53 protein-coding genes and 1 tRNA gene (1 of these 54 only partly in view) are annotated in these 54942 nt (G+C 69.8%); 29 read left to right on the top strand and 25 right to left on the bottom strand.

Annotation, left to right across the window (positions count from 1 at the left end; all coding sequences use genetic code 11):
* The 4 genes in view from ACSQ1L_RS10555 to ACSQ1L_RS10540 are tightly spaced (at most 9 nt apart) and all read left to right on the top strand, a layout consistent with a single transcriptional unit that may run on beyond the window.
* Positions 1–497, top strand: partial view of an AAA family ATPase gene (locus tag ACSQ1L_RS10555; protein WP_435994701.1) — the 3' portion only. The gene continues 1075 nt to the left of window position 1, outside the view; 497 of the gene's 1572 nt are visible here — the last part of the coding sequence; its start codon lies beyond the left edge, outside the window; its stop codon occupies positions 495–497.
* A gap of 3 nt (positions 498–500) precedes the next feature.
* The gene (locus ACSQ1L_RS10550) at positions 501–2117 is read left to right on the top strand and encodes a CpaF family protein (protein ID WP_435994699.1); all 1617 of its coding nucleotides are present in this window, start codon (positions 501–503) and stop codon (positions 2115–2117) included.
* A 6-nt stretch (positions 2118–2123) separates the two neighbouring features.
* The gene (locus ACSQ1L_RS10545; protein ID WP_435994697.1) at positions 2124–3101 is read left to right on the top strand and encodes a type II secretion system F family protein; all 978 of its coding nucleotides are present in this window, start codon (positions 2124–2126) and stop codon (positions 3099–3101) included.
* Between the two features lie 9 nt (positions 3102–3110).
* Complete coding sequence (locus tag ACSQ1L_RS10540; RefSeq protein ID WP_435994695.1) at positions 3111–4097, top strand: type II secretion system F family protein; 987 nt, start codon at positions 3111–3113, stop codon at positions 4095–4097.
* Positions 4098–4127: 30 nt separating this feature from the next.
* Here the strand turns inward: ACSQ1L_RS10540 and ACSQ1L_RS10535 are convergent, their stop codons facing one another.
* Positions 4128–4562 (bottom strand): SRPBCC family protein, encoded by a 435-nt coding sequence (locus ACSQ1L_RS10535; RefSeq protein ID WP_435994693.1) that lies wholly within the window; start codon positions 4560–4562, stop codon positions 4128–4130.
* Positions 4563–4605: 43 nt separating this feature from the next.
* Positions 4606–5907 (bottom strand): MFS transporter, encoded by a 1302-nt coding sequence (locus ACSQ1L_RS10530; protein WP_435994691.1) that lies wholly within the window; start codon positions 5905–5907, stop codon positions 4606–4608.
* Positions 5908–6051: 144 nt separating this feature from the next.
* On the opposite strand from ACSQ1L_RS10530, the gene ACSQ1L_RS10525 reads away from it, so the two are divergent.
* Positions 6052–7362 carry an amidohydrolase gene (locus tag ACSQ1L_RS10525; RefSeq protein ID WP_435994689.1) on the top strand — a complete coding sequence of 437 codons (1311 nt, stop codon included), beginning with the start codon at positions 6052–6054 and terminating at the stop codon, positions 7360–7362.
* Between the two features lie 83 nt (positions 7363–7445).
* The gene (locus ACSQ1L_RS10520) at positions 7446–7583 is read left to right on the top strand and encodes a hypothetical protein (protein ID WP_435994688.1); all 138 of its coding nucleotides are present in this window, start codon (positions 7446–7448) and stop codon (positions 7581–7583) included.
* Here the strand turns inward: ACSQ1L_RS10520 and dapE are convergent.
* Positions 7580–8740, bottom strand: a complete 1161-nt coding sequence (gene dapE / locus ACSQ1L_RS10515; RefSeq protein WP_435994686.1) for a succinyl-diaminopimelate desuccinylase — start codon at positions 8738–8740, stop codon at positions 7580–7582. The genes ACSQ1L_RS10520 and dapE overlap by 4 nt on opposite strands.
* Before the next feature lie 50 nt (positions 8741–8790).
* On the opposite strand from dapE, the gene ACSQ1L_RS10510 reads away from it, so the two are divergent.
* Both ACSQ1L_RS10510 and ACSQ1L_RS10505 read left to right on the top strand, forming a co-directional pair.
* A complete protein-coding gene (locus ACSQ1L_RS10510) occupies positions 8791–9261 on the top strand; it encodes a cupin domain-containing protein (protein ID WP_435994684.1) in 471 nt (156 codons plus the stop codon).
* Entirely contained in the window at positions 9245–10540 is a 1296-nt protein-coding gene (locus tag ACSQ1L_RS10505) for an MFS transporter (RefSeq protein ID WP_435994682.1), read from the top strand. Before ACSQ1L_RS10510 ends, ACSQ1L_RS10505 begins: the two co-directional genes overlap by 17 nt.
* 54 nt (positions 10541–10594) lie before the next feature.
* Here the strand turns inward: ACSQ1L_RS10505 and rarD are convergent, their stop codons facing one another.
* Positions 10595–11524, bottom strand: coding sequence for an EamA family transporter RarD (gene rarD, locus ACSQ1L_RS10500; RefSeq protein ID WP_435994680.1), 930 nt, complete (start codon positions 11522–11524; stop codon positions 10595–10597).
* Positions 11525–11561: 37 nt separating this feature from the next.
* Positions 11562–12608 carry an aspartate-semialdehyde dehydrogenase gene (locus ACSQ1L_RS10495; protein ID WP_435994678.1) on the bottom strand — a complete coding sequence of 349 codons (1047 nt, stop codon included), beginning with the start codon at positions 12606–12608 and terminating at the stop codon, positions 11562–11564.
* 165 nt (positions 12609–12773) lie between these two features.
* On the opposite strand from ACSQ1L_RS10495, the gene zapE reads away from it, so the two are divergent.
* The 4 genes from zapE to ACSQ1L_RS10475 all read left to right on the top strand — a co-directional run bounded on the left by zapE (position 12774) and on the right by ACSQ1L_RS10475 (position 16278).
* A complete protein-coding gene (zapE, locus tag ACSQ1L_RS10490) occupies positions 12774–13886 on the top strand; it encodes a cell division protein ZapE (RefSeq protein WP_435994676.1) in 1113 nt (370 codons plus the stop codon).
* 55 nt (positions 13887–13941) lie between these two features.
* Positions 13942–14454, top strand: coding sequence for a YbjN domain-containing protein (locus tag ACSQ1L_RS10485; RefSeq protein ID WP_435994674.1), 513 nt, complete (start codon positions 13942–13944; stop codon positions 14452–14454).
* Positions 14455–14491: 37 nt separating this feature from the next.
* Positions 14492–15724 (top strand): NAD(P)/FAD-dependent oxidoreductase, encoded by a 1233-nt coding sequence (locus ACSQ1L_RS10480; protein ID WP_435994672.1) that lies wholly within the window; start codon positions 14492–14494, stop codon positions 15722–15724.
* 212 nt (positions 15725–15936) lie between these two features.
* Positions 15937–16278, top strand: a complete 342-nt coding sequence (locus ACSQ1L_RS10475; protein WP_435994670.1) for a zf-TFIIB domain-containing protein — start codon at positions 15937–15939, stop codon at positions 16276–16278.
* A 159-nt stretch (positions 16279–16437) separates the two neighbouring features.
* Here ACSQ1L_RS10475 and ACSQ1L_RS10470 read toward each other — a convergent pair whose 3' ends face one another.
* Positions 16438–18153: a hypothetical protein gene (locus tag ACSQ1L_RS10470; protein ID WP_435994668.1), complete on the bottom strand. Its 1716-nt coding sequence runs from the start codon at positions 18151–18153 to the stop codon at positions 16438–16440.
* Positions 18154–18328: 175 nt separating this feature from the next.
* Between ACSQ1L_RS10470 and ACSQ1L_RS10465 the strand changes: the two genes are divergently transcribed.
* The 5 genes from ACSQ1L_RS10465 to ACSQ1L_RS10445 all read left to right on the top strand — a co-directional run bounded on the left by ACSQ1L_RS10465 (position 18329) and on the right by ACSQ1L_RS10445 (position 21854).
* Positions 18329–19033: a response regulator transcription factor gene (locus tag ACSQ1L_RS10465; protein ID WP_435994666.1), complete on the top strand. Its 705-nt coding sequence runs from the start codon at positions 18329–18331 to the stop codon at positions 19031–19033.
* Positions 19002–20648, top strand: a complete 1647-nt coding sequence (locus tag ACSQ1L_RS10460; RefSeq protein ID WP_435994664.1) for an ATP-binding protein — start codon at positions 19002–19004, stop codon at positions 20646–20648. Before ACSQ1L_RS10465 ends, ACSQ1L_RS10460 begins: the two co-directional genes overlap by 32 nt.
* The gene (locus ACSQ1L_RS10455; RefSeq protein ID WP_435994662.1) at positions 20645–21076 is read left to right on the top strand and encodes an HPr kinase/phosphorylase; all 432 of its coding nucleotides are present in this window, start codon (positions 20645–20647) and stop codon (positions 21074–21076) included. Before ACSQ1L_RS10460 ends, ACSQ1L_RS10455 begins: the two co-directional genes overlap by 4 nt.
* 89 nt (positions 21077–21165) lie before the next feature.
* Positions 21166–21570, top strand: a complete 405-nt coding sequence (locus tag ACSQ1L_RS10450; protein WP_168045372.1) for a PTS sugar transporter subunit IIA — start codon at positions 21166–21168, stop codon at positions 21568–21570.
* Positions 21567–21854: an HPr family phosphocarrier protein gene (locus tag ACSQ1L_RS10445; protein WP_435994660.1), complete on the top strand. Its 288-nt coding sequence runs from the start codon at positions 21567–21569 to the stop codon at positions 21852–21854. The genes ACSQ1L_RS10450 and ACSQ1L_RS10445 overlap by 4 nt, the downstream gene beginning before the upstream one ends.
* 80 nt (positions 21855–21934) lie before the next feature.
* Here the strand turns inward: ACSQ1L_RS10445 and ACSQ1L_RS10440 are convergent, their stop codons facing one another.
* Entirely contained in the window at positions 21935–22402 is a 468-nt protein-coding gene (locus tag ACSQ1L_RS10440) for a peptidase S1 (protein ID WP_435994658.1), read from the bottom strand.
* 169 nt (positions 22403–22571) lie between these two features.
* Positions 22572–22647, bottom strand: a tRNA-Ala gene (locus tag ACSQ1L_RS10435).
* A gap of 163 nt (positions 22648–22810) precedes the next feature.
* Here ACSQ1L_RS10435 and ACSQ1L_RS10430 point away from each other — a divergent pair.
* From ACSQ1L_RS10430 to hisS, 5 genes are all read left to right on the top strand, one after another.
* Entirely contained in the window at positions 22811–23116 is a 306-nt protein-coding gene (locus ACSQ1L_RS10430; protein WP_435994656.1) for a YggT family protein, read from the top strand.
* A gap of 127 nt (positions 23117–23243) precedes the next feature.
* Complete coding sequence (locus tag ACSQ1L_RS10425) at positions 23244–24122, top strand: 3-hydroxybutyryl-CoA dehydrogenase (RefSeq protein ID WP_435994654.1); 879 nt, start codon at positions 23244–23246, stop codon at positions 24120–24122.
* Positions 24119–24700, top strand: a complete 582-nt coding sequence (locus ACSQ1L_RS10420; protein WP_435994652.1) for a phthalate transporter — start codon at positions 24119–24121, stop codon at positions 24698–24700. Before ACSQ1L_RS10425 ends, ACSQ1L_RS10420 begins: the two co-directional genes overlap by 4 nt.
* A 91-nt stretch (positions 24701–24791) precedes the next feature.
* Complete coding sequence (locus ACSQ1L_RS10415; RefSeq protein ID WP_435994650.1) at positions 24792–26063, top strand: DUF418 domain-containing protein; 1272 nt, start codon at positions 24792–24794, stop codon at positions 26061–26063.
* Positions 26064–26115: 52 nt separating this feature from the next.
* Entirely contained in the window at positions 26116–27621 is a 1506-nt protein-coding gene (gene hisS, locus ACSQ1L_RS10410) for a histidine--tRNA ligase (RefSeq protein WP_435994648.1), read from the top strand.
* Positions 27622–27894: 273 nt separating this feature from the next.
* Here hisS and ACSQ1L_RS10405 read toward each other — a convergent pair whose 3' ends face one another.
* From ACSQ1L_RS10405 to ACSQ1L_RS10390, 4 genes are all read right to left on the bottom strand, one after another.
* The gene (locus ACSQ1L_RS10405) at positions 27895–28884 is read right to left on the bottom strand and encodes a HAMP domain-containing sensor histidine kinase (protein WP_435994646.1); all 990 of its coding nucleotides are present in this window, start codon (positions 28882–28884) and stop codon (positions 27895–27897) included.
* Positions 28881–29648, bottom strand: coding sequence for a response regulator (locus ACSQ1L_RS10400; RefSeq protein WP_435994644.1), 768 nt, complete (start codon positions 29646–29648; stop codon positions 28881–28883). Before ACSQ1L_RS10400 ends, ACSQ1L_RS10405 begins: the two co-directional genes overlap by 4 nt.
* A complete protein-coding gene (locus ACSQ1L_RS10395) occupies positions 29649–30059 on the bottom strand; it encodes a hypothetical protein (RefSeq protein WP_435994642.1) in 411 nt (136 codons plus the stop codon). It lies immediately after the preceding gene.
* Between the two features lie 220 nt (positions 30060–30279).
* Positions 30280–32421 (bottom strand): M13 family metallopeptidase, encoded by a 2142-nt coding sequence (locus tag ACSQ1L_RS10390; protein ID WP_435994640.1) that lies wholly within the window; start codon positions 32419–32421, stop codon positions 30280–30282.
* A 153-nt stretch (positions 32422–32574) separates the two neighbouring features.
* Here ACSQ1L_RS10390 and ACSQ1L_RS10385 point away from each other — a divergent pair, with 153 nt between their 5' ends.
* Together ACSQ1L_RS10385 and ACSQ1L_RS10380 are read left to right on the top strand one after the other, a co-directional pair.
* A complete protein-coding gene (locus tag ACSQ1L_RS10385; RefSeq protein ID WP_435994637.1) occupies positions 32575–34416 on the top strand; it encodes a cation:proton antiporter domain-containing protein in 1842 nt (613 codons plus the stop codon).
* Positions 34417–34628: 212 nt separating this feature from the next.
* On the top strand, positions 34629–35294 hold the full coding sequence (locus tag ACSQ1L_RS10380; RefSeq protein ID WP_435994635.1) for a TetR/AcrR family transcriptional regulator: 666 nt from the start codon (positions 34629–34631) through the stop codon (positions 35292–35294).
* 164 nt (positions 35295–35458) lie between these two features.
* On the opposite strand, the gene ACSQ1L_RS10375 is transcribed toward ACSQ1L_RS10380, so the two are convergent.
* Entirely contained in the window at positions 35459–36280 is an 822-nt protein-coding gene (locus ACSQ1L_RS10375; protein ID WP_435994634.1) for a hypothetical protein, read from the bottom strand.
* 240 nt (positions 36281–36520) lie between these two features.
* Positions 36521–37642, bottom strand: a complete 1122-nt coding sequence (locus ACSQ1L_RS10370; protein ID WP_435994632.1) for a Rieske 2Fe-2S domain-containing protein — start codon at positions 37640–37642, stop codon at positions 36521–36523.
* Positions 37643–37764: 122 nt separating this feature from the next.
* Here ACSQ1L_RS10370 and ACSQ1L_RS10365 point away from each other — a divergent pair, with 122 nt between their 5' ends.
* Positions 37765–38712, top strand: a complete 948-nt coding sequence (locus ACSQ1L_RS10365; protein ID WP_435994630.1) for an alpha/beta fold hydrolase — start codon at positions 37765–37767, stop codon at positions 38710–38712.
* 118 nt (positions 38713–38830) lie between these two features.
* Positions 38831–40951 carry a transglycosylase domain-containing protein gene (locus ACSQ1L_RS10360; protein ID WP_435994628.1) on the top strand — a complete coding sequence of 707 codons (2121 nt, stop codon included), beginning with the start codon at positions 38831–38833 and terminating at the stop codon, positions 40949–40951.
* Here the strand turns inward: ACSQ1L_RS10360 and ACSQ1L_RS10355 are convergent.
* The 3 genes from ACSQ1L_RS10355 to ACSQ1L_RS10345 all read right to left on the bottom strand — a co-directional run bounded on the left by ACSQ1L_RS10355 (position 40948) and on the right by ACSQ1L_RS10345 (position 43662).
* On the bottom strand, positions 40948–41664 hold the full coding sequence (locus ACSQ1L_RS10355) for a M48 family metallopeptidase (protein WP_435994626.1): 717 nt from the start codon (positions 41662–41664) through the stop codon (positions 40948–40950). The genes ACSQ1L_RS10360 and ACSQ1L_RS10355 overlap by 4 nt on opposite strands.
* Complete coding sequence (locus tag ACSQ1L_RS10350; RefSeq protein ID WP_435994624.1) at positions 41630–42910, bottom strand: polyhydroxyalkanoate depolymerase; 1281 nt, start codon at positions 42908–42910, stop codon at positions 41630–41632. Before ACSQ1L_RS10350 ends, ACSQ1L_RS10355 begins: the two co-directional genes overlap by 35 nt.
* Before the next feature lie 128 nt (positions 42911–43038).
* Positions 43039–43662, bottom strand: a complete 624-nt coding sequence (locus ACSQ1L_RS10345) for an SCO family protein (RefSeq protein WP_435994622.1) — start codon at positions 43660–43662, stop codon at positions 43039–43041.
* A 53-nt stretch (positions 43663–43715) separates the two neighbouring features.
* Here ACSQ1L_RS10345 and ACSQ1L_RS10340 point away from each other — a divergent pair, with 53 nt between their 5' ends.
* The 3 genes from ACSQ1L_RS10340 to ACSQ1L_RS10330 all read left to right on the top strand — a co-directional run bounded on the left by ACSQ1L_RS10340 (position 43716) and on the right by ACSQ1L_RS10330 (position 46358).
* Positions 43716–45224 (top strand): ActS/PrrB/RegB family redox-sensitive histidine kinase, encoded by a 1509-nt coding sequence (locus ACSQ1L_RS10340; protein WP_435994620.1) that lies wholly within the window; start codon positions 43716–43718, stop codon positions 45222–45224.
* Positions 45225–45294: 70 nt separating this feature from the next.
* On the top strand, positions 45295–45849 hold the full coding sequence (locus tag ACSQ1L_RS10335) for an ActR/PrrA/RegA family redox response regulator transcription factor (protein ID WP_435994618.1): 555 nt from the start codon (positions 45295–45297) through the stop codon (positions 45847–45849).
* A gap of 80 nt (positions 45850–45929) precedes the next feature.
* Entirely contained in the window at positions 45930–46358 is a 429-nt protein-coding gene (locus ACSQ1L_RS10330; protein ID WP_435994616.1) for a hypothetical protein, read from the top strand.
* Positions 46359–46424: 66 nt separating this feature from the next.
* Here the strand turns inward: ACSQ1L_RS10330 and pnp are convergent, their stop codons facing one another.
* From pnp to infB, 8 genes are all read right to left on the bottom strand, one after another.
* Positions 46425–48653: a polyribonucleotide nucleotidyltransferase gene (gene pnp / locus ACSQ1L_RS10325; RefSeq protein WP_435994614.1), complete on the bottom strand. Its 2229-nt coding sequence runs from the start codon at positions 48651–48653 to the stop codon at positions 46425–46427.
* Positions 48654–48902: 249 nt separating this feature from the next.
* On the bottom strand, positions 48903–49172 hold the full coding sequence (rpsO, locus tag ACSQ1L_RS10320; RefSeq protein WP_435994612.1) for a 30S ribosomal protein S15: 270 nt from the start codon (positions 49170–49172) through the stop codon (positions 48903–48905).
* 10 nt (positions 49173–49182) lie between these two features.
* A complete protein-coding gene (gene truB / locus ACSQ1L_RS10315) occupies positions 49183–50115 on the bottom strand; it encodes a tRNA pseudouridine(55) synthase TruB (RefSeq protein WP_435994610.1) in 933 nt (310 codons plus the stop codon).
* Complete coding sequence (gene rbfA, locus ACSQ1L_RS10310; RefSeq protein WP_435994608.1) at positions 50115–50552, bottom strand: 30S ribosome-binding factor RbfA; 438 nt, start codon at positions 50550–50552, stop codon at positions 50115–50117. Before rbfA ends, truB begins: the two co-directional genes overlap by 1 nt.
* 61 nt (positions 50553–50613) lie before the next feature.
* Positions 50614–51327: a DUF2459 domain-containing protein gene (locus ACSQ1L_RS10305; protein ID WP_435994606.1), complete on the bottom strand. Its 714-nt coding sequence runs from the start codon at positions 51325–51327 to the stop codon at positions 50614–50616.
* Complete coding sequence (locus ACSQ1L_RS10300; RefSeq protein WP_435994604.1) at positions 51324–51998, bottom strand: hypothetical protein; 675 nt, start codon at positions 51996–51998, stop codon at positions 51324–51326. The genes ACSQ1L_RS10305 and ACSQ1L_RS10300 overlap by 4 nt, the downstream gene beginning before the upstream one ends.
* Before the next feature lie 39 nt (positions 51999–52037).
* Complete coding sequence (locus tag ACSQ1L_RS10295) at positions 52038–52550, bottom strand: hypothetical protein (RefSeq protein ID WP_435994602.1); 513 nt, start codon at positions 52548–52550, stop codon at positions 52038–52040.
* A 75-nt stretch (positions 52551–52625) separates the two neighbouring features.
* A partial coding sequence (gene infB, locus ACSQ1L_RS10290) for a translation initiation factor IF-2 (protein WP_435994600.1) occupies positions 52626–54942 on the bottom strand: 2317 nt, incomplete at its 5' end.

Here is a 54942-nt window from a genome sequence, read left to right as displayed (position 1 = left end):
CCAACCAGATCCGCTCGACGGCGCCCTTCGTGGTTCTGGACCTGCCGCACCTGTGGTCGGGCTGGATGCGTCGCACCCTGATCGCCGCCGACGAAGTGGTGGTGGTCGCGACCCCCGATCTGGCCAGCCTGCGCAACGCCAAGAACATGATCGACCTGATCCGTCAGGGCCGCCCGAACGACGCTCCGCCCCGGTTGGTGTTGAACCAGGTCGGCGTCCCGGGGCGTCCGGAAATCCCGGCCAAGGAATTCGGCGCCGCCCTCGGCGTGCACCCCAGCCTGGTCATCCCCTTCGATCCGAAGGTGTTCGGCGCGGCCGCCAACAACGGCCAGATGATCCTCGACGCCGGCGCCAAGTCGAAGGCCGCCGACGCCTTCCAGATGCTGGCCCAGATCGTCTCGCGCCGTGAACTGCCGATGCTGGCCGGGCCGAAGGGCAAGGCGGGCAAGGGCGACGGCAGGTCGATGTTCTCCGGCCTGTTCAAAAAGAAGTCCTGAGGCGTGTTCGGCAAGCGCACAGGTCAGCCTGGAGCTCCCGCCGCGGCCCCGCGGCCGGCGCCGGCCGCCGCGCCCCCGCCGCCGCAACAGCCGGAACCGGGCGTTCAGACCCAGGCCTTCGCATTCGGCGGCGACGTCGCCGAACTGGAGCGGGAAGAGCGCGCCGCCGAATCCTACGCCGCCAAACCGTCATCCGAGGCCGCCGACCGCCTCGACGCGCTGGCGTCCCGGCCCAGGCCGGCCGCCGCCGCGGCCGCGACGCCCAAGAACGCCCCCGGTCCCAAGGCCACGCCGGGCTTCGAACAGCTCAAGAAGGCCCAGGCGGTGGCCGAGATCGTCCGGGAGCAGTCGGACTACTACCACGCCACCAAGACGACGATCTTCAACGCCCTGATGAACACCATCGACCTGGCCCAGCTGGCCGGGCTCGATCCCAAGGCGGCGGCGGAGGAGATCCGCGACATCGTCGCCGAGCTGGTGGCGATCAAGAACGTCTCGATGTCGGTGGCCGAGCAGGAGCACCTGGTCCAGGACATCGTCAACGACGTCCTCGGTTACGGCCCGCTGGAGCCGCTGCTGGCCCGCGACGACATCGCCGACATCATGGTCAACGGCGCCGGCCGGGTGTTCATCGAGGTCGGGGGCAAGGTCCAGCTGACCAACGTCCGCTTCCGCGACAACGCCCAGCTGATGAACATCTGCCAGCGGATCGTGTCCCAGGTCGGCCGCCGCGTCGACGAAAGCTCCCCGATCTGCGACGCCCGCCTGCCGGACGGCAGCCGCGTCAACGTCATCGCCCCGCCGCTGGCCATCGACGGCGCGACCCTGACGATCCGGAAGTTCAAGAAAGACAAGCTGACGATGAAGAACCTGGTGGAGTTCAACTCCATCAGTCCCGAGGGCGCCCGGGTGCTGGGCGTCATCGGCGCGTCGCGCTGCAACCTGGTCATCTCGGGCGGCACCGGCTCGGGCAAGACCACGCTGCTCAACACCCTGACGGCTTTCATCGACCCGACCGAGCGCGTCATCACCTGCGAGGACGCGGCCGAACTGCAGCTGCAGCAGCCGCATGTGGTGCGCCTGGAAACCCGCCCGCCGAACCTCGAGGGCCAGGGCCAGATCACCATGCGCGATCTGGTCAAGAACTGCCTGCGGATGCGTCCCGAGCGGATCATCGTCGGCGAGGTCCGCGGTCCCGAGGCTTTCGACCTGCTGCAGGCCATGAACACCGGCCACGACGGCTCGATGGGCACGCTGCACGCCAACTCGCCGCGCGAAGCCATCAGCCGGATGGAGTCGATGATCACCATGGGCGGCTACGGCCTGCCGTCCAAGACCATCCGCGAGATGATCGTCGGCTCGGTCGACGTCATCATCCAGGCGGCCCGCCTGCGCGACGGCTCGCGCCGCATCACCCACATCACCGAGGTGGTCGGGCTGGAAGGCGATGTCATCGTCACCCAGGACCTGGTCGTCTACGAGATCACCGGCGAGGACGAGAACGGCAAGATCGTCGGCCGCCACCGCTCAACCGGCATCGCCCGCCCCCGCTTCTGGGACCGCGCCCGCTACTACGGGCTCGAGCGCGAGCTGGCCGAAGCCCTCGACGCGGCGGAGTAGGCGGCGATGCTTCCCATCCTCGCGGCGGTTCTGGCCTTCATCACCATCGGCGGCCTGGGCTGGGCCTTCGTCGGCGGCGGCGATTCATCGGAGGCCGCGGTCAAGCGGGCGCAGAATTTCGGCAGCCCGAAACAAAACATGGCCGCCGCGCGCAAGGCGGCCGCGGCCAACACGCCCGAGGCGCGCCGCAAGCAGATCATGCAGCAGCTGCAGGAGTCGGAACGCGCCCAGCGCAAGGCCCGCGTCAGCCTCGCCGCCAAGCTGAAGCAGGCCGGCCTGGCGACCAGCGTCAAGACCTTCTGGATCATCAGCGCCGTGCTCGGCGTGATCGCCTTCCTCGGCCCGCTGGTGTTCGGCCTGAACCTGCTGATCGCCGTCGGCGCCGCCGTGATCTTCGGCCTCGGCCTGCCGCGCTGGGTGGTCGGCTTCCTCGGCAAGGGCCGGCGCAAGAAGTTCAGCAGCCATTTCGCCGACGCCGTCGACGTCATCGTCCGCGGCATCAAGTCCGGACTGCCGGTCCACGACTGCTTCAAGATCATCGCCCGCGAGAGCCCGGCTCCGCTGGGCGGCGAGTTCCAGACCCTGGTCGAGGGACTGGGCGTCGGCCTGACCCTGCAGCAGGCGCTGGAGAAGATGTACGAGCGCATGCCGACGCCGGAGCTGAAATTCTTCGCCATCGTCATCGGCATCCAGCAGAAGACCGGCGGCAACCTGGCGGAAGCGCTGGGCAACCTGTCGACCGTGCTGCGCGCCCGCAAGATGATGGGCGAGAAGATCAAGGCGCTATCATCCGAGGCGACCGCCTCCGCCGGCATCATCGGCTCGCTGCCGCCCGCCGTGATGGCGCTCGTCAGCGTCACCACCCCGGCCTACATGGGCAAGCTGTTCACCGATCCCCGCGGCCAGTTCATGCTGCTGATCGCGGTGATGATGATGTCGCTCGGCGTCTTCGTCATGAAGCGCATGATCTCGTTCAAGTTCTAGGGGAGCGGCGTGGGAGACATCATCGGCTTCGTCACCAATCTGCAGAACCTGCTCAGCATGGGCGTCGGCGTGCTGGTGTTCGCGACCCTGGTGACCCTGCTCAGCTCGTTCACCGGCGAGGCCAAGCTTGAAAACCGGATGAAGGCCGTGGCCGAGCGCCGCGAGGAACTGAAGCGCCGTTCGCGCCAGGCGATGGCGGCCCAGGGCGGCTCGCAGAACATCCGGCACAGCGACGAAGGCTTCAAAAAGCGCGTCGTCGAGCGGTTGAACCTGACCAAGCTGCTGGAAGACCCGAAGGTCGCGGACAAGATGGCCCAGGCCGGCTACCGGGGCCCCAAACCGCTGACCACCTTCTACTTCTTTCGCTTCTCCATGCCGTTCGTCATGCTGGCGCTCGCGGTCTTCTACGTCTTCGTCCTGAACGACTTCGGCCTGCCCGTGATGGTGCGGATCACCATCTGCATGGTGGCGGCGGTGATCGGCTTCTATGCGCCGAACATCTTCCTCGCCAACCGCATCTCCAAGCGCCGCACGTCGATCATGCAGGCCTTCCCCGATGCGCTGGACCTGTTGCTGATCTGCGTCGAGGCCGGCATGTCGATCGAGGCGGCGATCCAGAAGGTCAGCCAGGAGATCGGCGGCTCCTCGATCGACCTGGCCGAGGAACTGACCCTGCTGTCGGCCGAGTTGAGCTACCTGCCGGACCGGCGCCTGGCCTATGACGGACTGGCCAAGCGGACCAACCATCCGGGCGTCAAATCGGTCGCCACCGCCATGACGCAGGCCGAGACCTATGGCACCCCGCTGGGCTCGGCGCTCCGGACCATGGCCAAGGAAAACCGCGAGATGCGCCTGTCGGCCGCCGAGAAGAAGGCGGCCGCCCTGCCGGCCAAGCTGACCGTGCCGATGATCCTGTTCTTCCTGCCGGTGCTGTTCATCGTCATCCTGACCCCGGCCATCATCAACATCCAGGACACGATGGCGAAGGGCGGTTGACCTGGGTCAATCGCCGGCGCCGAACGGCGGCTAGGCCCGTTCAGCCGCCGTCTTCATCGCTTCCGCGACCGAGTCGACCGCCTCGCGCAGCGCCTTGCGGTGGCGATCGAAATGCATCTCGCCGCGCAGGCCGTTGAAGATGAAACCGTTGGCGAAGATGCAACTGCCAGGTTCGAGCTCGTCGATCTCGAAATAGCGCAGCGAGCTGAACCAAAGGCCGCGCTTCTCGGCCCAGACCAGCTGGGCATTGGGTTGCCAAGCGCCGACCCGGACGCTCGCCCTGCGCTCCGGCAGACCGATGATCGCCTCGGTCAGGGCGATGGAGCCGCCGTAGGCGATGGTTCCCTCGACCCCGGTCTCGACCGGATTCCAGCGGTTCCAGCCCGGCAGGTCGGCGAGGCTTTCCCAGATCCGGTCTGCCGGGGCGCGGACGCCGATGCGTTTCTCGATGCGGGCGGTTTCCATGACGCCGATCTGACACGGCTTTTCGACGCTGAAAAGGCCGGCGTCAGCGATTGCCCTCGGGGCCGGGTTGCGACGCGGGCGGCGTCTCCGGCGAAGGCGTCTCGTCGCGACCCGGCAGGTCCGGCGGTCCGGCCCGCAGGCGCGCGCTGCCGAAACACAGGGCCGTGGCGGCGGTCAGCAGCACGACGTTGGCGATGAAGGGCGCGGGTTCGAACAGTTCGTACAGCGCCACCCCGATCACCGGCGGGGCGAGGAAGCTGAGGCCGGCGAGGGACATCATCAGCCCGGCCACAGCTCCCTGCTCGAGCGGCCCGACCGACAGCGACGAGCCGGCCGTGAAGCCCGGGCGGGCGAAGCCGATGCCCATCGACACCACGGCGTAGCCGATGACCGCGCCGTAATAGCCCGGCGCGACGACGCTCATCAGGTTGCCGAGCAGGGCGAGGGCCGCGCCCCAGCGCATCAACTCGCGCGGCTGCAGCTTCAGCAACGGGATCAACCCCCATTGGGCCATCAGGGTGGCCGCGGCCCCGGCCAGCATGGCGATGCCGATGAAGGGCTGGGCCGCCCGGACCGCGATGCCCGTCCCCGCCAGTTCGTCGATGACGTGGAAGCCCAGCACCGAGATGTTGATCGCCTGGGCGCCGGTCGTCAGCAGGCCGTAGAGGAGATAGTCCCGCACCCGCGGGTCCTTCCACAGGCCCTTCCCGGCGTCGTCGCGGTGACCGCTTGCCGAAGGCTTGCGCAGCACCTCGCCGCTGGGCAGGCGTCGCCAGACCACGAACAGCACGACGAGGCCGAACAGGGCGAAGGCGTACATCGGCCCGGCCAGGCCGACGAGCGGCAGGACGAAGAAGGGCGCCAGCGCCGGACCGATCACGGTGCCGAGTCCCTGGGCCGAGGCCAGCAGCGACATGGCCTGGGTGCGTTGCTCCGGCGAGGTGCGATCCGCCACATAGGCCTGCGACGCGATCGGAGCCGCCGAGCCGAACACGCCATAGACGGTTCGCGCCATGGCCATCAGCACGAAGGCCACGCCGACGCCGAGCCAGCGTTCCAGTCCGGATGTCGCGGCCAGGCCGAAGCCGGCCATGGAAACGACGAAGCCGGACAGGCCGATCAGGATCACCTTCTTGCGTCCGATCCGGTCCGAGAGCCGCGCCCAGAACGGCGAGGCGAAGGTCCACATCAGGGCGGAAATGGCGAAGGCGCCGGCGACCAGGGTGTCCGACAGGCGGAACTCGCGCCCGATGGCCGGCAGCACCGACTGCAGGGCCATATTGCCCGCCGCGGCGATCAGGCTGACCGCGAAAAGGATGGCGAAGGCGGGCGAGCGGAGGTTCACGCCTCGAGCCTAGCCCGGCTTCGATGTGGCGTCATCACGGCTTTCGCCGCGCGACGGAAGCCCCCCGCGCATCGATCCAAAGCAGGTCCTTGCGCAAGAGCGGCGCCTCCGCGCACGGTGGCGTCATCATCGGGGGAAGCCGTCATGACCATCCGCAGCCTGCTCGCCGCCACCGCCGCCGCATTGGCGCTCGCCCTGCCGGCCGGGGCCGCGCACGCCCAGTCGGCCGAAACCGTCGCGGCCGCCATCGAGGCGGTGACGCCGCGGGTGGTCGCCTGGCGGCGTGACCTGCACGCCAATCCCGAACTGGGTTTCGCCGAGACGCGCACGGCCGCCGTGGTCGCCGAACACCTGCGCGGGCTGGGCCTGGAGGTGAGGACGGGCGTCGGCAAGACCGGCGTGGTCGGCGTGCTGCGCGGCGGACGACCCGGTCGCACCGTGGCGCTGAGGGCCGACATGGACGCCCTGCCGGTGCTGGAGGCGACCGGCCTGCCGTTCGCCTCGACCGCGACCGGGACCTACATGGGAGACACCGTGCCGGTGGCGCACGCCTGCGGCCACGACGCCCACGTCGCCATGCTGATGGGAGCGGCGGAGGTGCTGGCCGGCATGAAGGACCAGATCGCCGGGACGGTGGTGTTCGTCTTCCAGCCGGCCGAAGAGGGCGCGCCTCCGGGCGAGCCCAAGGGCGGAGCGGCGCTGATGATCGAGGAGGGCGCCCTGGCCGATCCGCGGCCCGAGGCGATCTTCGGCCTGCACGTGGTGCCCGGCCGTCCGGGGACGATATGGTACCGGCCGCGTGGCTTCATGGCGGCGTCCGACCGCGTCGACATCGTCCTGAACGGGCGGCAGACGCACGGGGCATGGCCGTGGAAGGGGGTCGACGTCATCTCCGCCTCGGCCGACGTGATCCAGACGATCAACAGCCTGACCGCCCGCACCGTAGACCCGACCTCGACGCCGACGGTGTTCACCATCGCGACGCTGGACGCGGGGGTGCGCTACAACATCATTCCGGACCAGGCGGCGCTGTCGGGCACGCTGCGCACCTTTGACATCGCCCAGCGCGACGACCTGGTGCGTCGGGCGGAGATCGCAGTCGGCAATGTGGCCGAGACCTACGGCGCCACCGCCGAGTTCGGCGTGCGCCAGAACGCGGCGCTGGTGTTCAACGACGAGGCGCTGTCGGCCTGGCTGGCGCCGGTGCTGGAGGAGGCGGCGGGCGAGGGGAACGTCAATCCCGGCGCGCCCCCGACGACGGTCGCCGAGGACTTCAGCTATCTGTCGCAGGAGGTCCCGGGCGTGTTCTATCACCTCGGAGCCAGCGCCGACGGGGTGGACCCGGCGACGTCACCGCCGAACCATTCGCCGGCGTTCGACGTCAACGAGGCGGTGCTGCCGGTCGGGGTGCGGGCTCATGTCCTGACGGCGCTGCGGTTCCTGGAGCGGCCCTGAGCCGGGCTGGGGCGGCAACCACGTTCCTCAACGTCCCGGCAACCATCGAGGCGCATCCTCGACGGGTTTTGCGGGAGTGCGCCATGAGAAGCCTGCCAGTCCAATTGCCGCCGATGACCCTGGAGCGCCGGGGCAGCGCCCGACGCGAGATCTTCTATTTCTTGGTCGCCTTCGCCGCCATGTTCGGCGGAGCCTTGCTGGCCATCGACCTGCTGCTCTAGGCCCGGTCGAAGAAGGTCGTGATGACGCGGCGGTAGACCTCCGCCAGCGCCTCGATCTCGGCCACGGGCGCGCGCTCGTCGACCTGGTGCATGGTCTGGCCGACGAGTCCCAATTCCAGCACCGGACACATCGAGCGGATGAAGCGGGCGTCCGAGGTGCCGCCGGTGGTCGAGGCCTCGGGGCGGCGGCCGACAGCGGCCTCGACCGCGTCCTGCACGCCGGTGACGAAGGGGCCCGGCTCGGTCAGGAAGGCGTTGCCCGAGCACAGGTGCTCCAGCTCGATGCGCAGGCCGCTCTCGGCCTGGGCCTCGCCGGCCGTGGCGTTGAGCCAGGCGATCAGCTCGTCGCCGGTGTGGGTCGGGTTGAAGCGGATGTTGAGCCGCGCCTTCGCCTCGGCCGGGATGACGTTGGTGGCCGGATTGCCGATGTCGATGGTGGTGATCTCGAGGTTCGACGGCTGGAAACCCTGGTAGCCGTCGTCGAGCCGGTGGTCGGCCAGCCGCGCCATCAGCCGCGCCATGACCGGGGCCGGATTGGCCGCCCGATCCGGATAGGCCACGTGCCCCTGCTTGCCGTGGACGGTGATCCAGCTGTTTAGCGAACCCCTCCGGCCGATCTTGATCGTGTCGCCCAGCGCGTGCTGCGAGGACGGCTCGCCGACCACGCAGGCGTCGATCACCTCGCCCTCGGCCATCAGGGTCTCGACCACCCGCTTGGTGCCGTGCAGGGCCGGGCCTTCCTCGTCGCCGGTGATCAGGAACGACAGCGAGCCGGGCGTGTCGCCCTCGGCCAGCACCCGGGAGACGGCGGCGATCCAGGCGGCGATGCCGCCTTTCATGTCGACCGCGCCGCGGCCGTAGAGGACGCCGTCGCGGACCTCGGCCTCGAAAGGCGCGGCGGACCAGGCGGCGGGGCTGCCGGTCGGGACCACGTCGGTGTGGCCGGCGAAGCAGAGGTTGGGCGAGGCCGTGCCGCGTCGGGCGTAGAGGTTCTCGATGTTCTCGAACTTCATCCGCCGGCAGTGGAAGCCGAGATCGGTGAGCCGGCGCTCGAGCATGTCCATCGCCCCCTCGTCGGCGGGCGTGACCGACGGTCGGCGGATCAGGTCGCGGGTCAGTTCGACAGGATCGATGACAGGATGTGATGCGGCGCTCATGGACCTGTGCTTTAGGGGGTTCGGACGATTGCGAGAAGGCTTCTCCCGCCATGCCGAAGATCGACATCGATAATGCACCGACCGGGCACGGCACGGGCTATCCCGACGAATTCGCCGGGCCGTGCAAGCCGCGGCGGCGCTGGCGGCTGGGCGACGCGGTCGGGCTGGACCAGTTCGGGGTCAACCTGCTGCGCCTGCCGGATGGGGCGTGGTCGAGCCAAAGGCACTGGCACGAAGCCGAGGACGAGTTCGTCTGGGTGCTCGAAGGCGAGGTGGTGCTGGTCGACGACGAGGGCGAGACGGTGCTGAAGGCCGGCGACTGCGCGGGCTTCAAGGCCGGCGTTCCCAACGGCCACAAGATCGAGAACCGGTCCGGCGCCGAGGCGGTTCTGCTGGAGGTCGGCACGCGATCGGCGGACGGCGACTCCGGAGACTATCCCGACATCGACATGGTCTTCCGGCCTGAGGGCTATTTCCACCGCGACGGAACCCCCTACCCCAAGCATGACCGACGCACCTGAGGCCCCCGAGCCGATCACGCCCGCCGTCGCCGAAGCGGCGCGGGAGGCCCATGGAGCCAATCCCTGGCGGCTGCGCGACTTCCGCCTGCTGTGGGGCGGGCGGATCGCGGCCGTCCTGGCCATCCAGATCCAGTCCTCGGCCCTGCTGTGGCAGGTCTACGAGATCGCCCGGCGCGACCACCCGATCGAGGAAGCCAGCCTGTACCTGGGCCTGGTCGGCCTGGCCCAATTCATCCCGCTGCTGGCCCTGACCCTGCCCGCCGGGGAGATGGCCGACCGGCGCGACCGGCGGCTGACGGTGGCCGCCTCCATCGCGGTCGAGGGGCTGTGCGCCGTCGCCTTCCTGGCCATGGCCCTGCACGGGTCGCCGCCGCTGTGGGGCCTGCTGGCCGTGGCCTGCCTGTTCGGGGCCTGCCGCGCCTTCCTGGCCCCGGCCAGCCAGGCCTATCTGCCGATGGTGGTGGGACGGGCCGCCCTGCCGCGGGCCATCGCCGCCCAGTCGATCGCCTTCCAGACCGGAGCCATCGCCGGGCCGGCGCTGGGCGGGGTCATCGTCGGGATCAATGTGCCGCTCGCCTACGCCGCGGCGCTGGGGATGTTCCTGTTCGCCTTCTCCGCCTTCCTGCTGATCCGCACCAACGGCCGGCCGGAGCGGGTGGAGGGCGCGTCGCGGCGCTGGGACGCCGTGAAGGAGGGGCTGAAATACGTCTGGACCACCCGGATCGTACTGGGGGCGATCTCGCTGGACCTGATCGTGGTGCTGTTCGCCGGGGTGGCCCTGCTGACGCCGATCTTCGCGCGCGACATCCTGCATGTGGGACCCGAGGGCTTCGGCCTGCTGCGGGCGGCCTTCGGGGTCGGGGCCTTTTCGATGGCGCTCTACCTGGCGCGTTTCCCGATCGTGAGACATGGCGGCAAATGGATGTTCGCGGCGGTCGCGGTGTTCGGCGTCTGCACCATCGTCTTCGGCCTGTCGAAGATCGCCTGGATCAGCGCCCTCGCCCTGATGATCGGCGGCGCGGCCGACATGATCAGCGTCAATATCCGCCAGACCCTGATCCAGTTGTCGACGCCCGATCACATGCGCGGCCGGGTCAGCTCGGTGTCGATGCTGTTCATCGGAGCCTCAAACGAGCTGGGCGAGGCCTATTCCGGCGTCATGGTCCGGCTGTTGGGCGCGGTCGGGGCGGCGGTGTTCGGCGGCGCCGGCGCCCTGGCGGCGACGGGGGCGTGGGCCAGGCTGTTCCCGGGGCTGAGGAAGGCCGACCGGTTGGGCTGAGGTTCTGCCCGTCTTCTCCCCGACGGCGAATCGATGGGGAGGAGGCCCGGGGCGTCACGCCGGTTCGGCGGCGCTTTTCAGGGCCTGGCGGGCCGCCCTCACCCGGAACCAGGCGGCGGCGGCGAAGACGGCGGCACCGCCCCAGATGAAGACGAACGACAGGATGCGGAGGGGCGTCAGCGCCTCGCCGGCCCAGACGCCGACGGCGAACTGCAGGGTCGGGGCGAGGAACTGGATGAAGCCGATGGTCGACAGCGGCAGGCGCCGGGCCGACCAGGCGAACAGGGCCAGCGGCAGCACCGTGGCCGGTCCGTTGGCCAGCGCCCAGACGGTGTTGACCGGGCTGTCGAAGGCCACCCCAGCGCCGGTGTGCTGCAGCCACAGCACCCACGCCAGACCGAACGGGACCAGCAGCAGGCATTCGACCAGCAGGCCCGCCTGGGCGTCGATCGGCACGCGCTTGCGGATGACGCCGTAGGTGGCGAAGCTGATCGCCAGTACGATCGAAATCCACGGCGGCCGGCCCAGCGCCAGCGCCTGGAACATCACCCCGACGGCGGCGAGTCCGATGGCGATCCAGCCCCAGCGGTCGATCTTCTCGCGGAACAGCCACAGGCCCACGACCATGTTGAGCAGCGGGTTGATGTAGTAGCCGAGGCTGGCCTCGAGCGTGGCCCCGTGGGTGGTGGCCCAGACGTAGACGCCCCAGTTGAGCCCGATCAGCACGGTCGAGAAGGCCAGCCACGCCAGCGTCTTCGGCGAGGTCAGGACGGCGCGCACCTGGCCGCCCTGTTTCGCCAGCCAGACCAGCAAGCCGGCCACGGCCACGGCCCAGAGGGCGCGGTGAGCGAGAATCTCGAAGGCGTCGAAGCCGACCGCCGCCTGCCCCATGAACAGCAACGGCATCACGCCCCACAGGGTGTAGCAGGCGAAGGCGGACAGCAGGGCGGCGCGGCTCGCGTCGGAGCCGGTGGCGGTGGTCATGGTCATCTCCTTCGCCGGGGGAGCGGCGAGCGGAAGGTCAGACGGTCAGGGTGCGATACCCGGAGGAGGGTTTGATGGTCCCGGTCTCGTCGAGCAGCTGGGCGATCTGGACGGCGTTGAGGGCCGCGCCCTTGCGCAGGTTGTCGGAGACGATCCACAGCGACAGGCCGTTCTCGACGGTCGGGTCCTTGCGGATGCGCGAGACGTAGACGGCGTGCTCGCCGGCGGCGTCGACGGGGGTGATGTAGCCGTCGTGCTCCTGCTTATCGATGACCATGACGCCGGGCGCCTCGCGCAGGATCGAGCGGGCCTCGTCGGGCGAGATCGGGCGGTCGAACTCCAGCGTCACCGACTCCGAATGGCCGACGAAGACCGGCACCCGCACGCAGGTGACGGTCAGCTTGATCGCCGGGTCGAGCATCTTGTGGGTTTCGTCCCACATCTTGGCTTCCTCGTCGGTGTAGCCGTCGTCGCGGAACGAGCCGATGTAGGGGATGACGTTGAAGGCGATCTGCTTGGGGAACAGCTTGGGCGTGGCGTCGCCGAGGCCGTAGATGGCCTTGGTCTGGTTCCACAGCTCGTCCATGCCCGCCTTCCCGGCGCCGGACACCGACTGGTAGGTCGAGACCACGGCGCGGGTGATCTTCGCCGCGTCGTGCAGCGGCTTGAGGGCCACGACCAGCTGGGCGGTCGAGCAGTTGGGGTTGGCAATGATGTTCTTCTTCTTCGCCAGCTTGATGGCGTCCGGGTTCACCTCCGGCACGATCAGCGGCACGTCCGGGTCCTTGCGGAAGGCCGAGGAGTTGTCGATCACGATGGGGCCGGCCTTGCCGATCTTCTCGGACCATTCGCGCGAGACGTCGCCGCCGGCGCTCATCAGCACGATGTCCATCTTCGAGAAGTCGAAGCCGTCGATGTCCTGGCATTTGATGGTCTTGTCGCCCCAGGCGACGTCCATGCCCTTGGACTTGCGCGAGGCGACGGCGTGCATCTCGTCGACGGGGAATTCGAGTTCCTCGAGGATGTTCAGCATCTCCCGGCCGACGTTGCCGGTGGCGCCCACGATGGCGACTTTGTATCCCATGAGGTGGTCCTTCGGACGCGCCATGCTCGGCTCGCGGAGCCTCGCTGTTTGAGCGCAAAATTGGATGATGCCGACCGTGCCGGACGACGATGGCTCTATGTGGGCCTTCGCAGGCGCGAAGCAATCGCTTTTCAGCGGCGGCGGGCGCCGCTAAGCCCGAGATCGATGAGATCACGCATTCGCGCTGCTTATGAGAAGCGGCTGGCCGACGGCCGGCTGACGCCCGATCCGTCGCAGGTTCCGGTGGTCGAGGCGCTGGCGCGGCTGGAGATCGACCTGGGGCGCAAGGGCCGTCTTGGGGGGCTTTTGGGCGGCCCGCCGGAGGTGCGCGGCGTCTATCTGTGGGGGCCGCCGGGGCGGGGCAAATCCATCCTGATGGACCTGTTCTACGCCTGCGCGCCGGAGAAGCGGAAAAAGCGGGCCCATTTCCACGCCTTCATGGCCCGGGTGCATGCCCTGATCCGGCAGTGGCGAACCGGCGACATCGAGACGCGCAAGGCGGTGTTCGGCCAGTGGAAGGGCGACGACCCGATCGCGCCCGTCGCCGCCCTGATCGCCTCGGAGGCGCGGCTGCTGTGCTTCGACGAGCTGCAGGTCACCGACATCGCCGACGCCCTGATCCTGGGCCGGCTGTTCGAAGCCCTGTTCGAGAACAAGGTGGTGCTGGCGGTGACGTCCAACCGCGCCCCGGACCAGCTGTATCTGAACGGGATCAACCGCGAGCTCTTCCTGCCCTTCATCGACCTGATCGAGGCGCGCTGCGAGGTGGTGTCGGTGGCCGGGGCGCGGGACTGGCGGCTGGACCGGCTGATGGGCGACCGGGTGTGGTTCACCCCGCCGGACGAGGCCGCGCGGGCCGGGTTCGAGGCGCTGTGGGACGACCTGAAGGGCGAACAGGCCGAGGCCCCGACGCATCTGAGCGTGCTGGGCCGCGACGTGGTCGTCGAGCGCACCGACGGCGGGCTGGCGCGGGCCACCTTCGACGAACTGTGCGGCCGGCCGCTGGGGCCGCAGGACTATCTGGCCATCGCCGGGCGATTCCACACCCTGTTCGTCGAGGACGTGCCGGTGCTGGGCCCCGCCAACCACCACGAGGCGCGGCGCTTCGTGACCCTGATCGACGCCCTGTACGAGGCCGGGACCCGTCTGGTGGCCCTGGCCGAGGCCCCGCCCGAGGCCCTGTACCGCAAGGGCGTCGGGGCCTTCGAGTTCGAGCGGACGGTGTCGCGCCTGAACGAGATGGGCGGGGCGGCGTGGCTGGCGCGCGAGCGGGACTGACGCCTTGCTTTCGCCGTTCATCCATCGATAGGTGGCGGCTCGCTGGAGAGCCTCGATGATCCGTTTCGTCCCCTTCGCCGCCGCCGCCATGCTCGCCCTCGCCGCGCCCGCCGCGGCTTCGGCCGCCCCCGCGCCGGTCCAGGCGGCGGCGACGCCCGGCGTCTCGATCGAGGCGGTGCGGGCCTGGCTGACTTCCAAGGGCGGCGAAGTCAGCGCCATCAACCGGCAGGACGGCGAAACCTGGATCAGCATCAACGACGACCCGCTGAGCTGGATGATCTTCTTCTACGGCTGCCAGGCCGACGTCTGCGAGGACATCCAGTACGCCGCCAGCTTCTCCAACCCGACCATCACCCAGGCGATGATCAACGACTGGAACCGCGACCACCGCTTCCTCAAGGCCTATTTCATCCCGGCCGCGGACGGCCGCGACAGCACCGGGGTGGTCCAGTACGACGTGCTGATGCAGGGCGGCGACGTCGAGCAGCTGACCGACCACACCGCGCTGTGGCTGGACCTGGTCGCCGCCTTCGGCGCCACCGTCGGCTACTTCGCGGCGCCGGAGTAGCCTCGCCGCCTCGCCGAGAGCCTGCTAACGCGGGCGGATGAAGCCTGAACACGTGGATGTGCTGATCGTCGGAGCGGGCGCGGCCGGGATGATGTGCGCCATCGAGGCCGGGCGGCGCGGGCGGTCGGTGCGGCTGCTGGATCACGCCCGGGCGCCGGGCGAGAAGATCCGCATCTCGGGCGGGGGGCGCTGCAACTTCACCAACCTGGGGACCGGGCCGGGGAATTTCCTCGGCGAGAACCCGCGCTTCGCAACTTCGGCGCTGCGGCGGTTCACCCAGCACGACTTCGTCAAGCGCGTGGATAAGGCGGGCATCGCCTGGCACGAGAAGACGCTGGGACAGCTGTTCTGCGACGACAGCGCCAAACAGATCATCCGTATGCTGACGGACGACCTGCGCGAAGCTGGGGCGACGCTGTCGCTCGGTGTTTCAGTGGACCGGGTGGCGCGCGCCGGCGACGGGTTCGAGGCGGCGCTGTCGGACGGGTCGACGGTGCGCTGCGCCTCGCTGGTGCTGGCCACGGGCGGCAAGTCGATCCCGAAGATGGGGGCCACGGGCTGGGCCTATGAGACGGCGAAGGGGTTCGGGCTGAGGGTCACGGAGACGCGGCCCGCGCTGGTTCCGCTGACCTTCGAGCCGGGGCTGCTGGAGCGGCTCAAGCCGCTGGCCGGGGTGTCGGTCGAGGCGGTGGTGAGCCACAGGCCCGACCCGGCCTCAACTGGCCCGAAGGGCGGCAGGCCCAACAAGGAAACGCGGTTCGCGGAGGGGCTGCTGTTCACCCACCGGGGCCTGTCGGGGCCGAGCGTGCTGCAGATCAGTTCCTACTGGCGCGAGGGCGAGGCGGTTTCGGTCAGCATGGCGCCGGGGGTGGATGTGTTCGCGGCGCTGAAGGCGATGAAGGCCGAGAACGGCCGGCAGGCGGGGCATACGGCGCTCGGACACCTCGTGCCCAGGCGGCTGGCCGAGGTGCTGGTCGAGCAGGAGCGGGCGCAGGGCAATCTGGCCGACCTGCCGGACAAGGCGCTGCGGCGGCTGGACGAGGCGGTCAACGGCTGGAGCGTCAAGCCGGTCGGGACGGAGGGCTACCGCACCGCCGAGGTGACCCTGGGCGGGGTGGCGACGGACCAGCTGGACCAGCAGACCCTGGCGGCGAAGACCGTCCCGGGCCTGTATGTGATCGGCGAGGCGGTCGACGTGACGGGGTGGCTGGGCGGCTATAATTTCCAGTGGGCGTGGTCGTCGGGCTGGGCGGCGGGGCAGGCCTGCTGAAGCCGCGACGTTCAGGCCCCTTGCCGCCGCGTGGAGGCGGCCCCAGTTTGACGGCGCGGGACGGGCCCCTCTGGCGCGGTCGCCGGCGGTTGCTCCCCTGACCGTCGGAGGCGCGTGATGTCGGACCGCATCGGGCGCTCCAGCGTTCGACTCCGGCCCGAGATCGGCGCCGGGGCGCCCGACCCCCTCTGAATCCGCGTGGAGAACGCCCGATGCCCCTGCTGATGTGCCCCAACGACAACGCCGCCATGCAGACCCTGGAGCGCGGCGGCGTCCAGTTCGACATGTGCCCGACCTGCCGCGGCGTCTGGCTGGACCGCGGCGAGCTGGAGAAGCTGATGGCCGTGGCCACCGACGAGGGCCGCGCCTCGGCCGCGCCGGCGCCCCAGCAGCCCGCGCCCCAGCCCTATCCGCCCCAGGCCGCCCCGCAGCCGTGGGGCCAGCCGCCGCAGGGCTATCGCGAGCCGCCGCGCTACAAGGACGACCGCTACCGCGACGACGACTACAAATACCGCAAGAAGAAGCGCGACAGCATCTTCGATATCTTCGACTGACGCGGTCGGCCGCGGTCGGCGGCCCTTCGGGACCGCCCGACCCGACGCGGCCTTTTTGCCCGGCCTCGGTCGTCGGCCCTTCGGGACCTCCCGACCCGACGCGGCCTTTTTGCCCGGCCTCGGTCGTCGGCCCTTCGGGACCTCCCGACCCGACGCGGCCTAGGCCGCCAGCCCCGCCGCCTTCATGAGACCCTTGAGCGGGGCCAGCGTTTCCGGCGCGGCGGCCAGGGTGGCGCGGTTGCTGGGCGCGCGGAACAGCTTGACCGCCTCCACCCGGGCCCGGTCGGCGGCGGGGCCGGGCGGGGCCGTCTCGCCGGCGGCCATGCGCAGCAGGACCGACAGCTTCTGCTGCAGCGGGGCCGGCGAGCGGGCCAGCATGGCGGTGATCTTCGCCTCGACCTCAACCGTCCCGCCGACGAGGCCGATGGTGGTGATGATGTCGGCCTCGTCGCGTTCCGACAGGCCGCAGCCGCGCACGGCCCGGCCGAGGCCGGCCAGCACGCCCAGCTTCTGGGCGGCGGTCTGTCCGGAGGCGGCGCGCATCTCGCCCTCGAAACGCAGCGAGCCGACGCAGGCCGACAGCCAGCGGGCGGCGGCGCGCTTGTTGGCCAGGCCGGTGACGTTCTCGCACAGCCGGGTCAGGGCCTCGGCCTCGCCCAGGACGGTGGTGCAGGATTTCACATAGGCGGCGACGAAATCGGCGGTGACGAGGGCCTTGGAGCGCTCGTTGAAGGCCGACTGCACCTCCTCCAGGGTCAGCAGACGCCCGGCGGTGGCGGTCAGGGTCATGGCCAGGGTGCGCAGGATGTCGATCTCGCCGCCGGCGTCGTTGGGGCGCAGACGGCGGGGGCTCATCAGCTCGCGCACCACCATGCGCGCCAGCGAGGCCGAGAGCAGCGGGAACTGGCCCGCCGCGACCCGTTCCCCCAGCCGGGCGGCGGGGCCGTCCACGATCGGCACCTGAAGCGCCAGGCGGGAATCCTGATTGATCAGGGCCGCGACCTCGCGCGGGGCGACCATGCGCACCACCGCGGCGAGCGACGCGCCCTGGTCGAGCGCCGGGCCGAGCACGTCGGCGAGATTGGTCCGCGCGGCGAACAGCTCGCACATGACTTGTTCGATCGCCACCATGACCATGGCGTGCGGCGGGCCCTCCATCGGCGCGCGTTCGGCGAGGTCCATCAGCCGGTCCAGCCGGGCCCGGCCCCCGCGCACGCCCTTCAGCGCCCCCGAGACGATGCCGCCCATGATGAAGGCGCGGTCGGGCTGGCCGGTCAGGCGATGGGCCAGATCGGCGAGCGAATGGTCCCCCAGGTCCGGGAACTGGTTCTTGCGGCCGGCGAACAGCAGGCGCTCGATCGTCCGTTCGGTGAGCTTCTGGTAGTGGCGGACCAGATCGTGGACCGGCTGGCCCACGGCCTGGCTCTCGGGCACGGCCACCTTCTGGATGGCATGCTGAAGCTCCACCCCCGACGCCTCGAGCTGTTCGGCCAGGTCGGGCCGGTGCAGCAGTTCGAAGGCGGTGACGCCGTGACGGTTCAGCCAATCCTCGAGCACCCGGCCGATCAGCTCCCGCGCCACGGGGGTGTAGAGGTCCTGCGGCGAGCCGCAGCGGGGGCCGGCCTGGTCGTCGGGCACCACGCGCTTGCGCTGCACCTCGGGCGCGCCGCGGGTCAGGACCGTGACGCTGTTGAAGGCCATGGTGTCGGGGTCGAGGGTCTCCTTGGTGACCCGGACGGCGGCCGCCCGGTTGTCCGCCAGCAGCTCCTCGGCCGTCTGAATCGCGTTGGCGCGGTCCTCCGTCGCCATCTGGAGGCTCCAGGGGGCGGGCGCCGTTTTCCGGATATAGACTTCGTAGTGAACGGGGCCGGCCATGAAACGCTCGTACAGTTGACCCGGTCATCATGGCGCCAAGGCTTTAAGGGCGGGTTTCATTGCGCATTCAGGCGGGGCGGCCCATTTTATCGCCGTAATCTCACCCAGTTGATTTAGAACGGTTACGCTTGCCGCGCGTTGAGTGCGGGAACGGGAAGCCTGCAAGGAGAGCGCCTTGGCCAACATCACCCTCGTCGACGACGACGAAAACATCGTGGCCTCCGTCTCGTTGGCGCTGGAAAGCCATGGCCACAAGATCACGGCGTACCATGACGGCGCCTCCGGTCTCGAGGCGCTGGAATCGAATCCGCCGGACCTGGCCATCCTCGACGTGAAGATGCCCCGGATGGACGGAATGGAGGTCCTGCGCCGCCTGCGCCAGACCTCGCAGGTCCCGGTGATCATGCTGACCTCGAAGGACGAGGAGATCGACGAGATCCTCGGCTTCAACCTCGGCGCCGACGACTACATCCACAAGCCGTTCAGCCAGCGGCTGCTGATCGAACGGGTCAAGGCGCTGCTGCGGCGCACCGGCGCGGACGGGGGCGAACCCGAACCCTCGGGCGACGGCTCCACCAAGGCCATCAAGCGCGGCAAGCTGTCGATGGACCCGGCCCGGCACGAGTGCACCTGGGACGGCAAGCCGGTGAAGCTGACGGTGACCGAATTCCTGCTGCTGCAGGCGCTGGCCCAGCGGCCCGGCTTCGTGAAGAGCCGCGACAACCTGATGGACGCCGCCTACGACGACCAGGTCTATGTCGATGACCGCACCATCGACAGCCACGTCAAGCGGATGCGAAAGAAGTTCCGGGTAGTCGACCCCGAGTTCGACGCCATCGAGACCCTGTATGGCGTCGGATACCGCTATCGCGAAAGCTGAGCCGGCCGAAGCGGCCGACGACGACCGGCCGCGCCGCCCCAAACGGTTCGGCGGCTCGCGGCTGGGCGGCTTCATCCTCGCCCTCAACCTGCTCAGCCTGCTGATCCTGTTCGTCGGGGCGCTGGCGTTGAACGAGTGGAGCCGCAGCCTCATCGAGGCCCGGCAGGAGACGCTGGAGGCGCAGGCCGAACTGCTGGTGCAGGTGCTGGGGGAGCCGCAGATCGGCGTCACCCGCGGCGAGCCGACGCCCGAACTCAACTATATCGAGGCCAGCCGCTGGCTCCGCGACAACTTCATCCCCGCGGGCCAGCGGGCGCGGCTGTTCGACGTCGACGGCATCCAGGTCGCCGACAGCTATGAGGTGACCGAGGCCATCTCGGGCGAACCGCTGCCGCCCGCCCTGCCCGCCGGCAGCCCGCCCGTGGTCCCCGACGCGCGGGAGAAGGCCAGGAACAGCCGCACGCAGGCCCAGGCGCGGCGGGCCTTGGCCGAGGAGGTCGAGGCCGCGCTTGACGGCCGTTCGACGGCGACCCTGAGGATGTCCGAAAGCGGCGACCGGGTGGTGTCGGTGTCCATTCCGGTGCGCCATGTCGAGCAGGTTCTGGGCGTGCTGACCCTCGAGGCCGGCGACGTCGACGAGACGCTGGCGGCGCAGCGACTGGCGCTGACTCCGTTCGCGCTCGTCGCCCTGTTCGTGTCGCTGCTGTCGTCCCTGCTGCTGCATCTGTTCGTGGCGCGCCCGGTGATGCGGCTGTCGGCGGCGGCGGACGCGGTGCGTCTGCAGCGGGCCCGGGCCATCTCCCTGCCCGATCTCGACCACCGCAAGGACGAGATCGGCGACCTGGCGCGGTCGCTGGAGACCATGACCGAGACCCTGTCGGACCGGATGGACGCCATCGAACGGTTCGCCGCCGACGTGGCCCACGAGATCAAGAATCCCCTGACCTCGATCCGCTCGGCGCTGGAGACCCTGCCGCTGGTCAGGACCGAGGCGCAGCGCGAGAAGCTGACGGCCTTGCTGCAGCAGGACGTGCGGCGGCTGGACCGGCTGATCACCGACATCTCCAACGCCTCTCGCCTCGACGCCGAGCTGAACCGCGACCGGCCGCGCACCATCGACCTGACCGTGCTGCTGAGCGAAATCGTCGGGGTGTACGAGGCCGGGGTCCGGCCCGACGGCGGGGTGCATGTGACCTTCGCCGCCTCCGCCCCCGAGCACGCGGTGATCCGCGGCCGCGACGGGCCGTTGGGGCAGGTGTTCCGCAACCTGATCGACAACGCCCGCTCGTTCAGCCCACCGGGCGGCGTGGTGCGGATCAGCCTGTCGCGCGACGACATCGATCCCGACCGGCCGGTGCGGGTGCGGGTCGACGATGACGGGCCGGGCATCCCGCCCGAGAACCTGGAGACGGTGTTCGAGCGCTTCTACACCTCGCGCCCACGCGGCACGGCGTTCGGGACCAATTCCGGGCTCGGCCTCTCCATCGTCAAGCAGATCGTCGAGGCCCACGGCGGACAGGTCTGGGCCGAGAACCGGGCCGGGCCGGGCGGCGAAATTCTGGGCGCACGCTTCGAGGTCGCCCTGCCCGCCGCCGCGACCGGACGTCGGGCGTGAGCGGCCGCCAGCCCCTGCACGGCACGGTGGCGGCGCGCTGGACGCCGGGCGTCGGCTGGCGCGCGGTGCTGATCACCGGGCCGGCGGGCGCGGGCAAGAGCGACCTGACGCTGCGGCTGCTCGGGCGCGGCTGGCGGCTGGTGGCCGACGACTACGTTCATGTGACCGCCTCGGCCGGGACGCTGTACGCCGTGGCGCCCGAGACCATCGCCGGCCGGATGGAGGTGCGCGGCGTCGGCATCGTCCCCGCCTGCGCGCGGGGCCTGACGCGGCTGTCGCTGGCCGTGGAGCTGACCGACGGGCCTATCGACCGCCTGCCGGAGCCCGCCGCGCGGACGGTCGAGGGCGTGGCGCTGCCGGTGCTCTTCCTGAACGGATTCGAGGCCTCGGCGGCCGAAAAGGTCGCGGCGGCGCTCGCCCGGCTTTAACCCGCCGCGCGTTTGGGCTATGCCGCCCGGCTTGCGACCGGTCCAGCGGACCGTCGGGACGCGGGGGCGCGAGTCTTGGTGAAGCCTTCATGATCGGCCTGGTGATCGTCACCCACGGGGGTCTGGCCTCGGAATTCCTGTCGGCCATGGAGCATGTCGTCGGGCCGCAGCGCGGCGTCGCCGCCATCTGCATCGGCCCCGAGGACGACATGGAGCGCCGCCGGCGCGACATCGTCGACGCCGCGCGCGCCGTGGACGACGGCGACGGCGTCATCCTGCTGACCGACATGTTCGGCGGCACGCCCTCGAACCTGGCCATCTCGGTGATGGAGGAGACCCACGCCGAGGTCATCGCCGGACTGAACCTGCCGATGCTGATCAAGCTGGCCAGCGTGCGCGGGCGCGAACCGCTGCAGGCCTGCGTCGCCCACGCCCAGGACGCCGGGCGCAAATACATCTCGGTGGCCAGCTGGGTCCTGCAGGGCGAGAAATGAGCGACGTTTCCGGCAAGGCGGCGGCGACCGCCAACATCTGCAACACCCGCGGGCTGCACGCCCGGGCCAGCGCCAAATTCGTCAAGCTGGCCTCCAGCTTCGACGCCGAGGTCCACGTCACCCGCGACGGCGTGACCGTCAACGCCCTGTCGATCATGGGCCTGCTGATGCTGGGGGCGGGCAACGGCTGCGGCATCGAGATCGTCGCCGAGGGGGCCGAGGCCGAGGCGGCGGTGGCGGCGCTGGCGGATCTGGTCGGCCGGCGCTTCGACGAGGAGCAATAACGAAAACGCCCCGACGGCGGACCGTCGGGGCGCATTTTTGAGCGCTATCGCTCGCGACGCGGTCGCGCGCCGCCTGAGCGCTACGGCGTTTCGGTGATCAGCAGGGCGGCCGAGGCCGTACCGCCGCTGAAGGTGCCGATCCAGATGTCGTAGGTGCCGCTGGACGGGCGGTTGAAACGGACTTCGGCGTCGCCGTCGCCCCAGCTGTCGTCGTCGCAGTACCAGCGGCCGTCGGGGCCGTTGATGATCAGGGTGGTGTCGGTCGACGAGCGGGTGCGGAACACCAGCGGCAACGAGCCGGCGTCGTAGGTGACCTCATAGTCCGGCGCGTCGGAGATGTCCCCGACGCAGGCGGCCGGCAGATCGGTGTCGGTATAGGCGTCGATCGAGCCGCCGGCGGTCAGGCTGACCCGGTGCGGATCCGGCGTGAAGCCGGCGCTGAGATGGACCTCGCCGAAATTGGCGGTCAGATTTGCATTCTGGGCGACGGCGGCGCCGGGAATGGCGAGGGTGGCGGCGAGCGCCAGCGCGCTGATGAGACGGTTCATGTGATTGATTCCCCCAAGGAGTTCCTGTGGTTCAGCCCGTTACGGACTCCACGCCAAACACCGTTCGGCGTCAAGCGGGCTGAATGCGGCTGTCAGGTTTCGTGGGACGATCGTGTGGCCGGCGCCACGGCGCCCGCCGATCCCGCCGGCGCGTCTGCGCGGAGCGGGATGGTGGAGCCGAGGGGAGTCGAACCCCTGACCTCGTCATTGCGAACGACGCGCTCTACCAACTGAGCTACGGCCCCCCGGACCCACTGGAACGTCGGGTTCAGGCGAGGGCGCGACATACGAGCGGGGGGGCGGTGGTGTCAACGGTGTTCGGCGCCAATCGCCGCGCCGGCTCGCGAATCCTTGGACAGGCCGGATCGACGCGCTAGAAGCGGGGCTGCATTTCGGGAGAGCCGTTTCATGGGCACCGCCATCGTCTGGCTGGTCAACACCATCCTGTCGCTCATGACGTGGGCGATCATACTGTCGGCCATCCTGAGCTGGCTGTTCGCCTTCGACGTGATTAACCACCGCAACCGCTTCGTGAACCAGGTGGCGTCGGTCCTCGACGCCCTCACCGGGCCGATCCTCGCCCCGTTCCGCAGGTTCATTCCGCCGCTGGGCGGGCTGGACATCACGCCGATCGTGGCGTTGCTGGCGATCCACTTCCTGCGCATTCTGTTCAACGAGATGAGCGCCCCCTTCCTGATCCAGGTGCTGGGCTAGGCGTGACCGGGGGGCGACAGGCGGACCGGAGCGAAGCGGCGGAGGCCGGCGGGCGCTTGCGCCGCCCGGCAGGCCGTCTAGGGTGCCGCTCCGTTCGGGCCTCGCGCCCGCCAGTACACCGGACTTCATGACCACGATCCGATCAGTCGCCATCGTCGGCGCGGGCCAGATGGGCGCGGGCATCGCCCAGGCCGTCGCCGCGGGCGGCTATGACGTCCTCCTGCACGACGCCGCGCCCGAGCGCGTGCCGCAGGCCCAGGGAGCCATCGCCGCCAGCCTGGCCCGTCAGGTGGCGCGCGCGCTGACCTCCCAGGCCGACGCCGACGCCGCCCTCGCCCGGATCCGGCCGGCGAAGTCCCTGGCCGAGGCGGCCAAGGCCGATCTGGTCATCGAGGCGGCGGTCGAGGACGAGGCGGTCAAGAAGGCCATCCTCGCCGACCTGGTCCCGCATCTGGGGCCGACGACGCTGCTGGCGTCGAACACCTCGTCCATCTCGATCACCCGGCTGGCCTCGGCCACCGACCGGCCCGAGCGCTTCATCGGCCTGCACTTCATGAAGCCGGCCCCGGTGATGAAGCTGGTCGAGATCATCCGCGGCATCGCCACCTCGGCCGAGACCTACGACATCGCCGTGGCCTTCGCCGAGAGCCTGGGCAAGACCACCACCAACGCCGAGGACTTCCCCGCCTTCATCGTCAACCGCATCCTGGTGCCGATGATCAACGAGGCGATCTACACCCTGTACGAAGGCGTCGGGAACGTGGCGTCGATCGACAAGGCGCTGAAGCTGGGGGCCAACCATCCGATGGGGCCGCTGGAGCTGGCCGACTTCATGGGGCTGGACGTCGTCCTGGCCATCATGAACGTGCTCTACGACGGCCTGGCCGACAGCAAGTACCGGCCCTGCCCGCTGCTGGTGAAATACGTCGAGGCCGGCTGGCTGGGACGCAAGTCCGGGCGCGGCTTCTACGACTATTCCGGCGACACGCCGGCGCCGACCCGATGATCCGCCCGAAACTGCCCCCGCTGGAGCGTCCCGAGGACTTCCCGGGCCAGCAGCGCGTGGCGTGGCGGCGCGAGCCGCACCGCATCGTGCTGGCGGCGATTCTGGGCGGGCTGTGGCCGCCGCTGCTCATCACCCTGCCGTTGTGGCCGCCGCGCAATTGGGTGCCGGGGCTGGAGCTCGACTGGCGGCTTCTGGTGCTGTTCATCGGCCTGCTGGCCGTGCCCGGCGGCCTGTGGCTGCTGGACAAGGAGCGGCGACGGACCGGACGGCCGGCGACCCGGCTGGGGGTGATCTGGCGCTTCATGTTCTACGGCGGCCTGCTGGCGGCGGCGCTGGGCGCGGTGTTCGCCCTGGTGCAGGCGGTGCTGCAGTGGTTCAGCGCGGCCAACGTCGGCGAGGCGGTCGGCGGCAGCGAGACCTCGCTGCTGATCTATGGCGTCGGCGGGCTTTCGATCGCGGTGCTGGTCGGCGTCAGCTACGCCCTGTGGGCCGGCCTGTGCGCCGCCTTCATCGCCTTCCGGCCGCAGCCGGAGGTGCGCGACCGGCTGGGCCTGATGGGCGAACGCGAGCCGGACTGAGCCGCGCCCGGCCTGACGGTTACAGCGAATTCAGTTTGACGCCGCCGCCGTTGGGGCCAAGCTGCCCCTCGCCTGAGTGGGGGAAAACGCCATGGCCGCCGTCGAACCGTCCCAACCGCAAGCGGCGCTCGCGCCGGTCCGCGCCGCCGACCGCCTGTTCAGCCTCGACGTCGTCCGCGGCCTGGCCGTTCTGGGCATCCTGACCGCCAACGCCATGACCTTCGCCTGGCCCCATGTGGTGTTCAGCAACCCGCCGCTTCAGCCCGGGTTCGACGCCGAGGCGGCGCAGGGCTGGCAGATCATGCACGTCTTCTTCCAAGACAAGATGCGCACCCTGTTCTCGATGCTGTTCGGCGCCTCGATCTTCCTGATCGGCGGTGAGCGATCGGACAAGGCGCGCGGCAAGCTGCTGCGCAGCCGGCTGTTCTGGCTGGCGGTCTTCGGCCTGATCCACGGGCTCGCCTTCTGGTTCGGCGACATCCTGCTGCTCTACGCCTGGACCGGAGTGTTCGTGATGCTGGTGCGCTCATGGAGCGCGCGCCGCCTGCTGATCGCCGGCGTCAGCCTCAATGTGATCTGCTCGGCCCTCTACGTCGGCATGATGTCGATGCTGGCCCACGCGCCGCCCGACACCCTGGCCCAGGCCATGGAAGGCGCGGGCTGGATCGACGATCCGGCCAAGGTGCAGGCGATGATCGCGCCCTTCCGCGGCGACGCCGTGTCCGTGACCCTGCACCTGATGCGGGAGTGGGTCGGCGTCTCGCCCTTCATGCTGATCGCCTTCCTGCCGGCGACGGCGGCGCTGATGATGATCGGCATGGGCCTGTTCAAGGCGGGAGTGCTCGCCGGTCGGTCGCCCACCTGGGTCTATGGCCTGTTCGTCGCCGTGGGCGCTGCGGCCCTTTGGCTGGTCTGGCGCGACTCCGCCGAGGTCATCGCCGCCGGCTTCCCCTTCGCCGAGACCAACACCCGGCTCTTCAACACCTTCCTCGCGCCCCTGGCCTCGCTGGCCTACGCCAGCGGCCTGATCCTGCTGGCGCGGTTCGGGCTGAAGCCGATCCTCCATCCCCTCGCCTGCGCCGGCCGCATGGCCTTCACCAACTACCTGACCCAGACGCTGATCATGACGACGATCTTCTACGGCGGTCGCGGCCTGGGCTGGTACGGACAGATCGGTTGGCCCGAGATGTGGATGGTCATCGGCGGGGTCTGGGCGGCCCAGTTGATCTGGTCGCCGCTGTGGCTGTCGGTGTTCCAGATGGGACCGCTGGAGTGGGGATGGCGCTGCCTGACCTATCGGCGGTGGGTGCCGATCCGCAAGACGACGGCGGCGGTCGGCCTGGCCGACCCGGTCTCGGTCTGAGCTTCGGGCGAGCCCCTCGACCCTCGCCCCGCGCTCCTCTAGGAAGCGCGGCATGACCGACGCTCCCATCCGACCCGAAGCCCGCAGCCCGCGGGGGTTCGCCGACCGCCGCGGCCGCGACCTGATCGCCGAGCGCCGGCTGGTGACGCGGGTGTCCGCCGTCTACGAGCGCTGGGGCTTCGAGCCGCTGGACACCGGCGCCTTCGAATACGCCGACGCCCTCGGCAAATTCCTGCCCGACGCCGACCGCCCGAACGAGGGCGTCTTCGCCCTTCAGGACGATCCGGACGCCGAAGGGAACGGCGAGTGGATGGCGCTGCGTTACGACCTGACCGCGCCGCTGGCCCGGTTCGCGGCCCAGAACTGGGAGACCCTGCCCAAACCGTTCCGCCGCTACGCCTTCGGCCCGGTGTGGCGCAACGAGAAACCCGGCCCCGGCCGCTTCCGCGAATTCGTGCAGTGCGACGCCGACACCGTCGGCTCGGACCGGCCCGAGGCCGACGCCGAGATCATCGCCATGGCCTGCGAGGGCCTGCAGGCGGCGGGCCTGTCCGCCGACCAGGCGGTGATCCGGGTCTCGAACCGCAAGCTGTTCGACGGCCTGTTCGAGGCCGGCGGGATCGAGGACGCGGGTCAGAAGCTGACCGCGCTCAGGGCCATCGACAAATACGACCGGCTGGGCTGGGAGGGCGTCGCCGCCCTGCTCGGCGAAGGGCGGCTGGACGACTCCGGCGACTACACCAAGGGGGCGCGGCTACCCCCGGCGGTCGTCGCCGCCATCGAGGGGTTCCTGGCCTCGGCCGGAGACGGGCAGGCCTCGCGGGCCGAAACCCTGGACGCGGTGGCGCGGTCGGGAAACATCGGCGCCGCGGGCGAGGCGGCTCTGGCCGAACTGGCCGCCATCGACCGGGCGCTGGGCGCGATGAAGGTCGGCCAGGCCTCGGTGCGCTTCGACCCGACCATCGTGCGCGGGCTGGAGTACTACACCGGGGCCGTGTTCGAGGCCGAACTGCTGCTGGAGACCACCGACGACAAGGGCCGGCCGGTGCGCTTCGGCTCGATCGGCGGGGGCGGGCGCTACGACGACCTGGTGGCGCGGTTCACCGGCGAACGGCTGCCGGCGACCGGCTTCTCGTTCGGCGTGTCCCGGCTGGCGTCGGCTTTGCGCGCCGCCGGCCGAGGCGGCGAGGACGCGTCCCGCGGGCCGGTGGTCGTGATCGTCTTTTCCGAAACCGACATGCAGCACTACCTCGACGCCGTGTCCGAGCTGCGCAACGCCGGGATCGCGGCCGAGCTCTACCTCGGCCGGGCCGGCATGAAGGCGCAGATGAAATACGCCGACCGCCGCGGCGCGCCGGCGGTGGTGATCCTCGGCGGCGACGAAATCGCGGCCGGCCAGGTGACCGTCAAGGATCTGGACGCCGGACGCGCGCGGGCCGCCGAAATCACCGACAACGAGGCGTGGAAGGCCGAGCGTCCCGGACAGGTTGTGGCCGCCCGGGCGGACCTCGTGGCCGTCGTGCGGCGGATCACGGATCGTCCGGACACGGATGCGTGAGTTATCATTGATAAGGGATGAAAACGGGCCGTTTCGGCTGCGACTTCATTGACTTGACCGTTGGAATGCCGTCATTCTCCGAGCACTCGAAAGCCGCAACGCCTCGGCGCAGCGATCTTTCGGAGGCGTTTCGGGGAGGAAACGTCCGCTCCGTAGAGAGCGAAAGAAGCCCGCCGCGATGTATCCCCCGCGGCGGGCTTTTTCGTGCCCGGAGCTCAGGGGGCCGATCAGGCCGATCCGGCCGGACTCCGGGCGGTCCGGCGAGTGGGGCGGTCAGGTTTCTCCCGGCGGGGCGCGGGCCAGCCGCAGGGCCGCCGCCAGACCCCCGGCCGCGCGGTTTCTGAGCTCGACGTTTCCGCCGTGAAGGCGCGCGATAGACATGGCGATCGCCAGACCCAGGCCCGCCCCGCCCGTTGCGCGGTTCCGCGACTGGTCCAGACGCGAAAAGGGCCGAAGGACGTGCTCGAGCTGATCCTCGGGCAGCCCCGGACCGTCATCGTCGACGAGGATGACCAGACACTGGCCATCGGCGGCCAAACTCAACCGCGCGCCTCCCGCATATCGGACGGCGTTGTCGACGAGGTTTCTGACGGCCCGGGTCAGAAGGTCTGGTCTGAGAGGCCAGATGATGTCCTGACCCGGCTCCAGCTCGACCGTGGCGCCCTGGGCCGTGAACTCGCCGACGATCCCGAGAACGAGCGCCCTGACGTCGACCTGTGTCACGGGTTCGGCTGACCGACCGGTTCGCGCCAGGGTCAGGATATCGTCGATCATCCGCTCCATGCCGTCCACGGTCGAGAACAGGGCGGTCCGCTCCTCGACGGGCCGCATGCCGGCCGCCCGAATCTTCATCGAGGCGAGCGGGGTGCGCAGGTCGTGGCCGAGCGCGCCCAGCATCTGGTCCTTTTCGCCCAGCAAGTCCGAGATGCGTTGGCTGAGCCCGTTGAAAGCCTCGATGGCGCGCCGCATGTCGGGCGGGCCCTCGGGCTCCAGCGGTTGCAGGGGCTCGACGCCCGAAAACCGGTCGGCGGATTCCGTCAGCCGCTGAAGCGGCCGGGTCACGCGCGCCGCAAGCCAGGCCACCGTCGCCAGCAGGGCGAGAAAGGTCAGCACGCTGACCGGCATGAACAGATGATAGCCCCCATGCAGATGCCGCAGGCCGCTCGCCAGCATCCAGTTCAGCATATGGCCGACGACGAAGCCGCCGACCGCGATCAGCAGCAGCTGCGCCCGCAGGGACGGTGCGGGCAGGCGCAGCTTCATGTCCGGGTGACCTTCGCGTCCAGCATGTAGCCCGCGCCCCAGACGGTCTTGATCCAGCGCGGGTTGCGTGGGTCGTCTTCCAGTCGGCGCCGGAGCCGGCTGATCTGGTTGTCGATGCTGCGGTCGAAAGGCTCGGCGTCGCGGCCGGCGGTCAGTTCGAGGAGCTGATCTCGGCTCAGCACGCGCCCCGGGCGGCTGACCAGCGAAAGAAGCAGCCGGTATTCTCCGGTCGTCAGGGGCCGGGGCGCCTCCGCGCCACGGCGCAGGCAACGCGTGTCCGTCGCCAGCGTCCAGTCGCCGAAGGTGAAGCGGTGCGAAGCCGCAGCGTCGACGGTCCCGGCGGTCCGCCGGACGCGACGCAGGACTGTCCGCATCCGCGCCACCAGCTCGCGCGCGTCGAAGGGCTTGCAGATATAGTCGTCGGCGCCGAGCTCGAGCCCGGTCAACCGGTCGGCCATTTCCGTGCGCGCGGTGACCAGCATCACCGGAATGTCGGTGGTCCTCAGGACCTGACGCGTCAGCGACAGGCCGTCCTCGCCCGGCAGCATGATGTCCACGAGCAGCAGGTCGCAGCCGCCCGCCGCGAGCGCGCCGCGGGCGGCCTCGGCGCTGCCGACGGCCGTCACCCGGAAACTGTTGCGCGTCAGATACCGGGCGAGGGGCTCGCGGATGTCGCCTTCGTCCTCGACGACGATGACCCGGGGCAGGGTGCGCCCCGGCAGGGCCGTGTCCCCGCCCCGGGTCATGTCGCCGGATTTCCGCATTCAGTGACCATGGCCGCCCTGCATCGCGGCGCCCAGCTCGGCCACGGTCAACCGGCCGTCCCGGTCCGCATCCATCCGCGTCGCATGGCTGCGCAGGGCCGCGAGGAACGCCTGGCGGGTCACGGGGGCCGAGGCATGGTCCCGGGCGTGATCCATCGGCGCGCCGGCCGGCATCATCGCATGCAGGGCGCGGAGCTCGTCGGCGGACAGGTGATCGTCATGATCCTGATCCGTCCGGGCGAACAGAAGATCGGCGTGCGTGTCGAGCTCGGTCGTCGAGATGACCCCGTCGCCGTCGGCGTCCAGTGAGGCGGGACTAAAGCCGTGGTTCGCCTGCAGGGCATAGGCGGCTGTGCCGACCCCGGCGGTGATCAGGCCGACGAGAAGCGTCCCCTTGAGAAACGTTTTCATGCGCTGCGTCCTTTTACGGCGCGAAAGTGCGCCGTCGATCACCGTGCTTCGGAGTTGTCGCAAAAGTATCCCGCGGGCTGAAGCGATTATTCCTCTCATCAGGGCGTCGTCAGCCTGATCAGACGGAAGCCGACGCCTCGATCGGCGTTGGCCCGGGCGCCCATGAAAAAGGGCCGGAGCGTCGCCGCTCCGGCCCTTCGCCGTTGGTCTGACCCTGGTCCTACCAGATGCGGACGCGGTCTTCCGGGGCAAGGTAGTATTTCGACCCGGGCTGGACATCGAAGGCTTCGTACCAGGCGTCGATGTTGCGCACCGGGCCGATGACGCGGAACTCGGCCGGGCTGTGCGGATCGGTGGCGACCTGGTTGCGCAGGGCGTCGTCGCGGTACTTGGACTGCCAGACCTGGGCCCAGCCGTAGAAGAAGCGCTGCTCGCCGGTCGTGCCGTCCAGCACCGGCGCGGGCTGTCCGTTCAGCGACAGGTGATAGGCCTCGAGACCCACCGCCGTGCCGGCGGCGTCGCCGATGTTCTCGCCCATGGTCAGGGCGCCCTGGACCTTGAAGCCCGGGAGCGGTTCGAACTCGTCGTACTGGGCGCCGAGACGGGCGGTCAGGGCCTCGAAGTTGGCCTTGTCCTCGGGCGTCCACCAGTTGCGCAGCACGCCGTCGCCGTCCGACTTGGAGCCCTGGTCGTCGAAGCCGTGGCCGATCTCGTGGCCGATGACGCCGCCGATGCCGCCGTAGTTGACGGCCGGGTCGGCGTCCGGATCGAAGAACGGCGGCTGCAGGATGGCGGCCGGGAAGACGATCTCGTTGTTGGTCGAGTTGTAGTAGGCGTTCACCGTCTGCGGGGTCATGCCCCACTCTTCCTTGTCGACCGGCTCGTTGAGGCGGTTCAGCTGATAGTTCCACCGGAACAGGCCGGCGCGCTCGGCATTGCCGAACAGGTCGTCAGGGCGAACCTCGAGCTCGGAGTAGTCGCGCCACTTGTTCGGATAGCCGATCTTGACCGTGAACTTGGCCAGCTTCTCCTGGGCCGCGGCCTTGGTCTCGTCGCTCATCCAGTCGTAGGTGTTGATGCGGGCGCCCAGCGCGGTGCGCAGGTTGGCGACCAGATCCTCCATCTTGGCCTTGGACTCGGCCGGGAAGTATTCGGCCACATACTGGCGGCCGACGGCCTCGCCCAGCATGCCCTCGGCGAAGCTGATGCCGCGCTTGTCGCGCGAGCGCTGCATCGGCTGGCCGTTCAGGTCGCGCGAGCGGAACTCCCACTGGGCGTCGGCGAAGCGGCGCGACAGCAGGCCGGCGCCGTCGTCGGTGGTGTGGAAGGCCTGCCACGCCTGGATCACCTCGATCGGGGTCTCGGCGTAGATGGCCGCGATCTTCGGCATGGCCGTGTCCTGACGCACGATCAGGCGCGGGACGTCGCCAACGCCGATGGCCGAGTAGTAGTCCTGCCACGCGAAGCCGGGGGCTTCAGAGGCCAGCTGGGCGATGGTGTATTCGTTGTAGGTCTCGTCGCGGTTGCGGTTCTGGACGGGAGTCCAGTGCGCCTCGGCGATGCGGGTCTCGAAGGCGAGGATCGCGTCGGCGTTGGCGGCCGGGTCCTCCCAGCCGATCATTTCCAGCATGCGCTCGACATAGGCCCGGTACAGAGCCTTCTTCTCAGCCCAACGCTCTTCCAGATAGTAGTCGCGGTTGGGCAGGCCGAGACCGGACTGACCGGTCGAGACGACGTAGCGGGTCGGGGCCTTCTGGTCGGTGGAGATGCCGGTGCCAAAGATCGAACCGCCGATGCGGCCCTGGGTCTCGCCCATGTAGACGGCGGCCTTTTCGTGGGTGTCGGCGGCCCGGATGGCGGCGAGGAAGGGCTGCAGCGGCTGGGCGTCGAGCGCCTCGATGCGGGCCTCGTCCATATAGGCCCGATAGGCGTCGGCGATCTTCTGCTCGTCGGAGCCGGGAGCCAGGTCGGTGCGCGCGGTCAGGCCCTCGATCATCACCTTGACGCGGTTGTCCGACAGTTCCCGCAGCAGGTTGAACGAGCCGTAGCTGGTGCGGTCGGACGGGATCTGCAGCTCGTCCAGCGCCGCGCCGTTGGCGTAACGGAAGAAGCTGTCGCCCGGGGACACCGAGGTGTCGCGGCCGTTCAGGTCGAAGCCCCAGGTTCCGTACTTCGGCGTCTCGATGCCCTGGTAGCCCATGACCGTCGCGCCCTGTTCGGGCGTCTGGAACAGTTCAAAGACGGTGCAGGCCTCGTCGACGCAGGCATGGTCGTGACCGTCGGCGGCGAAATGCTGGGCCATGACAGGCGCGGCGGGCAGGAGCAGGGCGCCGACGGCGGCGCCGATAAGCAGCTTCTTCATGTGGGTTTCCCTCGACTTGACTTCGCTTTCCGGAAGGTCGGCCGAGACCCTACGCGCGGGGCGGGGTCTGTCGCCTGAATTTTTTGTCATGAAGCGACGGAATCCCGGACAGAAGGGCGTTTCAGCCTGTAGGCTGAACGGCGCGGAGGGCGGATGACAGGACACGGCGGCGCGGGCGGCGAATACAAGGATCTGGTGGTCTTCCTGGCCGCGGCGGGCGTCATGGTGCCGCTGTTCAACCGGCTGAGGATCAGCCCGATTCTCGGCTTCCTCGCGGCGGGCGTGTTGCTGGGCCCCGACGGGCTGGCGCGCCTCGCCGACACCGCGCCGTGGCTGGCGTGGCTGACCATTTCCGACGCCGGCCAGATCCGCTCGCTGTCCGAACTGGGCGTCGCCTTCCTGCTGTTCATGATCGGGCTCGAACTGTCGTGGGAGCGGCTCAGGTCGATGCGCCGGCTGGTGTTCGGGCTCGGCCTCACCCAGGTCGCCCTGTGCACCGTGGCGCTCGCGGCCCTGTTCATGCTGATGGGCCAGACGCTGGTCTCGGCGGCGGTGCTGGGCATGGGCTTCGCCCTGTCCTCGACCGCGGTGGTGATGCCGGTGATGGCCGAGCGCGGCAAGCTGGGCGGCGCGGCCGGCCGAACCACCTTCTCCGTCCTGCTGGCGCAGGACCTGGCGGTGGCGCCGATCCTGATCACCGTGACGGTCATGGCCGCCACCGCCCTGGCCGGCGCCACGCCGGCGGGCGAGTTCGACCCGTCGGTCCTGAGACCCGCGCTGTTGACGCTGGTTCCCGCGGCGGTCGGCCTGGCGCTGATCGTGGTGCTGGGCCGGCTGGTGCTGCGGCCCATGTTCCGCTCGGTGGCCCGGGCCAAGGCGCGCGGTCAGGGACAGGAGATGTTCGTCGCCGCCAGCCTGCTGGTGGTCGTCGGCGCCGGCCTCGCGGCCCAGGCGGCCGGCCTGTCGATGAGTCTGGGCGCGCTCGTCGCCGGCCTGCTGCTCGCCGAGACCGAGTTCCGGCGCGAGGTCGAGCTGTCGATCGAGCCGTTCAAGGGCCTGCTGCTCGGCGTCTTCTTCGTCGGCGTCGGCATCGGGCTGGACCTGGACGCCGTCGCCGCCGACCCGGGCGGCGTCTTCGGCCTGGCCATCGCCCTGACCCTGTTGAAGGCGGCGCTGATCTACGGCGCGGCGCGGCTGTGGGGCGTCAAGAACCGCACCGCCATCGAGACGGCGCTGGTGCTCGGCCCGGCGGGCGAGTTCGCCTTCGTCATCCTCGGGGCCGGCCTGGTCGAGGGCATCGCCTCGCCGGCGTTCACCCGCACCGTCATGCTGGCTGCGACGATCAGCATCTTCACCATCCCGCTGATGGCCCTGATCGCCGACCGCCTGACGCGGCGGGTCGACACGGCCCGGCCCGACCTGCCGGAGGAGGCGCTGGAGCCCGTCGGCGCGGAGAACCAGGTGCTGATCGTCGGCTTCGGCCGGGTCGGGCGTCTGGTCGGCGAGATGCTGGCCGAGCACGGCCAGTCGTATCTGGCGGTGGACTCCAATCCCGCCACGGTCGCCAAGGGCCGCGCCGAACACGCCAACGTCTTCTACGGCGACGCCGGGCGGCCCGAGATGCTGAAGCTGTGCGGCGTCGACACCGCCCGCGCCGTGATCGTGACCATGGACGCGCCGGCCAAGGTCGACGAGGTGGTCCGGACGGCGCGCCAGCTGCGGCCGGACCTGATCCTGATCGCCCGCGCCCGCGACGAACGCCACGCCGAGCGGCTGTACCATCTGGGCGTCACCGACGCCGTGCCCGAGACCACCGAGGCGGCCCTGCAGCTGGCCGAGAACACCCTGGTCGATCTGGGGGTGCCGATGGGACTGGTGCTGGCCTCCATCCACGAACGCCGGGACCGCTTCCGGAAAGTGTTCCAGGAAGCCATGCCGGACAATCTCGCGCGACCCCGGCGGGCCCGCGCATTGCGGTCCACGACGCGAAGCTGAGCCGGTCAAGATGTCGCGGCGTTAACCCCAGCGGTCATTGCCACGTTAATCTCCGCACCCCATTTTGGTCATCGTTGCGTGATGACTGCCCTTGTCGTCAGAAGATGACTCCCGGCGGGCGCACGGCATCGCGTTCCGCTTCCTCCCCATCGCTTCGGCGGTCAGTTTTCGATCGGCGGGCGTCAGCCGCCGTCTAGTCGAGTACCCGTTTTATGCGAGATATCGCCCTGTCCCCCTCCCCGTCCGATTCCCAGTCCGAAGCCGAGGCGCCCCGCCTGAACCGCCGCCAGGCCGCCAAGGTCCGCACCCGGCAGAAGGTCCTCGACGCCGCCCGCCAGCTGTTCGCCGAGCGCGGCTACGAGCCTGCCACCATCCGTGACATCGCCAAGGGCGCGGGCATGTCCACCGGCGCGGTGTTCGCCAACTTCCAGGACAAGGCCGAGCTGTTCGAGGCGGTCCTCACGACCGACCTGGTCAAGCTGGCCGAGACCATGAAGGCCGCCGCCGCCGCCGAGGGCTCGACCCGCACCCGCTTGCTGTCGGCGCTGGGCGCCGGCTACCACGGCTCGCTGGAGCAGCTGCCGCTGGTCCAGGCTGTGATGGCCCGGTCGTGGTTCCAGCCCGTCGCCGCCGAAATGCGCACCCGCGCCGCCATCAAACCGATCCTCTCGATCGTGACCGATGCGCTGCAGGCCGGGGTGCGCGAGGGTGAACTGCGCCAGGACGCCGACGTGCGGCTGCTGGCCGAGCTGATCTACGGCGCCTTCCTGTCCAACTACCGCCAAGCCGCGTACGACGGCTGGGCCATGGCCCAGTTGACCGAGCGGATGGGCAAGCAGGTCGACGTCATCCTGGCCGGCGCGATCTCGCGGCAGTAGTCGCGGTTCATCGAGATTTCTGAAAGGCCGCGGCGGTTTCCGTCGCGGCCTTTTCGTTGCGCGCCTGTGATTCCCGAATCCGGCGCTGTGTCAGAGTCGGCTGTCGACCCGTTGCGGAGATTGTCGGCTGGTCGCCGTTATTCGCATGGGCTCGTCAGTCAGAGCTAAACGGGATCCCGCACCAGGCTGGCTGACGGCTTTTGCCTCTCTCTCAGTAGAACGGTGGTGGCGAGCAGGGCCGCGACAATTGCGAATGCTGCGAGGAAGGTCGATGCCTCGGTTGGAGCCCCTACCAGACGGGTGAGCGGATCAATGAGATCGAGACGGGTCAGCCAAGCCTTCATGGCCTCCGCCAGCAAGTAGGACGCGGCGGCGAAAAGATAGGGCCAATTGTGACGCCAATCCTTGATGAGGAGGAGCAGCACGATGGCCAGAATGATCGCCAGACCCGTCTGGCCGGCAGTCTGGAAACGATAGAATGTTTCCGGCCCCTCGATGCGGAATGGAGGCGCGAAGGTCAAGAGAGCGAAGAAGAGCGCCGGACCCAGGAAGAGGATGAGGGTGCTGCAGAGCAGCGCACCGTGCACCTTCCTGCGTCTTTTCAAGACGAACGCCAAGAGAAGGACGAGGGCCAGCCAGAAGGTTCCCAGGACGTTTTGGACGATCAGGATGTCCTCCTCGCCCGAGGCGAGCGCGCTGTTGGCGCTATGAACCGTAAGCAGGGCCGCCGAGGCGACCAGGAGAGGACCCGCAGCCAGCACTGCCAGGCCCCACAAACGATGCCGAGCCCGCTGGCCGCGCGAGAGAAGCACCATCTGAGTGAACAGCAGCCCCATCCAGATGTAAGTCGTGGCCACATGCAGATAGTGGTGGGGCTGGGGATCCGCGCCCTGACCGAAGTAGATATTCCAAAAGCCCAGCAGGCCGACAACCATCGTCAAACTGAGCAGCGTTAGCTCCGCCGCATAAGGCTTGTAGCGCGCCATCCCAGACCCCTGAGAGCGGCCGCCCCGCGAGAGGACGGCACCGATCGAAAAGGTCGCATGGCCGCAGGAAACTCGCAACGTGGGAAGGCTGCTTGGTCCCCCGGTGGGCATGTTCGCAGCCCTTCTGATCCACATGATGAGTGATCACCCGGATCTTCGAACGATCAAGGCCCGCCTCCCACCCTTTCGGGCCCCTACTTGCGTCCGCTTCTGGCTTCGGAGAGCGCGGCGTCGTGGGCCTCAGCTCTTCCACCTCAGCACAGCCGGTTTGACCGGATTGGCGAACGCCCGGCCCTCGGCCCGGCTCTTCGCCCATTCGCGCTTCAGCTGCTGGTACCATTTGGCCTGTCTGTCGGCGTCGTCGATCCAGATCAGGGCCGGGTCGTAGCGCAGGCCCTCGTTCTGCAGGTTCACCATGCCGCCGTCCTGCTTGAGGAAGGCGACCACGCCCATGCGCAGGAAGGGCTTGGCCAGGCCGAACACCCAGTGATCGGACCAGAAGATCTGGGTGATCCGGGTCTTCGTCTCGCTGACCGGGGTCAGGCAGGTCAGGGCCAGCACCTGTTTCTCGCCGACCTGGATATGCTCCCAGCGATAGCCGGGCAGGCGGAAGGTGATCTCGGTCGCGGGGGCGCCGCCGAGGATCTTGTAGGCCCGGCTGTTCGAGGACGGGGCGTGCCGGACCATGGCGAAACCCAGCTCGCGCGGCTCGAAGGCCTTGGCCTTCTCGTGCATCGAATGTTCGGAGCGCCACCACCACTGCTGATGCACGTAAGGGCCGTGGGCGGGGTCCATCAGACCGACCACCGCGTGGTCGATATGGGCCTCGAAATCCATCCACTCGACCAGTTTCGCCTCGCCGCCGACGACGCCGGGGAAGAGCGGCGGCTCGTGGTCGGGTTCGGCCGGATTGCGTGGGTCGGACGAGACCCAGATGAAGACCATGCCCTGGCTCTCGCGCACCGGATACGACCGCACCCGGATGCGGTTGGGCTCATAGGCCTGGTCCTCGACCAGCGAGGGGATGGCGGCGCAGACGCCGTCGGGACGAAAGCGCCAGCCGTGGTAGCAGCACTCGATGGTCTCGCCCTCGCCCGGCTTCTCGACCAGCCGCCCCGCCGACAGGGGCGCGGCCCGGTGCGGGCAGATGTCGCGCATGGCGTAGGCCTGGCCGGCGCGGGTGCGGCCGATCAGGACCGGCTCGCCGAGCAGTTCGTGCCGCTTCAGCGAGGCGGGCTTCACGTCGCGCGACAGGGCGACGAAATACCAGGTGTCGAGCACGAACCCCTTGCCGAAGGCGGCGGGCGGGGCGGACCGGGTGTCGGCGGATGCTGCGACGGAAGCGGTATCGGGAGGCGTCATGTCTGCTATTCTAGGCGCGGGCCCGGCTTCCCCGCCAGCCGCCGCACGCCTGAATATGAAAAGTACTTCACATTGCAAAGTGAGTGACGTATCCGGGCCGGGACGTTCGAGAGGAACCGCCGATGAAATCCGCCCTTATGGTCCTGATGGCCACCGCCGCCCTGACCACGCCCGCCTTCGCCCAGGACGCTCACGGCGCCCATGACCCCGCCGCGCCGGCCGTCGGGCATGGCCACCATCACGCCGACTTCGACTCCGGTCGCTTTCACGTCCGCATCGACGGGCCCGAGGCGCCGGTCGGCGACGTCATCCTGATCCCCGGCCTGTCGTCCTCGCCCGAGGTCTGGGACGGGCTGACCGACGAGCTCAAGGGCCGCTATCGCGTCCACCGCATCCACGTGCAGGGCTTCGCCGGCGCGCCGGCCGAGGACAACGCCGAAGGGCCGGTTTCCGCGCCGGTGGCCGAGGACATCGCCCGATATATCGCCGAACAGGGACTGGAGAAGCCGGCGGTGATCGGCCACTCGATGGGCGGCACCATCGGCATGATGCTGACCGCGCGTCATCCGGACAGCGTCGGCCGGCTAATGGTCGTCGACATGGTGCCGTTCATGGGCGCGATGTTCGGACAGCCGGGCACGAACCCGACGCCCGAAAGCGTCGCCCCCGTGGCCGACATGATCCACCAAAGCATGGCCAATTCGTCGCGTGAACAATGGCTGGCCGAGTCGGGCCGCGCCATCACAGGGATGATCAACACCGAATCCCAACGCGCCGGGCCGCTCGAGGCGGGCGCAACGACGGATCAGAAGGTGGCCGCCGCGGCCATGCGCGAACTGATCGTCACCGACCTGCGGCCCGAGCTGGCGCGGATCACCGCCCCGACCACCGTGCTCTACGTCAAGTTCAACGATCCGCGGATGACGCCCGAGATCACCGACGGCATCTACCGCGCCTCGTTCGCCAACCTGCCGTCGGCCGAACTGAAGCGGATCGACGACAGCGCCCACTTCATCATGCTGGACCAGCCCGCCCTGTTCGCCGCCGAGGTGAACGCGTTTTTAGAATAGGGCGTTCAGGGGTCATGGTTTCGGCGGAAACGTCCTTCACGGTCCCGTGACGACGTGAGGGGCGTTTGCGCGCGTCCGGCGAACGGCTAAGACCTGAACCGGACAGAATGAGGTTTCAATGGCGGGTTCCGGCTTCAGCTTCAGGCGGGGCGGCGGTGGCGACGGGAGTCCGAAGCCTGCCCGCACCGCCCTGCAGCGCCTGGTCTATTGGGGATCGGTGCTGGCCATCTGGGGCGTCATCTTCCTGGTCGTCTTCTTCGCGGTGTTCGCCCGCGACCTGCCCGACACCTCGACCCTGTACAACGTCGATCGCCAGCCCTCGATCACCTATCTGGACCGCAACGGCGCCCTGATCGCGGTGCGCGGCAGCCAGATGGCCCCGCCGGCCGATCTCGACGCCCTGCCCGACTATGTCCCGGCGGCGTTCATCGCCATCGAGGACCGGCGCTTCTACCATCACCCCGGCTTCGACCCGATCGGCATGACCCGGGCCATCGCCGCCAACATGCGCGCCGGTCGGGTGGTGCAGGGCGGCTCGACCCTGACCCAGCAGCTGGCCAAGAACCTGTTCCTGAGTCCGGACCAGAACATCAAGCGCAAGGTCCAGGAGTTGATGCTGGCGGTCTGGCTGGAGATGAAATTCTCCAAGCAGGAGATCCTCGCCCTCTATCTGAACCGGGTCTATTTCGGCGCCGGCGCCTATGGCATCGAGGCGGCCTCGCAGCGCTATTTCGACAAGGGCGCCAAGGACCTGACCGTCGGCGAGGCGGCCCTGCTGGCCGGCCTGCTCAAGGCCCCGTCGCGCTATTCGCCGGTGTCCGAGAGCGAGCGCGCCGCGACCCGCGCCACCGTGGTCCTGAACGAGATGGTCGACGCCGGGGTGATCACGCCGGAACAGCGCGCCCAGGCGGTGACCGAGCCGGTGCGGGTGTCGCGGACCCTGGCCAGCCAGCACGCCCAGTATTTCGTCGACTGGCTGGACAAACAGATCCGCGAACTGGTCGGCGAACCGACCGAGGACATGATCGTCGAGACGACGCTGGACCTGACCCTGCAGACCTCGGCCGAGCGGGCCGTGCGCCGCATCCTCGACCGCGACCGGTCGCGGGGCGTGCAGCAGGCGGCGCTGGTGGCGCTGGACGGCGAGGGCCGGGTGCGGGCCATGATCGGCGGCGCCTCCTACGCCGACAGCCAGTTCAACCGGGCCGTCGACGCCCGCCGTCAGGCCGGCTCGGCGTGGAAGCCGTTCGTCTATCTGACGGCGCTGGAGAGCGGCTATACGCCCCAGACCATGGTCAACGACGCGCCGATCCGCATCGGCAACTGGTCGCCGCGCAACTACACGGGCGATTTCCGGGGCGAGATGCCCCTGTCGCAGGCGGTGGCGCAATCGATCAACACCGTCGCCGCCGGTCTCGCCGAGCAGGTCGGGCAGGGCAATGTCGCCCGCACGGCGCGCCGCCTCGGGATCACCAGCCGCATCGGGCTGGAGCCGGCCATGGCGCTGGGCGCGGTCGAGGTTTCACCGCTGGAAATGGCCCAGGCCTATGACGCCTTCGCCAACGGCGGCAAGCGGGTCGAGGCCTACGGCATCAGCCGCATCCGCACCCCGCAGGGCCGGATCATCTACCAGCGCGCCAGCCGCGAGAGCGGACCCGTGCAGGCGATCTCGAACCCGTTCCTCTATTACCAGAACCAGATGCTGCGCGGGGTCATGACCTCGGGCACCGGCCGGTCGGCGGCCATCGCGGGTCGTGACACGGCGGGCAAGACCGGCACCACCTCGGACTACAAGGACGCCTGGTTCGTCGGCTACACCGGCGGCTTCGTCACCGCCGTCTGGGTCGGCAAGGACGACAACAGCGCGATGCGCGGCGTCACCGGCGGCTCGTCGCCGGCGGCCATCTGGAAGGGCTTCATGGAGGCGGCCCTGCCGCGCCTGAACGCCCCGGACATCCCCAACGGCCCGGCCATGCCCGAGGGCTGGCGGCCGCCCAGCCCGGTCGAGAGCCTGATCGGCCAGATCGGCGACCTCTTCGGCGACAATCCGCCCGCCGACGGAGCGGTCCCCCTCGACGAGCCGCTGCCGGAGCCCGTGCCGCCACGGCGGGAGCCGGAACCGCGCCGGGACGCGCCGGCCGTACTGCGCCCGACCCAGCCGCAGCCGCAGCGCGACCCGCCGGCCCCGCAGCCGGAGCCCGCGCCGCCGCCGGAAAAGGCGGAGCCGCTGTTCTTCTAGCGCCCGATCGCGTGTAACGCCGGGCCGTTGTCGCGCAGCCACTTGCGATGCGGGCGGTGGTCGCCGACGAGGCGCTGGACCACCGACCAGTAGGCCGGGCTGTGGTCGGCGTGGACCAGGTGGGCGACCTCGTGGGCGGCCAGGTAGTCGATCACCGGCGGCGGGGCCATGATCACCCGCCAGCTGTAGCGGATGGTCCGGTTGTGCGGGCTGCACGAGCCCCAGCGCGACTTCGGGTCGGCGATCGACATCTTCACCGGGCGCAGCCCCAGCGCGCGCAGGTGCACGTCGGTGCGGGCCTGGAGCGTTTCCCTCGCCACCCGCTTGAACAGGTTCTCGACCCGCCGCGCGAAGGCCTCGCCCTCGCCGCCCGAGACGATCAGCGGGCCCTCGGCGTCCTCGGTCAGGCGCGCGGCGCCGGCGCCGCCGCTGGCGGCCAGACGGGTGGGGCGGCCGAACAGGGCCACGGTCGCGCCGGGCTCGAGCGGCGAGCCCTGCGGCCGCTCGGCCAGCCGTTCGCGCATCCACTGGGCCTTGGTGCGGGCGAAGGCCACGACGTCGCCCAGCTTGCGTTCGGACGGCGCCACCAGCACCGCCTCGCCGGCGCGGCCGTCGATGCGGATCGACAGTCGGCGGGCGCGCGGATTGACCGACAGCCTGGCCGGGACGCCGACGGCGTCAGGCGGCAGCCGCTGACCGTTCCGGTACTGCACTCAGGGCCTCGTTGAGGGCGATGAAATCGCGCACGCGCGGATAGATGTCGTCGCGGAAGCGGCGGCCGTTGAAGACGCCGTAGTGGCCGACCTCCGGGTGGACGTACAGCATGCGCCGGTCGTCCGGCAGGCTGGAGCACAGGCCGTGCGCCGCCTGGGTCTGGCCGACGCCGGAGATGTCGTCCCTGGCGCCCTCGACGGTCATCAGGCCGATGTCCGTGATCGTCGTCAGGTCGACCTTGCGCCCGCGGTGTTCCAGCAGGCCGCGCGGCAGCAGATGCTGCTGGAAGACGATGTCGATGGTCTGGAGATAGAACTCCTCGCTCAGGTCCAGCACCGACAGGTACTCGTCGTAGAATTCCTCGTGCTTCTGCGCGCCGTCGCCATCGCCCTCGACCAGATCCTGGAAATAGCGCCGGTGGGCGTCGATATGCTTGTCCTCGTTCATCGACATGAAGCTGTAGAGCTGCACGAAGCCCGGATAGACCCGCCGCCCGAAGCCCGGATAGGGCCACGGCACGGTGTGGATCATGTTCGATTTGAACCAGGCGAAGGGCTTCTCCTCCGCCAGTTCATTGGTCACCGTCGGCGACAGGCGGGCGTCGATCGGCGAGCCCATGAAGGTCATCGAGGCGGGCCGGTTCGGATCCCCATCCTCGGCCATCAGGGCGCAGGCGGCCAGCACCGGCGGCCCCGGCTGGCAGACGCCGACCACGTGGGCGCGCGGGCCGATCACGCCCAGCATGGTCCGGACGTGGTCGATGTAGTCGAAGAAGTCGAACCGCCCCTCCAGCATCGGAACCTGACGGGCGTTGGTCCAGTCGGTGACATAGACGTCGTGGTCCTGCAGGAAGCCCTCGACCGTGCCGCGCAGCAGGGTGGCGTAGTGGCCCGACAGCGGGGCGACGATCAGCACCGCCGGGGCGGCGGCGGGCTTGCCGGCCCGCTTCAGGTCGCCGACGTTGCGCGCGAACCGCACCAGACGGCACCACGGCGAGGACCACACCACCTGTTCGGTGGTGCGCACCGGACGGTTCTCGATGGTCACCGTCTCCAGTCCCCAGGCCGGCTTGCCGTAGCGGCGCGTGACGCTCTCGAACAGTTCGGCCGACGCGTAGGCGGTGCGCCCTATGGCGGTGTCGGCGGCCGGATTGAGCGGAGAACTCCAGAACTGGCGGGCCATCTGGGCCCCGAACCGGAACGGCGTCGCCGATGCGTAGGCGAGCTCGTGAAGCGAATACAGCATGCGTGTCCTGAGACGGCCCCCGCCGATATATGGCAGGGCAGCATAGAACGCGCCGCACTGCAAAACGACTATCTTCGATCAGTTTGTCGTGAACGGCTCAGGTTCCGTTCCCGACAGCGCGGCCTGGCTCAACCGCGCGCCATCGCCCGTTCGATCACCTCGGCCGAGGTCTCGGGGCCCAGTTCCTCGGCCACGGCGGTGCGGAACTGGCCGTCGGGGCCCATCAGATAGACGGTGAGCGAGTGGTTCATGGTGTAGTCCTCGCCCTCCCCGACCTTCTGGTAGAAGGCGCGGTAGGCGTCGGCGGCCGCCCTGACCTGCTCCGGCGAGCCGGTCAGACCGATGACCCCCTCGGGGAAGCCGTCGGAGGACAGGTAGTCCTTCAGCGCCTTCGGCGTGTCGCGCTGCGGGTCGACGCTGATGAAGACGATCTGCACATCCTTCGCCTTGTCGCCCAGCCGCCGCTTCGTCGCGTCGAGCGCCTGCAGGGTGGTCGGGCAATAGTCGGGGCAGTAGGTGAAGCCGAAGAAGACCAGCGACCACTTGCCCTCCAGCATCGACTCGTCGACCGCCTGGCCGTTGTGATCGACCAGCTGGAACGGCCCGCCGACCTCGGCCTGGCCGGTCGAGATCACCTCGCCGGCGGCGGGCCCGCCGGCCGGGCGGCTGACCACGACGAAGGTCGCCACGATGATCGCCACGGCGAACATCAGGCAGGCGGCGGAGAACAACAGGATGGAACGGCGCGGCATCACGACCCCCGGCAAGACGCGCCACGCGGGCGCGGCTGGTCTATAGAAGAGCCGTGAGCCCGACCCAAGACCCCCTGTCGTCGCAGTCCGTCCTCGCGGACGCTCACGCCCATGCGGAGGGCGGCGGCCGCTTCGGCGGCTGGCGCAACCTGCCGCGCCGCAGCCGGGGCCTATCGTTGCGGACGCTGGTCATCCTGCGCTGGATGGCCATCGCCGGCCAGAGCGCCACGGTCGCGGTGGCCACGGCGTGGTTCCACTTCCGGCTGCCGCTGTGGGCCTGCCTCGGCGTCATCGCCGCCAGCGTGGCGATGAACCTGAACGCCACCGCCCGGCTGCAGCGCAGCGACGGCTCCGCCCCGGACGGGACGCTGACGGCGGCGCATCTCGGTTTCGACATCCTGCAGCTCAGCGCCCTGCTGGCGCTGACGGGCGGGCTGCAGAACCCGTTCTGCCTGCTGCTGGTGGCGCCGGTGACGGTGGCCGCCGCCTCCCTGCCCGGGCGGCAGGCGGCGCTGATGGGTCTCCTGGTGCTGGCGGCCACGGTCGGCCTGTTCTTCTTCTCCATGCCCCTGCCGTGGCAGGCCGGGACCGAACTGGAGCTGCCGCCGCTGTATCGCTTCGGCACCGGCCTGGCCCTGATCACCGGCGTGATCTTCACCGCCGCCTACGCCTGGCGGGTGGCGGCGGACGCCGAGAAGCTCGAGCTGGCCCTGGCCACGACCCAGGACGTGCTGCAGCGCGAGCAGCGGCTGGCGGCGCTGGGCGGGCTGGCGGCGGCGGCGGCGCATGAACTCGGCACGCCGCTGGCGACCATCCAGGTGGTGGCCCGCGAACTGCTGCGGGAAGCTTCGGACAACCCGGCCGCCGCCGAGGATGCGGCGCTGATCCTGCAGCAGGCCGAACGCTGCCGGAACATCCTCAAACAGCTCTCGCAACAGCCCGAGGAGGGCGACGCCGCATTCGCCGAGGTCGGGCTGAAGGCCCTCCTCGAAGAGGTGGTCGAGCCGCACCGGGGCTTCGACCTGGCCTTCGAGGTGGCCGTGCGCACCGCGTCCGGCGAGGCCGAACCGAGAGTGCGCCGCCTGCCCGAGGTGGTGCACGGCCTGTCGACCCTGGTCGAGAACGCCGCCGACTTCGCCAACAGCCGGGTCCGGGTGCAGGCCCTCGTCGACGCCGGCTTCATCGAGATCGAGGTGGTCGACGACGGCCCCGGCATCCCGCCCGACATCCTGCCGCGGCTGGGCGAGCCCTATGTGACGAGCCGCCCCCAGGGCAAGGCGCGGCGCGCCCTGGCGGCCCAGATCGCCGCCTCGGTGGCCGCCGCCGCCCCGGGCCGCAAGGGCAGGAAGGGCGACAAGGCCGCGCCGGCCGCCGAGAAGATCGCCCCCAGCCAGGGCGGCATGGGCCTGGGCTTCTTCATCGCCCATACCCTGCTGGAGCGGACCGGCGGCAAGGTCTCGGTCGGCGCGGGCGAGGGCGGCCCCAACCCCCAGAAGGGCCAGCCGAAGGGCGCGCGGGTATCCATTCGCTGGCCCCGGCCCGCGCTGGAGGTTTCGTCGTGATGTCGCACCCCCCATCTGAACCTTGACCGCAGGCGCGTCGTTACCGACTTCAGTTCCAAGGAGAACGCCGATGCCCGAGACCGAAGACCGGATCGCCGCCCTGGCGGACAGGACCCTGCTGCTTCTCGACGATGACAACGCGCTGCGCACCCGTCTGGGGCGGGCGCTGGAGAGCCGGGGCTTCGAGGTCGTCACCGCCGCCTCGGTGGCCGAGGCCCGAGAGGCGCTGCGCACCTCGGTCCCGGCCTTCGCGGTGCTCGACATGCGGCTCGAGGACGGCAACGGGCTGAAGGTGGTCGAGGCCATCCGCGACCGGCGCGAGGACGCCCGCATCGTCATGCTGACCGGCTACGGCGCCATCGCCACCGCCGTGGCGGCGGTCAAGGCCGGCGCGGTCGACTATCTGCAGAAGCCGGCCGACGCCGACGATGTGGTCAAGGCCCTGCTGGCCACCGGCGAGGCCCCCGAGCCGCCCGACAATCCGATGAGCGCCGATCGGGTGCGCTGGGAGCATATCCAGCGGGTCTATGAGCTGTGCGACCACAACGTCTCGGAGACGGCGCGGCGGCTGGGCATGCACCGGCGGACGCTGCAGCGGATCCTGGCCAAGCGGGCGCCGCGGTAGCCTGACGCTAACTGACGCCGTCGCCGCCACGCTCGACAGTCGGGATCGGGTCCCGTTAGAGGCTGGGCAAGGGGGATCCGATGATCGTTGCTCTGCTATCCGTTCTCGCTCTGGCGCCCTTCGGCGATCCCGAAGGCTGGAACACGCTCCAGTCTGACGAGGAGGGCGTCTTCGCCTACCGGCGGCTGGAGGCCGGGACGAGCGACGCCGGGCCACGGGCGCTGGTCAGGGTGACCCCGGCCGAGACGCGGGAATGGACAACCGGCGAGCTCACCTACGAATTCGTCTGCGAGGCCAGGACCTGGACGATTCTGGGACTCAGGAGCCTCGCCGCCGACGGCAGCGAACTCCGCTCGGTCACGGTTCCCGAAGACCGCCTTGACCCCGAACCGATCTACGCCGGCGACCGCGAAGCAGCCGCGATGTACGCCGACCTTTGCCCCGAAGGCCCACCGCTGGAGGAGCGCGAGCCATCGCCGCTGCCGATCGCGGTCACACCGGTCCGCTGAAGCCGGTGATGGAAAAAGGCCCCGGCGTTTCCACCGGGGCCTTCTTCAGTTCAGCGATGACGCCGCCTAGCGACGGCTGCGGCCGCGGTCGCGGTCGCCGCCGCCTTCACGCTTGGGACGGCCGCCGGTGTCTTCCGACATCGGGGGCTCGCCACGCTCGGCGCGCTCGGCGTTGATCTTGTCGGTCAGGTCCTCGCCGGTTTCCTGATCGACGACCTTCATCGACAGCTTGGTCTTGCCGCGGTCGTCCATGCCCAGGAACTTCACCTTCACTTCCTGACCTTCGGTCAGGACGTCGGCGGGGTTGGCGACGCGCTCCATGGCGATCTGCGACACGTGGACGAGGCCATCCTTGGCGCCGAAGAAGTTCACGAAGGCGCCGAAGTCGACGACCTTCACGACCTTGCCGGAGTAGATCATGCCGGGCTCGGGCTCGGACACGATCGACGAGATCCAGTTCTTGGCGGCGTCGATCTTCTCCTGCTCGGAGGCGGCGATCTTCACCGTGCCGTCGTCCTCGATGTTGATCTTGGCGCCGGTCTTTTCGACGATCTCGCGGATGATCTTGCCGCCGGTGCCGATGATGTCGCGGATCTTGTCGACCGGAACCTTGATCTGCTCGATCTTGGGCGCGAACTCGCCCAGTTCGGTGCGGGCGCCGTCGATGGCCTTGTCCATCTCGTCGAGGATGTGCAGACGGCCGGCCGAAGCCTGGGCGATCGCCTTGCGCATGATCTCTTCGGTGATGCCCGCGACCTTGATGTCCATCTGCAGCGAGGTGATGCCCTCGCGCGTGCCGGCCACCTTGAAGTCCATGTCGCCGAGGTGGTCTTCGTCACCCAGGATGTCGGACAGGATGGCGAACTCGCCCGACGGCTCGAGGATCAGGCCCATGGCGATGCCCGAGACGGGACGCTTCAGCGGCACGCCCGCGTCCATCAGCGCCAGCGACGAACCACAGACCGTGGCCATCGAGGACGAGCCGTTGGACTCGGTGATCTCCGACACCAGACGGATGGTGTAGGGGAATTCTTCCGACGACGGCAGCATCGGACGGATCGCCCGCCAGGCCAGCTTGCCGTGACCGATTTCCCGACGGCCCGCGCCGCCCATCCGACCGGTCTCGCCGACCGAATAGGGAGGGAAGTTGTAGTGCAGCAGGAACTTCTCTTTGTAGGTGCCGCTCAGCGCGTCCACGTACTGCTCGTCCTCGCCGGTGCCGAGGGTGGCGACGACGATGGCCTGGGTCTCACCGCGGGTGAACAGGGCCGAGCCGTGGGTGCGCGGGAAGACGCCGACTTCCGAAACGATCGAGCGCACCTTGTCGAGGGCGCGGCCGTCGACGCGGTGGCCGTTGTCGATGATGTCGCGACGCAGGACGTGGGCTTCGCATTCCTTGAAGGCCGTGGCGAACTTGGAGGCGTCGACGCCGTCCGGCTTCTCATCGGTCTTCACCAGGGCTTCGGCGGCCTTCTTCTTGGCCACGTCCACGCCCGAGCGGCGGTCGTATTTGCCCACGTGGGTGTAGGCGGCCTTGATGTCCTCGCCGACCAGCTTCTGGATCGAGGTGACGATGTCCGAGACGTCGTCGGCCTGGAAGTCGAAGGGCTCCTTGGCGGCGTGCTCGGCCAGGTCGATGATGGCGTCGATCACCGGCTGCATGCCGCGATGCGCGAACATCAGGGCGTTCAGCATGATCTCTTCCGACAGCTCCTTGGCTTCGGATTCGACCATCATCAGGGCGTCCTGGGTGCCGGCGACGACGAGGTCGAGTTGGCTGTCGGGCATCTGGTCGAGGGTCGGGTTGAGCACCATCTCGCCGTCGATATAGCCGACGCGGGCCGAGCCGATCGGGCCCATGAAGGGAACGCCCGAGATGGTCAGGGCGGCCGAGGCGGCGATCATGCCGAGGACGTCGGGGTCGTTCTCCATGTCGTGCTGGAGGACGGTGACGATGACCTGGGTCTCGTTCTTGAAGCCCTTGACGAACAGCGGGCGGATCGGACGGTCGATCAGGCGGGAGACCAGGGTCTCCTTCTCGGTCGGACGGCCTTCACGCTTGAAATAGCCGCCCGGGATCTTGCCGGCGGCGAAGGTCTTTTCCTGGTAGTTGACGGTCAGCGGGAAGAAATCCAGGCCCGGCTTGGGCGCGCGGCCGTAGACGACGGTGGCCAGGACCACGGTCTCGCCGTAGGTCGCCAGCACGGCGCCGTCGGCCTGACGGGCGATGCGGCCGGTTTCCAGCGTCAGCGGGCGGCCGGCCCAGTCGATCGTCTTGCGTTTGATATCGAACATGTTTCGTCTTTCGTATCCCGCGGGCGGATTCCGCGCGGGGTCCCATCAGTGGGTGGAGCGTCGGGCGTTCAGTCCTTCGGTCCATGGGCCGCCACGCCATCGCGACGGACCCGGGAGGTATGAGGACCGGTGTTCAGCCCTCGCGTCATGCGCCGGATAATCCCGCGGCGCGCGGTTTGGTTCTGGATGCGGAACGAGGCGCGGACATGGCCCGCGCCTCGAAAAACTCTTCCGCTCGTCCCGTCGCCCTTAGCGGCGCAGGTTCAGCTTGCCGATCAGCGCGGTGTAGCGCTCGCGATCGACCTTCGACAGGTGGTCAAGAAGGCGACGACGCTGCGAGACCATCTTGAGCAGGCCGCGGCGCGAGTGGTTGTCCTTCTTGTGGGTCTTGAAGTGCTCGGTGAGGTTGGCGATGCGTTCCGAGAGGATCGCGACCTGGACCTCGGCCGAACCGGTGTCGCCCTCGGTGCGGGCGTTGTCGGCGATGACTTCGTGCTTGCGGTCAGCAGTAATCGACATCGGGTAACTCCTATTGGAGGTTAAAAACGCGGTCGGGTTCTAGCCGGCCGGCCCGCAACTGACCGAGAGCGACGAGGGTCTGGCCCTGAAAGGCTGAAACGGTTCTGGAGCCCTCCCGAAGGCGGCTCTTGAGCGTTTCGACCTGTCTGGGGAGCAGAACGATCGGCCGTCCCTGCCGAAGCGAGAAGGCGTCTTGATCCGTCACGGCCAGCTCCGGGATGTCGTCCAGGGCGGTCGCGACGGGAAGCAAGCCTTCCGAGGCGGCGTCCCTATGCACCAGATCGGTCAGGAAATCCAGCGATACGGCGTTTTCCGTCGAGAACGGTCCGACCCGCTCGCGGCGCAGGGCCGAAACATGCCCCTCGGCCCCCAGGGCGGCGGCCAGGTCGCGGGCCAGAGAGCGGACGTAGACGCCCTTGCCGGTGCGGATGGTGAGCTCGACATGGTCGGCGTCGGGGCTGTCGGTGACCGCCGCCTCGTGGATGGTCACCCGGCGCGAGGCCAGTTCGAACTCGGCCCCCTCGCGGGCCAGGTCGTAGGCGCGCTGGCCGTCGACCTTGATGGCGGAATACTGCGGCGGGACCTGGTCGATCTCGCCGGTGAAGGCCGGCAGGGCCGCGCGCACCGCCTCGACGGAGGGCCGCACGTCCGAGCGCGCGACGATCTCGCCCTCGCGGTCGAGGCTGTCGGTCGAGACGCCCCAGTTGATGGTGAAACGGTAGACCTTCTCCGCGTCCATCATGAACGGCACGGTCTTGGTCGCCTCGCCGAGCGCGATGGGCAGGATGCCCGAGGCCAGCGGGTCCAGCGTCCCGGCGTGCCCGGCCTTCTGGGCGTTGAACAGCCGGCGCACCTTCGACACCGCGTCGGTCGAACCCATCTCCAACGGCTTGTCGAGGCAGACCCAGCCGTTGACGACGTCGCCCTTCTTGCGGCGGCCCATCAGAGGTCTTCGTCGGACTTGGCGATGTCGGCCTGCACCCGGGGATCGTCGAGCAGGCGGTTGAGCCGCTCGGCCGCCTCGAAACTCTCGTCGTGACGGAAACGCAGGTCCGGTGTGAAGCGCATGTCGATGCGCCGCCCGAGCACGCCCCGCAGGAATTTGGCGTGGGCGTTCAGCGCCTTGATGACCTCGTCGACGTGGCCGGCGACCGGAGCGCTGTCGACGCCCGCGCCCAGCGGCTCGACGAAACAGGTGGCGTGTTTCAGGTCCGGCGACAGACGCACCTCGGTGACGGTGACCGAGACGTCCTTCAGGGCGGCGTCGTGGATGTCCTCCTCGCGCAGGACATCGACCAGGGCGTGGCGGATCAGCTCGGCCGCGCGCAGCTGGCGCTGGCTGACGGTCCCGGCCTTCGGATTGGGTTTGCGGCTGCTCATCGTTCGATCCTCGTCGCCCGCCGGGGCTCGGACCCGGCTCGAAAAAGCGAAGGGGCGGGGTCTAGGCCCGCGGGGCGGCGGTGTCCAGTTCGGCCCGGTCGATCGCCGCCATCAGCTCGGACGAAACGATCGAGCGGAACGGACGCACCGGCAGGCCCGCCGCGTTGAGGACGCCCGCCGTCCAGTGGTTGCACAGATGGGCGATCGAGAAGGTCTCGCGGCTGGCGAAGAAGCGGGCGTCGTCGCCCTCTCGCGCGGCGGCGATGCGCGGCGCGCCGCTCGACAGGTCCAGCGACGCCTCGATGTGCGCGCTCAGGGCGTCGAACCCTTCCGGCGTGAGGCGGAAACTGCGGCGGCCGTCCTCGGCGAACAGGGCGCGTGGGTCGCGCTGGGCCGGATCGAGCATCAGCACCGAGGCGTTGCCCGGCCGGAAGAAGGCCCGCGCCCCGTCCGGCAGCCGGGACTCCATCGGGCTCTGGTCGACATAGAATTTGGCGTCGCCCCAGCCGATCAGGATCCAGTCGCCGGCCGGCAGCGCCCGCACCGCCTCGGCCAGCGGACCGCCCCGGGCCTCCAGCGCCGCGCGCGGCACGGCCAGGTCGGTGTGGAAGCCGTTGTCGAGCAGATGCAGCTCGACGCCCCGGCCGTCGGGCGCGGCCCGCCAGCGGGCGAGGTCCCCGGGCGCCGTCCAGGTCCACAGGGCGGCGATGAGGCCCACGACGGCGGCGGCGAGCAGGACGCCGAGGCCGGTGCGGGAGGCTTTCCTGCGCTTCATCGGGCGGTGAAACTCCAGGCGCCGCACAGGGCCGAGGGCGGCGTATCGGGACCGACGACGGCGCCGGCCCGGAACAGCGCCAGGTCGACCCGGGCGCCGCGGTGGAGCAGGGCGGCCGTCCCCGCCGGCTCTCCGCCGCACAGGCGGGTGGGCGGCGCCGCCCGCGCCCCCGCCGGCGCGATGACCGCGCGCAGTTCGATCTGGGCGTCGGCCGGGGCGTCGAGCCGCGCCGCGAAGGTCTGGCCGGGGGCGAAGGCGTCGCGGCCGGACGCGATGCGCAGCGGCCGGGTGCGCAGGCGCTCGCCGTTCTCGAACCGCAGTTCGGCGCCGGCCGCCGTCAGCGCGCCGACGGCGGCGCGGGTCGTTTCGTCGGCCGGCCTGTACTCACCCCCCAGCCCGGCGGTGGAGCCCGGCTCGGCGACGAGCGGCCGCGCCTCGTCCGCGACGGCCGTCTTCAGGCCGTCGAGACCGTCGGCGGCGCCGTCCGGCAGACGCCCCATCCAGTCGGCGACGCCGCGCGCGACGGGCCCGGCCCCGGCCCGAAGGCCCTCCCAGGCGGCCACGGTCTGCGTCTGTTCGACGGCCAGCAGGAACAGCACCAGGCAGACGAACGACAGCCCGCCGGCGAGGCGCTTCATCGCGGTCTGGGGGCTGGCCGAAGCGGCGCTCATGGCGCCGACCCTAGCCGGGGCGGATGAAGAGGTGAACGCCTATCGCCCGACAGGGGCGCCGTCGTCCCCGACCCTCGGCGCGGGCGGCATCGCCCATTCGCCGCGCCAGTCGTAGGACAGCTGGACGCAGTAGCGGTAGGCCCCGTCCGACCAGCGGCCGACGGCGTGCAGGGTCAGCGGACGGCCGAGCCGCACCCGGCCCATCACCAGCCAGACCTCCTCCGAACCGGGGCACAGGGCCCGCGACAGGCCGCGGCCGTCGCCCTCGGGGGCGATGGCGTAGACCGAGGTCTCGCGGGCGCCGGCCGGCAGGGCGCGGCGCACGGCGTCCGGTCCGCCGCGGCGGATGTCGGCCGAACCGCGCTGCGAGGTGGAGATGATCCGGCGCACGCTGATGGCCCCGAAGAGGCCGCGGTCGGCCTCCAGCGTCACGCCCTGGGTCAGGGCCTGGGTGACCCGGTCCGAGGCGTCATAGGCCAGGTAGCGGGTCTCGGCCGCGGCCGGACCGGCGGCGGCTGTCGCGGCGAGGGCGAGGATCAGGAGACGGCGCATGGGGGATTCATCCGCGATGCATAAGGCAAAACGGCGGCGCTTTCGCACCGCCGTCTGGTTGGGTTCGGACCCGGCCTACTCCAGCGTGCGCTGGATTTCCTCGACCGTGAAGCACTCGATGTAGTCGCCGGCCTTGATGTCCTGGAAGCCCTGGAAATGCATGCCGCACTCCTGGCCCGACGGGACCTCGTTGACCTCGTCCTTGAAGCGCTTGAGCGTCGTGAGCGTGCCCAGCTCCAGCACCACCACGTCGTCGCGGATGATGCGGACCTTGGCGCCCTTGCGGACCACGCCCTCGGTGACCCGGCAACCGGCGATCTTGCCGGTCTTGGAGATGTCGAACACCTGCAGCACCTGGGCGTTGCCCAGGAAGGTTTCGCGCTGCAGCGGCGCCAGCATGCCCGAGAGCACGCCCTTCATGTCGTCGAGCAGGTCGTAGATGATCGAATAGTAGCGGATCTCCACGCCCTCGCGCTCGGCCAGGTCGCGGGCCTGTTTCGAGGCGCGGACGTTGAAGCCGAGGATCGGCGCCCCGGCCGACTTGGCCAGCTGCACGTCGCTCTCGGTGATGCCGCCGGCGCCCGACATGACGGTGCGCGCGCGGACCTCCTCGTTGCCCATCTTGTCCAGCGAGCCGACGATGGCTTCGGCGGACCCCTGCACGTCGGCCTTGATGATGACCGGCAGTTCCGAGACCTTCTTGGACTGCAGCTTGGACATCATGTCGACCAGCGAGACCTGGTTGATGCCGCCGGTGGCCTTCTCGCGCTTCACGCGGGCGCGGTACTCGGTCAGTTCGCGGGCGCGGGCCTCGCTCTCGACCACGGCGAAGGGCTCGCCGGGGCTGGGCGCCTCGTCCAGGCCGAGGATCTCGACCGGAACCGACGGACCGGCCTCTGTCAGCTGGGCGTTGCGCTCGTCGAGCAGGGCGCGGACCTTGCCCCAGGCGGAGCCGGCCACGACGATGTCGCCGCGCTTCAGGGTGCCGCGCTTGACCAGGACGGTGGCGACCGGGCCGCGGCCCTTGTCCAGCTTGGCCTCGATGACCACGCCTTCCGAGGTGCGTTCCGGATCGGCCTTGAGGTCCATGACCTCGGCCTGCAGCAGGATGGCGTCGATCAGACCCTTGAGGTTGGTCCGCTCCTTGGCGGAAACCTCGATGATCTGGGTGTCGCCGCCGAGGCTTTCGGCGATGACTTCGTACTGCAGCAGTTCGTTGACGACCTTCTGCGGATTGGCGTCCGGCTTGTCGACCTTGTTGACCGCCACGATGATCGGGGCGTTGGCGGCCTTGGCGTGCTGGATGGCCTCGATGGTCTGGGGCATGACGCCGTCGTCGGCGGCGACGACCAGAACCACGATGTCGGTCACGTTCGCGCCGCGCGCCCGCATGGCGCTGAACGCCGCGTGGCCCGGGGTGTCGAGGAAGGTGACGCGGTCGCCGCTTTCCAGGCGGACCTGGTAGGCGCCGATGTGCTGGGTGATGCCGCCGGCTTCGCCCGCCGCCACGTCCGTGGTGCGCAGCGCGTCGAGCAGCGAGGTCTTGCCGTGGTCGACGTGGCCCATGATGGCCACGACCGGCGCGCGGGGCGTGGTCGCCTCGTCGTCGACGGCGTCCGACAGGAAGCCCGTCTCGATGTCGGATTCGGAGACGCGCTTGACGGTCATGCCGTACTCGTCGGCCACCAGTTCGGCGGTGTCGGTGTCGATGACGTCGTTGATCTTCACCATCAGGCCCTGACGCATCAGGAATTTGACGATGTCGACGCCGCGCACGGCCATCCGGTTGGCCAGGTCGCCGACGGTGATGACGTCGGGAATGACGACCTCGCGCGGACGGTTCGGCGCGTCGGTCGAGCCGCCCTTGCGCTTTTCCTTCTCGCGTTCGCGGGCCCGGCGGACCGAGGCCAGCGAGCGCATCCGCTCGGCGGCGTCCTCGTCGCCACCGGCCACGGCCTGGATGGTCAGGCGGCCTTCGCGGCGCTTGGGCTCGCCGCGCGTGCGGCTGACGGCCTTGCCTGGTCCGGCGTCCGAGAAGCGCTTGTCGCGATCCTCCTCGACCTTGCTGCCCGCGGGACGGCCGAAGCCGGCGCGGACGGGACGGGCGACGTCAGGCGTCGCGGGCGGCGCATTAGGGGCCGGACGACCGCCGGGGCCGGTGCGCGGACCGCCCGGTCGGGCGGCGCCGGGAGCCGGGCGGGGATTGAGGGCTGAATAGCGGACCGGTTCGGCCGGACGGCCGGCGGCGCCCTGCGGACGGGCGGGCGCCTGGGGACGTTCGGCGTAGTTGCGTTCGCCGCCGCCCATGGCGGCTTCGCGGGCCGAGCGGCCGCCGAAGGCGGGGCGTTCGGCCGCGGCGCGGCCGGGAGCCTGCGGCTTGGGCGCGCGCTGA

It is taken from the genome of Brevundimonas sp. LjRoot202 (assembly GCF_964253355.1).
In the GTDB taxonomy this organism is placed as follows: domain Bacteria; phylum Pseudomonadota; class Alphaproteobacteria; order Caulobacterales; family Caulobacteraceae; genus Brevundimonas.
Note: the sequence above shows the minus strand (reverse complement) of the source record. Positions and strands in the feature narration are given on the sequence as shown.

What these genes read in the sequence shown, in the direction of transcription:
- rpsO (WP_435994612.1), bottom strand. Translation starts at nt 49,172, where the DNA reads ATGTCGATTACTGCTGACCGCAAGCACGAAGTCATCGCCGACAACGCC.
- ACSQ1L_RS10430 (WP_435994656.1), top strand. Translation starts at nt 22,811, where the DNA reads ATGGGCACCGCCATCGTCTGGCTGGTCAACACCATCCTGTCGCTCATG.
- ACSQ1L_RS10450 (WP_168045372.1), top strand. Translation starts at nt 21,166, where the DNA reads ATGATCGGCCTGGTGATCGTCACCCACGGGGGTCTGGCCTCGGAATTC.
- ACSQ1L_RS10505 (WP_435994682.1), top strand. Translation starts at nt 9,245, where the DNA reads ATGACCGACGCACCTGAGGCCCCCGAGCCGATCACGCCCGCCGTCGCC.
- ACSQ1L_RS10360 (WP_435994628.1), top strand. Translation starts at nt 38,831, where the DNA reads ATGGCGGGTTCCGGCTTCAGCTTCAGGCGGGGCGGCGGTGGCGACGGG.
- ACSQ1L_RS10510 (WP_435994684.1), top strand. Translation starts at nt 8,791, where the DNA reads ATGCCGAAGATCGACATCGATAATGCACCGACCGGGCACGGCACGGGC.
- ACSQ1L_RS10330 (WP_435994616.1), top strand. Translation starts at nt 45,930, where the DNA reads ATGATCGTTGCTCTGCTATCCGTTCTCGCTCTGGCGCCCTTCGGCGAT.
- ACSQ1L_RS10295 (WP_435994602.1), bottom strand. Translation starts at nt 52,550, where the DNA reads ATGCGCCGTCTCCTGATCCTCGCCCTCGCCGCGACAGCCGCCGCCGGT.
- ACSQ1L_RS10525 (WP_435994689.1), top strand. Translation starts at nt 6,052, where the DNA reads ATGACCATCCGCAGCCTGCTCGCCGCCACCGCCGCCGCATTGGCGCTC.
- ACSQ1L_RS10365 (WP_435994630.1), top strand. Translation starts at nt 37,765, where the DNA reads ATGAAATCCGCCCTTATGGTCCTGATGGCCACCGCCGCCCTGACCACG.
- rarD (WP_435994680.1), bottom strand. Translation starts at nt 11,524, where the DNA reads ATGACCACCGCCACCGGCTCCGACGCGAGCCGCGCCGCCCTGCTGTCC.
- ACSQ1L_RS10395 (WP_435994642.1), bottom strand. Translation starts at nt 30,059, where the DNA reads ATGAAAACGTTTCTCAAGGGGACGCTTCTCGTCGGCCTGATCACCGCC.
- ACSQ1L_RS10475 (WP_435994670.1), top strand. Translation starts at nt 15,937, where the DNA reads ATGCCCCTGCTGATGTGCCCCAACGACAACGCCGCCATGCAGACCCTG.
- ACSQ1L_RS10520 (WP_435994688.1), top strand. Translation starts at nt 7,446, where the DNA reads ATGAGAAGCCTGCCAGTCCAATTGCCGCCGATGACCCTGGAGCGCCGG.
- ACSQ1L_RS10545 (WP_435994697.1), top strand. Translation starts at nt 2,124, where the DNA reads ATGCTTCCCATCCTCGCGGCGGTTCTGGCCTTCATCACCATCGGCGGC.
- ACSQ1L_RS10470 (WP_435994668.1), bottom strand. Translation starts at nt 18,153, where the DNA reads ATGGCCGGCCCCGTTCACTACGAAGTCTATATCCGGAAAACGGCGCCC.
- ACSQ1L_RS10345 (WP_435994622.1), bottom strand. Translation starts at nt 43,662, where the DNA reads ATGCCGCGCCGTTCCATCCTGTTGTTCTCCGCCGCCTGCCTGATGTTC.
- ACSQ1L_RS10425 (WP_435994654.1), top strand. Translation starts at nt 23,244, where the DNA reads ATGACCACGATCCGATCAGTCGCCATCGTCGGCGCGGGCCAGATGGGC.
- ACSQ1L_RS10480 (WP_435994672.1), top strand. Translation starts at nt 14,492, where the DNA reads ATGAAGCCTGAACACGTGGATGTGCTGATCGTCGGAGCGGGCGCGGCC.
- ACSQ1L_RS10415 (WP_435994650.1), top strand. Translation starts at nt 24,792, where the DNA reads ATGGCCGCCGTCGAACCGTCCCAACCGCAAGCGGCGCTCGCGCCGGTC.
- ACSQ1L_RS10460 (WP_435994664.1), top strand. Translation starts at nt 19,002, where the DNA reads ATGGCGTCGGATACCGCTATCGCGAAAGCTGAGCCGGCCGAAGCGGCC.
- ACSQ1L_RS10495 (WP_435994678.1), bottom strand. Translation starts at nt 12,608, where the DNA reads ATGGGATACAAAGTCGCCATCGTGGGCGCCACCGGCAACGTCGGCCGG.
- ACSQ1L_RS10350 (WP_435994624.1), bottom strand. Translation starts at nt 42,910, where the DNA reads ATGCTGTATTCGCTTCACGAGCTCGCCTACGCATCGGCGACGCCGTTC.
- hisS (WP_435994648.1), top strand. Translation starts at nt 26,116, where the DNA reads ATGACCGACGCTCCCATCCGACCCGAAGCCCGCAGCCCGCGGGGGTTC.
- truB (WP_435994610.1), bottom strand. Translation starts at nt 50,115, where the DNA reads ATGGGCCGCCGCAAGAAGGGCGACGTCGTCAACGGCTGGGTCTGCCTC.
- ACSQ1L_RS10370 (WP_435994632.1), bottom strand. Translation starts at nt 37,642, where the DNA reads ATGACGCCTCCCGATACCGCTTCCGTCGCAGCATCCGCCGACACCCGG.
- ACSQ1L_RS10440 (WP_435994658.1), bottom strand. Translation starts at nt 22,402, where the DNA reads ATGAACCGTCTCATCAGCGCGCTGGCGCTCGCCGCCACCCTCGCCATT.
- ACSQ1L_RS10420 (WP_435994652.1), top strand. Translation starts at nt 24,119, where the DNA reads ATGATCCGCCCGAAACTGCCCCCGCTGGAGCGTCCCGAGGACTTCCCG.
- ACSQ1L_RS10400 (WP_435994644.1), bottom strand. Translation starts at nt 29,648, where the DNA reads ATGCGGAAATCCGGCGACATGACCCGGGGCGGGGACACGGCCCTGCCG.
- zapE (WP_435994676.1), top strand. Translation starts at nt 12,774, where the DNA reads ATGAGATCACGCATTCGCGCTGCTTATGAGAAGCGGCTGGCCGACGGC.
- ACSQ1L_RS10390 (WP_435994640.1), bottom strand. Translation starts at nt 32,421, where the DNA reads ATGAAGAAGCTGCTTATCGGCGCCGCCGTCGGCGCCCTGCTCCTGCCC.
- rbfA (WP_435994608.1), bottom strand. Translation starts at nt 50,552, where the DNA reads ATGAGCAGCCGCAAACCCAATCCGAAGGCCGGGACCGTCAGCCAGCGC.
- ACSQ1L_RS10375 (WP_435994634.1), bottom strand. Translation starts at nt 36,280, where the DNA reads ATGGCGCGCTACAAGCCTTATGCGGCGGAGCTAACGCTGCTCAGTTTG.
- ACSQ1L_RS10300 (WP_435994604.1), bottom strand. Translation starts at nt 51,998, where the DNA reads ATGAGCGCCGCTTCGGCCAGCCCCCAGACCGCGATGAAGCGCCTCGCC.
- ACSQ1L_RS10445 (WP_435994660.1), top strand. Translation starts at nt 21,567, where the DNA reads ATGAGCGACGTTTCCGGCAAGGCGGCGGCGACCGCCAACATCTGCAAC.
- ACSQ1L_RS10335 (WP_435994618.1), top strand. Translation starts at nt 45,295, where the DNA reads ATGCCCGAGACCGAAGACCGGATCGCCGCCCTGGCGGACAGGACCCTG.
- ACSQ1L_RS10485 (WP_435994674.1), top strand. Translation starts at nt 13,942, where the DNA reads ATGATCCGTTTCGTCCCCTTCGCCGCCGCCGCCATGCTCGCCCTCGCC.
- dapE (WP_435994686.1), bottom strand. Translation starts at nt 8,740, where the DNA reads ATGAGCGCCGCATCACATCCTGTCATCGATCCTGTCGAACTGACCCGC.
- ACSQ1L_RS10380 (WP_435994635.1), top strand. Translation starts at nt 34,629, where the DNA reads ATGCGAGATATCGCCCTGTCCCCCTCCCCGTCCGATTCCCAGTCCGAA.
- ACSQ1L_RS10405 (WP_435994646.1), bottom strand. Translation starts at nt 28,884, where the DNA reads ATGAAGCTGCGCCTGCCCGCACCGTCCCTGCGGGCGCAGCTGCTGCTG.
- ACSQ1L_RS10305 (WP_435994606.1), bottom strand. Translation starts at nt 51,327, where the DNA reads ATGAAGCGCAGGAAAGCCTCCCGCACCGGCCTCGGCGTCCTGCTCGCC.
- pnp (WP_435994614.1), bottom strand. Translation starts at nt 48,653, where the DNA reads ATGTTCGATATCAAACGCAAGACGATCGACTGGGCCGGCCGCCCGCTG.
- ACSQ1L_RS10385 (WP_435994637.1), top strand. Translation starts at nt 32,575, where the DNA reads ATGACAGGACACGGCGGCGCGGGCGGCGAATACAAGGATCTGGTGGTC.
- ACSQ1L_RS10535 (WP_435994693.1), bottom strand. Translation starts at nt 4,562, where the DNA reads ATGGAAACCGCCCGCATCGAGAAACGCATCGGCGTCCGCGCCCCGGCA.